The sequence below is a fragment of the Streptomyces sp. NPDC059355 genome (genome assembly GCF_042752335.1).
Lineage (GTDB): Bacteria > Actinomycetota > Actinomycetes > Streptomycetales > Streptomycetaceae > Streptomyces.
This window is the reverse complement of sequence record NZ_JBHYXN010000047.1, coordinates 1-57,671: the sequence shown is the minus strand read 5'-3', so window position 1 is coordinate 57,671 and position 57,671 is coordinate 1. Positions and strand designations below refer to the sequence as shown.

At 72.0% G+C, this 57,671-nt stretch carries 46 protein-coding genes and 1 pseudogene (1 of these 47 running past the window's edge); 33 read left to right on the top strand and 14 right to left on the bottom strand.

Annotated elements, in window-relative coordinates; translation table 11 throughout:
- Positions 1-1,143 (top strand): annotated as a pseudogene (locus tag ACFXGI_RS32135) (chitinase); it begins 659 nt to the left of the window's first position.
- Here ACFXGI_RS32135 and ACFXGI_RS32130 read toward each other — a convergent pair.
- Together ACFXGI_RS32130 and gabT are read right to left on the bottom strand one after the other, a co-directional pair.
- Entirely contained in the window at positions 1,140-1,931 is a 792-nt protein-coding gene (locus ACFXGI_RS32130) for a phosphatase PAP2 family protein (RefSeq protein ID WP_384714385.1), read from the bottom strand. The pseudogene ACFXGI_RS32135 and the gene ACFXGI_RS32130 sit on opposite strands and share 4 nt — an antisense overlap.
- Before the next feature lie 133 nt (positions 1,932-2,064).
- Positions 2,065-3,411 (bottom strand): 4-aminobutyrate--2-oxoglutarate transaminase, encoded by a 1,347-nt coding sequence (gene gabT / locus ACFXGI_RS32125; RefSeq protein ID WP_030859777.1) that lies wholly within the window; start codon positions 3,409-3,411, stop codon positions 2,065-2,067.
- Positions 3,412-3,660: 249 nt separating this feature from the next.
- On the opposite strand from gabT, the gene ACFXGI_RS32120 reads away from it, so the two are divergent.
- The 4 genes from ACFXGI_RS32120 to ACFXGI_RS32105 all read left to right on the top strand — a co-directional run bounded on the left by ACFXGI_RS32120 (position 3,661) and on the right by ACFXGI_RS32105 (position 11,219).
- Positions 3,661-5,823, top strand: a complete 2,163-nt coding sequence (locus ACFXGI_RS32120; protein WP_384714382.1) for an ATP-binding protein — start codon at positions 3,661-3,663, stop codon at positions 5,821-5,823.
- A gap of 112 nt (positions 5,824-5,935) precedes the next feature.
- A complete protein-coding gene (locus ACFXGI_RS32115) occupies positions 5,936-7,516 on the top strand; it encodes a PucR family transcriptional regulator (RefSeq protein ID WP_384714379.1) in 1,581 nt (526 codons plus the stop codon).
- A 169-nt stretch (positions 7,517-7,685) separates the two neighbouring features.
- Positions 7,686-9,131, top strand: coding sequence for an aldehyde dehydrogenase family protein (locus ACFXGI_RS32110; RefSeq protein WP_384714377.1), 1,446 nt, complete (start codon positions 7,686-7,688; stop codon positions 9,129-9,131).
- 153 nt (positions 9,132-9,284) lie between these two features.
- Positions 9,285-11,219, top strand: coding sequence for an acyl-CoA dehydrogenase family protein (locus ACFXGI_RS32105; protein ID WP_384714374.1), 1,935 nt, complete (start codon positions 9,285-9,287; stop codon positions 11,217-11,219).
- Between the two features lie 16 nt (positions 11,220-11,235).
- Here ACFXGI_RS32105 and ACFXGI_RS32100 read toward each other — a convergent pair whose 3' ends face one another.
- On the bottom strand, positions 11,236-11,904 hold the full coding sequence (locus tag ACFXGI_RS32100; protein WP_384714371.1) for a hypothetical protein: 669 nt from the start codon (positions 11,902-11,904) through the stop codon (positions 11,236-11,238).
- Between the two features lie 58 nt (positions 11,905-11,962).
- On the opposite strand from ACFXGI_RS32100, the gene ACFXGI_RS32095 reads away from it, so the two are divergent.
- The 7 genes from ACFXGI_RS32095 to ACFXGI_RS32065 all read left to right on the top strand — a co-directional run bounded on the left by ACFXGI_RS32095 (position 11,963) and on the right by ACFXGI_RS32065 (position 20,008).
- Entirely contained in the window at positions 11,963-12,658 is a 696-nt protein-coding gene (locus tag ACFXGI_RS32095; protein ID WP_384714368.1) for a hypothetical protein, read from the top strand.
- 21 nt (positions 12,659-12,679) lie between these two features.
- Positions 12,680-13,933, top strand: a complete 1,254-nt coding sequence (gene dxr, locus ACFXGI_RS32090; RefSeq protein WP_384714365.1) for a 1-deoxy-D-xylulose-5-phosphate reductoisomerase — start codon at positions 12,680-12,682, stop codon at positions 13,931-13,933.
- Positions 13,930-15,231: a M50 family metallopeptidase gene (locus ACFXGI_RS32085; protein WP_384714362.1), complete on the top strand. Its 1,302-nt coding sequence runs from the start codon at positions 13,930-13,932 to the stop codon at positions 15,229-15,231. The genes dxr and ACFXGI_RS32085 overlap by 4 nt, the downstream gene beginning before the upstream one ends.
- 185 nt (positions 15,232-15,416) lie before the next feature.
- Entirely contained in the window at positions 15,417-16,574 is a 1,158-nt protein-coding gene (gene ispG, locus ACFXGI_RS32080) for a flavodoxin-dependent (E)-4-hydroxy-3-methylbut-2-enyl-diphosphate synthase (RefSeq protein ID WP_384714359.1), read from the top strand.
- Between the two features lie 171 nt (positions 16,575-16,745).
- Complete coding sequence (locus tag ACFXGI_RS32075; RefSeq protein ID WP_384714356.1) at positions 16,746-17,591, top strand: GNAT family N-acetyltransferase; 846 nt, start codon at positions 16,746-16,748, stop codon at positions 17,589-17,591.
- Between the two features lie 101 nt (positions 17,592-17,692).
- The gene (locus ACFXGI_RS32070) at positions 17,693-18,265 is read left to right on the top strand and encodes a GNAT family N-acetyltransferase (RefSeq protein WP_384714353.1); all 573 of its coding nucleotides are present in this window, start codon (positions 17,693-17,695) and stop codon (positions 18,263-18,265) included.
- Positions 18,266-18,307: 42 nt separating this feature from the next.
- On the top strand, positions 18,308-20,008 hold the full coding sequence (locus ACFXGI_RS32065; protein ID WP_384714350.1) for a proline--tRNA ligase: 1,701 nt from the start codon (positions 18,308-18,310) through the stop codon (positions 20,006-20,008).
- A gap of 27 nt (positions 20,009-20,035) precedes the next feature.
- Here ACFXGI_RS32065 and ACFXGI_RS32060 read toward each other — a convergent pair whose 3' ends face one another.
- The 4 genes from ACFXGI_RS32060 to ACFXGI_RS32045 form a co-directional block, all read right to left on the bottom strand.
- The gene (locus tag ACFXGI_RS32060) at positions 20,036-20,893 is read right to left on the bottom strand and encodes a slipin family protein (protein ID WP_384714347.1); all 858 of its coding nucleotides are present in this window, start codon (positions 20,891-20,893) and stop codon (positions 20,036-20,038) included.
- Between the two features lie 121 nt (positions 20,894-21,014).
- Complete coding sequence (locus tag ACFXGI_RS32055; protein WP_384714344.1) at positions 21,015-21,917, bottom strand: aminoglycoside phosphotransferase family protein; 903 nt, start codon at positions 21,915-21,917, stop codon at positions 21,015-21,017.
- A gap of 16 nt (positions 21,918-21,933) precedes the next feature.
- Positions 21,934-22,392 carry a ferritin-like domain-containing protein gene (locus tag ACFXGI_RS32050; protein WP_384714341.1) on the bottom strand — a complete coding sequence of 153 codons (459 nt, stop codon included), beginning with the start codon at positions 22,390-22,392 and terminating at the stop codon, positions 21,934-21,936.
- Positions 22,389-22,991 carry a hypothetical protein gene (locus ACFXGI_RS32045; RefSeq protein WP_384714339.1) on the bottom strand — a complete coding sequence of 201 codons (603 nt, stop codon included), beginning with the start codon at positions 22,989-22,991 and terminating at the stop codon, positions 22,389-22,391. Before ACFXGI_RS32045 ends, ACFXGI_RS32050 begins: the two co-directional genes overlap by 4 nt.
- A gap of 113 nt (positions 22,992-23,104) precedes the next feature.
- Between ACFXGI_RS32045 and rimP the strand changes: the two genes are divergently transcribed.
- From rimP to ACFXGI_RS32005, 8 genes are all read left to right on the top strand, one after another.
- Positions 23,105-23,602 carry a ribosome maturation factor RimP gene (gene rimP / locus ACFXGI_RS32040; RefSeq protein ID WP_384714336.1) on the top strand — a complete coding sequence of 166 codons (498 nt, stop codon included), beginning with the start codon at positions 23,105-23,107 and terminating at the stop codon, positions 23,600-23,602.
- A 2-nt stretch (positions 23,603-23,604) separates the two neighbouring features.
- On the top strand, positions 23,605-24,615 hold the full coding sequence (gene nusA, locus ACFXGI_RS32035) for a transcription termination factor NusA (protein WP_384714333.1): 1,011 nt from the start codon (positions 23,605-23,607) through the stop codon (positions 24,613-24,615).
- 118 nt (positions 24,616-24,733) lie between these two features.
- Complete coding sequence (locus tag ACFXGI_RS32030) at positions 24,734-25,021, top strand: YlxR family protein (RefSeq protein WP_384714330.1); 288 nt, start codon at positions 24,734-24,736, stop codon at positions 25,019-25,021.
- 148 nt (positions 25,022-25,169) lie between these two features.
- Positions 25,170-28,307 carry a translation initiation factor IF-2 gene (gene infB, locus ACFXGI_RS32025; RefSeq protein ID WP_384714327.1) on the top strand — a complete coding sequence of 1,046 codons (3,138 nt, stop codon included), beginning with the start codon at positions 25,170-25,172 and terminating at the stop codon, positions 28,305-28,307.
- Between the two features lie 153 nt (positions 28,308-28,460).
- Entirely contained in the window at positions 28,461-28,754 is a 294-nt protein-coding gene (locus tag ACFXGI_RS32020) for a DUF503 domain-containing protein (protein WP_030651158.1), read from the top strand.
- 28 nt (positions 28,755-28,782) lie between these two features.
- A complete protein-coding gene (gene rbfA, locus ACFXGI_RS32015) occupies positions 28,783-29,235 on the top strand; it encodes a 30S ribosome-binding factor RbfA (RefSeq protein ID WP_384714324.1) in 453 nt (150 codons plus the stop codon).
- Positions 29,232-30,140, top strand: coding sequence for a tRNA pseudouridine(55) synthase TruB (truB, locus tag ACFXGI_RS32010; protein ID WP_384714321.1), 909 nt, complete (start codon positions 29,232-29,234; stop codon positions 30,138-30,140). The genes rbfA and truB overlap by 4 nt, the downstream gene beginning before the upstream one ends.
- A gap of 356 nt (positions 30,141-30,496) precedes the next feature.
- Entirely contained in the window at positions 30,497-31,453 is a 957-nt protein-coding gene (locus tag ACFXGI_RS32005) for a bifunctional riboflavin kinase/FAD synthetase (RefSeq protein WP_384714318.1), read from the top strand.
- Between the two features lie 88 nt (positions 31,454-31,541).
- Here the strand turns inward: ACFXGI_RS32005 and ACFXGI_RS32000 are convergent, their stop codons facing one another.
- The 3 genes from ACFXGI_RS32000 to eccE all read right to left on the bottom strand — a co-directional run bounded on the left by ACFXGI_RS32000 (position 31,542) and on the right by eccE (position 36,254).
- Complete coding sequence (locus ACFXGI_RS32000; protein ID WP_384714315.1) at positions 31,542-34,058, bottom strand: SCO5717 family growth-regulating ATPase; 2,517 nt, start codon at positions 34,056-34,058, stop codon at positions 31,542-31,544.
- A gap of 223 nt (positions 34,059-34,281) precedes the next feature.
- The gene (locus tag ACFXGI_RS31995) at positions 34,282-34,980 is read right to left on the bottom strand and encodes a hypothetical protein (protein WP_384714312.1); all 699 of its coding nucleotides are present in this window, start codon (positions 34,978-34,980) and stop codon (positions 34,282-34,284) included.
- Positions 34,977-36,254, bottom strand: a complete 1,278-nt coding sequence (gene eccE, locus ACFXGI_RS31990) for a type VII secretion protein EccE (protein WP_384714309.1) — start codon at positions 36,252-36,254, stop codon at positions 34,977-34,979. Before eccE ends, ACFXGI_RS31995 begins: the two co-directional genes overlap by 4 nt.
- Before the next feature lie 274 nt (positions 36,255-36,528).
- Here eccE and eccB point away from each other — a divergent pair, with 274 nt between their 5' ends.
- The 4 genes from eccB to ACFXGI_RS31970 all read left to right on the top strand — a co-directional run bounded on the left by eccB (position 36,529) and on the right by ACFXGI_RS31970 (position 40,346).
- Entirely contained in the window at positions 36,529-38,133 is a 1,605-nt protein-coding gene (gene eccB, locus ACFXGI_RS31985) for a type VII secretion protein EccB (RefSeq protein WP_384714306.1), read from the top strand.
- A gap of 11 nt (positions 38,134-38,144) precedes the next feature.
- Entirely contained in the window at positions 38,145-39,425 is a 1,281-nt protein-coding gene (mycP, locus tag ACFXGI_RS31980; protein WP_384714303.1) for a type VII secretion-associated serine protease mycosin, read from the top strand.
- Positions 39,426-39,638: 213 nt separating this feature from the next.
- Positions 39,639-39,974: a WXG100 family type VII secretion target gene (locus ACFXGI_RS31975; RefSeq protein ID WP_030859748.1), complete on the top strand. Its 336-nt coding sequence runs from the start codon at positions 39,639-39,641 to the stop codon at positions 39,972-39,974.
- A gap of 63 nt (positions 39,975-40,037) precedes the next feature.
- Positions 40,038-40,346, top strand: a complete 309-nt coding sequence (locus ACFXGI_RS31970) for a WXG100 family type VII secretion target (protein ID WP_384714300.1) — start codon at positions 40,038-40,040, stop codon at positions 40,344-40,346.
- 79 nt (positions 40,347-40,425) lie between these two features.
- Here the strand turns inward: ACFXGI_RS31970 and ACFXGI_RS31965 are convergent, their stop codons facing one another.
- Positions 40,426-40,671, bottom strand: coding sequence for a DUF397 domain-containing protein (locus tag ACFXGI_RS31965; RefSeq protein ID WP_030161442.1), 246 nt, complete (start codon positions 40,669-40,671; stop codon positions 40,426-40,428).
- Between the two features lie 158 nt (positions 40,672-40,829).
- Entirely contained in the window at positions 40,830-44,795 is a 3,966-nt protein-coding gene (gene eccCa, locus ACFXGI_RS31960; protein ID WP_384714296.1) for a type VII secretion protein EccCa, read from the bottom strand.
- A gap of 228 nt (positions 44,796-45,023) precedes the next feature.
- On the opposite strand from eccCa, the gene eccD reads away from it, so the two are divergent.
- The 6 genes from eccD to ACFXGI_RS31930 all read left to right on the top strand — a co-directional run bounded on the left by eccD (position 45,024) and on the right by ACFXGI_RS31930 (position 52,222).
- The gene (eccD, locus tag ACFXGI_RS31955; protein ID WP_384714293.1) at positions 45,024-46,538 is read left to right on the top strand and encodes a type VII secretion integral membrane protein EccD; all 1,515 of its coding nucleotides are present in this window, start codon (positions 45,024-45,026) and stop codon (positions 46,536-46,538) included.
- Between the two features lie 173 nt (positions 46,539-46,711).
- Entirely contained in the window at positions 46,712-46,999 is a 288-nt protein-coding gene (rpsO, locus tag ACFXGI_RS31950; protein ID WP_030859744.1) for a 30S ribosomal protein S15, read from the top strand.
- Between the two features lie 312 nt (positions 47,000-47,311).
- Positions 47,312-49,534, top strand: a complete 2,223-nt coding sequence (locus ACFXGI_RS31945) for a polyribonucleotide nucleotidyltransferase (RefSeq protein ID WP_384714415.1) — start codon at positions 47,312-47,314, stop codon at positions 49,532-49,534.
- Complete coding sequence (locus ACFXGI_RS31940) at positions 49,531-50,910, top strand: M16 family metallopeptidase (protein ID WP_384714290.1); 1,380 nt, start codon at positions 49,531-49,533, stop codon at positions 50,908-50,910. Before ACFXGI_RS31945 ends, ACFXGI_RS31940 begins: the two co-directional genes overlap by 4 nt.
- Positions 50,911-50,985: 75 nt before the next feature.
- Entirely contained in the window at positions 50,986-51,741 is a 756-nt protein-coding gene (dapB, locus tag ACFXGI_RS31935; RefSeq protein ID WP_384714287.1) for a 4-hydroxy-tetrahydrodipicolinate reductase, read from the top strand.
- Positions 51,742-51,760: 19 nt separating this feature from the next.
- Positions 51,761-52,222 carry a hypothetical protein gene (locus ACFXGI_RS31930; protein ID WP_384714283.1) on the top strand — a complete coding sequence of 154 codons (462 nt, stop codon included), beginning with the start codon at positions 51,761-51,763 and terminating at the stop codon, positions 52,220-52,222.
- A 95-nt stretch (positions 52,223-52,317) separates the two neighbouring features.
- Here the strand turns inward: ACFXGI_RS31930 and ACFXGI_RS31925 are convergent, their stop codons facing one another.
- The gene (locus ACFXGI_RS31925; protein WP_384714280.1) at positions 52,318-52,884 is read right to left on the bottom strand and encodes a PH domain-containing protein; all 567 of its coding nucleotides are present in this window, start codon (positions 52,882-52,884) and stop codon (positions 52,318-52,320) included.
- Between the two features lie 47 nt (positions 52,885-52,931).
- Complete coding sequence (locus ACFXGI_RS31920) at positions 52,932-53,171, bottom strand: hypothetical protein (protein WP_384714277.1); 240 nt, start codon at positions 53,169-53,171, stop codon at positions 52,932-52,934.
- Positions 53,172-53,417: 246 nt separating this feature from the next.
- Between ACFXGI_RS31920 and thyX the strand changes: the two genes are divergently transcribed.
- The 3 genes from thyX (at position 53,418) to ACFXGI_RS31905 (ending at position 57,112) form a co-directional block, all read left to right on the top strand.
- Complete coding sequence (thyX, locus tag ACFXGI_RS31915) at positions 53,418-54,158, top strand: FAD-dependent thymidylate synthase (RefSeq protein ID WP_053693203.1); 741 nt, start codon at positions 53,418-53,420, stop codon at positions 54,156-54,158.
- Positions 54,159-54,406: 248 nt separating this feature from the next.
- A complete protein-coding gene (gene dapA, locus ACFXGI_RS31910; protein WP_384714273.1) occupies positions 54,407-55,306 on the top strand; it encodes a 4-hydroxy-tetrahydrodipicolinate synthase in 900 nt (299 codons plus the stop codon).
- Between the two features lie 120 nt (positions 55,307-55,426).
- Entirely contained in the window at positions 55,427-57,112 is a 1,686-nt protein-coding gene (locus ACFXGI_RS31905) for a ribonuclease J (RefSeq protein ID WP_030859731.1), read from the top strand.
- The last annotated feature ends 559 nt before the right edge of the window (positions 57,113-57,671 follow it).

The window sequence follows — 57,671 nt, the reverse complement described above, 5'->3', positions numbered from 1 at the left end:
GGACTCACCGCGTCCACCTCGTACACCTTCCGGGTCGGCGCGGTGAACGCGGCCGGGGAGTCCGCGAAGAGCGCCCCCGTCTCCGCCTCCACGACGAGCGGCGGCGGCAACCCGGGCAACCCCGGCCTGCCGGCCCACGCCCTGGTCGGCTACCTGCACGCGAGCTTCGCCAACGGCTCCGGCCACGTCCGCATGGCCGACGTACCCGCCTCCTGGGACGTCATCGACCTCGCCTTCGGCGAACCGACGTCGGTGACCTCGGGGGACATCCGCTTCTCGCTCTGCCCGGTGAGCGAATGCCCGAACGCGGAGTCCGCGGCCGAGTTCAAGGCGGCCGTCAAGGCCAAGCAGGCGGCCGGCAAGAAGGTCCTGATCTCGATCGGCGGTCAGAACGGCCAGGTCCAGCTCGCCACCACGGCCGCCCGCGACACCTTCGTCTCCTCCGTCAGCAAGATCATCGACGAGTACGGGCTCGACGGACTCGACATCGACTTCGAGGGCCACTCCCTCTCCCTCGCCACCGGCGACACCGACTTCCGCGCACCCACCACCCCGGTGATCGTCAACCTCATCTCGGCCGTGAAGACGCTGAAGGCCAAGTACGGCCCGGACTTCGTCCTGACCATGGCCCCGGAGACCTTCTTCGTCCAGCTGGGCCACCAGTACTACGGCTCCGGCCCCTGGGGCGGCCAGGACCCGCGCGCCGGCGCCTACCTTCCGGTCATCCACGCCCTGCGCGACGACCTCACCCTGCTCCACGTCCAGGACTACAACTCGGGCTCGATCATGGGCCTCGACGGCCAGTACCACTCCATGGGCGGCGCGGACTTCCACATCGCCATGACCGACATGCTGCTCACCGGGTTCCCGGTCGCGGGCGACGCCGCGCGCGTCTTCCCGCCGCTGCGCCCGGACCAGGTGGCGATCGGCCTCCCGGCCACGACGAACGCGGGCAACGGCCACACCTCGCCCGCCGAGGTGACCAAGGCGCTGGACTGCCTGACGAGGAAGACCGGCTGCGGCACCTACCAGACCCACGGCACCTGGCCCGCCCTGCGCGGGCTGATGACCTGGTCGATCAACTGGGACTGCTTCGGCGCCTGGGAGTTCTCGAAGAACTTCGACGCCTACTTCGGAGGCTAGGAGTGTGCCGGAGCCTTGCCGGGCTCCGGCACGGCCGCACGGCGCACGGCGTGGGCGACGGCCAGGAGCAGGGGTGTGCACAGGAAGCAGCTGGCCAGGACGTCCAGGGGCCAGTGCCAGCCGCGCAGGATCAGGCCGATGGCCGTCGCGGCCGTCAGGAGGAGGGCCGCGGCGAGCGGCCAGGGGCGCCGCGCGTACGGGGAGACCAGCAGGGCCGCGCCGATGTACGCGACGGCCGAGGTGGCCGTGTGGCCCGAGGGGAAGTAGCCGGCGGCCCACGGCTCCAGGGGGCCGGGGCGGGCGGTCCACTGCTTCAGCGGCACGATCGCGGCCGGGACCAGCGCCATCGCCAGACCCGCCGTCAGGGCCGGTGCCCAGGCGCGCGAACGCCGGACGGAGTACGCCATCGCCAGGACCAGGACCGGTACGGCGACCGGCACGTTGCCCAGGTCGGAGAGGCGCTCGGTGACGGAGTCGGGGAGCGTGCGGACCAGGGCGCCGCTGATGCGCTCGTCCGGCGCGAGCAGCGGGCCCGAGACCAGGACCTGCCAGGTCGTCAGGGCGAGCCCCAGCAGGGAGAGAAGGAGGAGGAAGGCCGGCCGTCCCGGAACAGGGGGGGTGGTTCCGGGACGGCCGGCCGGATCGGGTTGCCGAGCGCCCCGGGGGGTTTGGGGCGAACGGCCGTCCGATCGGTGAGGAGTGTGCGCGAACGCAGGCCCAGTGCGGCGCTGGGGAAGCCCGGTACTGGTGTCGCCGCCGGTTTCCCGGAAGCGGGGTGTCTCACTCATCTGCAGAAACCGTACGGCAGCGGAAAGGGGACCGACAGCAGGAACGCGCTCCTGCCATCGGCCCCCCACATCTTCTTCACAGTGCCTGCTCGTTACCGGGGGTAGCGGCGGGCTCTCGTGTTCGGAAGGTCGCTCAGACGTCCGTGCCGATGGCCGCGAACGCCGCCTCGATGAGGTCCAGGCCCTCGTTCAGCAGGTCCTCGCCGATGACGATCGGCGGGAGGAAGCGGAGCACGTTGCCGTAGGTGCCGCAGGTGAGGACGAGCAGGCCCTCGGCGTGGCAGGCCTTGGCGAGCGCGCCGGCCGCCTCCGGGAACGGGGTCTTGGAGACCGGGTCCTTGACGAGCTCGATCGCGATCATGGCGCCGCGGCCGCGGATGTCGCCGATGATGTCGTACTTCTCCTGCATGGCCGTCAGGCGCGTCTTCATGACGGACTCGATCTTCTTCGCCTTGGCGTTGAGGTCGAGCTCCTTCATGGTCTCGATGGAGCCCAGCGCACCGGCGCAGGCCACCGGGTTGCCACCGTAGGTGCCGCCCAGGCCGCCCGCGTGCGCGGCGTCCATGATCTCGGCGCGGCCCGTCACGGCGGCGAGCGGCAGACCGCCCGCGATGCCCTTGGCGGTGGTGATCAGGTCCGGGACGATGCCCTCGTCCTCGCACGCGAACCACTGGCCGGTGCGGCAGAAGCCGGACTGGATCTCGTCGGCGACGAAGACGATGCCGTTCTCGTTGGCGAACTTCACGATCTCCGGCAGGAAGCCCTTGGCCGGCTCGATGAAGCCGCCCTCGCCGAGCACCGGCTCGATGATGATCGCGGCGACGTTGTCGGCGCCGATCTGCTTGGTGATCTGGTCGATCGCCTGCGCGGCGGCCTCGGGGCCGCAGTTCTCGGCGCCGGTGGGCCAGCGGTAGCCGTAGGCGACCGGGACGCGGTAGACCTCGGGGGCGAACGGGCCGAAGCCGTTCTTGTACGGCATGTTCTTCGCGGTCAGCGCCATCGTGAGGTTCGTACGGCCGTGGTAGCCGTGGTCGAAGACGACGACGGCCTGGCGCTTGGTGTACGCACGGGCGATCTTGACGGCGTTCTCGACGGCCTCGGCACCGGAGTTGAACAGCGCCGACTTCTTCGCGTGGTCGCCCGGGGTCAGCTCGGCGAGCGCCTCGCAGACCTCGACGTAGCCCTCGTACGGCGTGACCATGAAGCAGGTGTGCGTGAAGTCCGCGAGCTGCGCGGAGGCGCGGCGCACGACGGCCTCGGCGGAGGCGCCGACCGAGGTCACGGCGATGCCGGAGCCGAAGTCGATCAGGCGGTTGCCGTCGACGTCCTCGATGATGCCGCCGCCCGCGCGGGCCGTGAAGACGGGGAGCACGGAGCCCACGCCGCCGGCCACCGTCTGCAGACGGCGTGCCTGCAGCTCCTGCGACTTCGGGCCGGGGATCGCGGTGACGATCTTGCGCTCCTGCGGAACAGCGGTCATAGAGGGCTCCTGGGGGGTGTTTTCGGACGCACTTGTGTCTTTGTCCGCAGGCTAGGCCCGGGGGAGGGGGTACTGCATGCTCCGTTCGGGAGTGGTGCCCGCGTGTCCTTGTCCGTGACGGCCATAGGAAGGACCCGCCGCCTGTCTTGTGGACGCTGCGGACACAGGGGCCCGTACGGGGCCCACGGGCGCCTGCGGGCAACTACATTGAGCGACGCAGCGCAGGCACGGGCAGGGGGCAGGGGTTTCATGGACACCGACGGCACGTACGGCACGGACGAGAAGCGGCCGCCGCGTGCCGGGCACGTCCCGCGCCCCGCGGGCCCGCCGCCGGCCGGGCCGCCGCCCGCGGGCCCGCCGTCCGGCCTCCCGCCGAAGCCCGCCCACGCCCCCGCCGGCCCCGGGCCCTCCCTCGCCGACTGGCTGCGCGCCCCGCGCAGCTCCGACGGGCCCGGCGTGTGGACGTACGGCCACGTGCCGCGCGCCGCCGAGGAGCCCGAGCGGACCCCGACCCGGCAGCTGATCAGCGGTGCGCTGATCGCCCTGCTGGCCGGGCTGCTGCTGTGGTCCCTGCTGTGGAACGGCTACCTGGGCGGCTTCTGGCTCTGGCCGCTCTACATGTTCACGCCCGACTCCTGGGCCGGGAAGCTGCCTTCGGTGGTGGCCTCGTACATCTGGTACGCCCTAGTCGGCGCCGCCCTGGTCGTCGGCTTCGGGCGGCTCGGCCGCTGGCCCGAGCTGGCCCGCCGGATGCTCCGCAGCCGCCCCGTACGGGCCGTGCAGGCCGCCGTACCGGCCCGCCCCGAAGAGGGCGGGCCCGACGACCCCGCCGCCTGGCCGCAGCTGCGCGGGGCCGGGCTCGGCGAGATCGCCGACCGCCTCGGCGCCGAGGCCGGGTCCGGCCGTATGAACGACGTGGACTACGCGCGGATCCGGCGTGCCTGGGAGTCCGTACGGGCCGAACCCTCGCGGGCCGTGGCCTTCGCCGACTCCGTGCGCGACAAGGGCGCGGGCGCCTGCGTCCACCCCTCCGGGGCCCGGGACCTGCCCGTCCGGGCCGCGCGGCACGATCTGCTGGCCCGGCAGGTGCTGCTCGGCACGGTCGACGACGGCGCGCGCAACCCGTACGGCCGCCGCGGCACCCGACTCGCCCTCGACCCCGCCGTGCTCGGCACCTCGCTGCTCGCCGTCGGCCCCTCCGGCGCGGGCAAGACCCGGCAGCTGGTCCGGCCCGTCGTCGAGTCGCTCGCCCTCCAGGCGCTGGCCGGACAGGCCGCCGTCATCGTCGTCGCCCCGGCCGGCGCCCAGCTCGGGCCCGACACCGCGTACGACGTCGTGGTCCGCGTCGGCGACCCCGGGTCCGTCTACGACCTGGACCTCTACGGCGGCACCACCGACGCCGACGAGGCGGCCACCCTGCTCGCCGAGGCCTTCGTCGGCGACGTCCCCGGCATGGAGGTACGCCGCGCCGCGACGGCCCTCGCCCAGCTGCTCGGCCCGTTCCGCGCCGCGTACGGCCGCTTCCCGGCCGTGCCCGAACTGCGCGAGCTGCTCGACCAGGTCCCGGGCTCCCTCGGCGGGCTGCGCACCGCCCTCGAAGACGCCGGACAGCACGTGATGCTCCGCGAACTCGACGCGCGCGAACGCCAGTACGGGGCCCACGACGACCCGGGACCGGCCCTCGCCGACCGGGTGGCGCTCCTCGACCGGCCCGCCTTCGCCGGTTTCTTCAGTGTCGAAGCCTCCGACACCACCGGGCAGGGCAGGCCGTTCTCCCTCTCGCCCGGCGCCCTGGAGCACCCGCTGCGCGTCCGCGTCGACCTGCCCGAGCGCGGCCACGCGGACGCCTCCCGGATCCTGGCCCGGCTGCTGCTCGCGCAGTTCAACGCCTGCGCCGCGGCCCGCGCCGACCGGTCCCTGTTCGCCTTCCTCGCCTTCGACGACGCCTCGCACACCCTGACCCCGCAGACCGTGCGCGGCCTGCAGCGGCTCCGCTCGGCGAACGCGGGCGTCCTGCTCACGCTGCGCACGCTGGACGACGTACCGGAGGCGCTGCGCACCCCGCTGCTCGGGGCGGTGGGCTGCCGGATGGCCTTCTCCGGGGTCACCACCTGGGACGGCAAGCGCTTCGCCGAGGCCTGGGGCACCGAATGGGTGGAGACGCGCGACGTCACCCACCGGACCGTCTTCGCCGACCAGCCGCTGACCCGGGCCATCCACGCCTTCCGCAAGCTGGTCACCGGAAAGGCCGTGACCACGGACGCGGTGACCGTACGGCAGGTGGAGCGGGAGCGGTGGTCCGCCTCCGAGCTGGCGCACGCCGTACCGCCCGGGTACGCCGTGCTCTCACTGACCTCGGTCAAGGGGGAGCGGGCGGCTCCGCTGCTGGTGCGGCTGATCGCGACGGACTGAGCCGACCCGTACGAGGTGGCAGAATCGAGGGGAGTCGTTCATACGGCAAGGCGAAATTCCGGCGCCTCCCCTCCGCTCGCACCCCTCCCTCCTCTAAGGCCCCTGGTACCCGATGCCGCTCACCCTCGCCTCACTCGTCCAGCACTCGGCGCTCAAGCTCAGCGTCCGGGCGGGGGAGGGCCGCCTCGACACCCCCGTGCGCTGGGCCCACGTCAGCGAGCTCGCCGACCCCGTCCCCTACATGGAGGGCGGCGAGCTGCTCCTGATCACCGCGATGAAGCTGGACGCGGAGGATCCGCAGGAGATGCGCCGGTACGTACGCCGCCTCGCCGCGGCCGGGGTCGTCGGCATCGGCTTCGCCGTCGGCGTGAACTACGAGGCGATCCCCGAGGCCCTGGTCGAAGCCGCGCGGACCGAGGACCTGCCGTTGCTGGAGGTACCGCGCAGGACCCCCTTCCTCGCGATCAGCAAGGCCGTCTCGGCGGCGCTGGCCGCGGACCAGTACCGCGCGGTGACCGCCGGCTTCGAGGCGCAGCGGGAACTGACCCGGGCCGCGCTCTCCGCCGACGGGCCGGCCGAGCTGCTGGCCAGACTGGCGGCGCACGTGCACGGCTGGGCGGCCCTGTACGACACCTCGGGCGCGGTGGTCGCGGCCGCCCCGGAATGGGCCGCGCGGCGGGCCGCCCGGCTGACCCCCGACGTGGAGCGGCTGCGGGAGCGGCCGGCGCCCGCGAGCGCCGTGGTGGGCGGGTCGGAGGACCGCGTCGAGCTCCAGTCGCTCGGTACGGGCCGGCGGGCCCGCGGCGCGCTCGCCGTCGGCACGGGGGCCCCGCTGGGCACGGCCGAGCGGTACGCAGTGCACTCGGCGGTGGCCCTCCTGACCCTGACCACCGAGCGGTCGAGGTCGCTGCACGACGCCGAGTCCCGGCTGGGGGCGGCGGTGCTGCGGATGCTGCTGGACGGCGAGGCCGAGCACGCCCGGGCGGTGGCCGGGGATCTGTACGGGGCGCTGCTGGAGGTGCCGTTCCGGCTGATCGTGGCGGAGCCGGCGCTGCCGGGGACCGCGCAGCCGGAGGGGCTGGCGCTGCTGGCCGACGCGGTGGAGTCCGCGGCGGCCCGGGCGGGGGAGGCCCTGCTGGTGGTGCCGGAGCCGGGGCGGCTGGTGGTGCTGGCGGCCGACGGGGGCGCGGCGGTGCAGGCGAGTACGGAACACGCGGACGCTCTGGAGTCGCGGCGCGGGCGGGAGGCGACCGGTCCGGAGCCGGACGAGCTGGTGGTCGGGCTGTCCGCCGCCGCGGTGCCCTCGGGGGTGGCGGCGGCGTTCAAGCAGGCCGACCAGGCGCTGGCCGTGGCCCGGCGGCGGGGGCGGCCGATGGTGGAGCACGAGGACCTGGCGGCGGGGTCGGTCCTGCCGCTGCTGGCGGACGAGGCCGTACGGGCCTTCGCGGACGGCACGCTGCGGGCGCTGCGCGAGCACGACGAGAAGGGGCGCGGGGACCTGGTGGCCTCGCTGCAGGCGTGGCTGTCGCGGCACGGGCAGTGGGACGCGGCGGCGGCCGATCTCGGGGTGCACCGGCACACGCTGCGCTACCGGATGCGCAGGGTCGAGGAGATCCTCGGCCGCTCCCTCGACGACCCGGACGTCCGCATGGAGCTGTGGCTCGCCCTGAAGGCGACCTCGCCCGTCGCGTAGCCGCCGGTCCGAAACCGGCTCCGCGCGCAGGGAGCCCGCGGCGCGACACTGACAAAGCGGCGCGGCCGGTGCCCGGCATGCTCCACCCCGGCTAAACGCCGAAACCCGGACGGAGTCCTACGGTGGAGGGGACAAGGACCCCGCACACACTCGAAGGGCCGGGATTCGCATGACTTCCACCCACGCCTTCTGGCTCGCCGGCCGCCAGGCCACCGGTGAGGACAGCTTCGACGTCCACTCCCCGTGGGACAACCGGCTCGTCGGCACCGTCAGCGTGCCCACCGACGCCCAGGTCGAAGAGGCCGTGGCCGCGGCGTACGCCGTGACGGCCGAGTTCTCCGCGACTCCCGCCCACGTCCGTGCCGCCGCCCTGGACCACGTGTCCAAGCGGCTCACCGAGCGCACCGAGGAGATCGCCCAGCTGATCTCCGCCGAGAACGGCAAGCCCATCAAGTGGGCCCGCGGTGAGGTCGGCCGCGCGGTGTCCGTGTTCCGTTTCGCCGCCGAAGAGGCCCGCCGCTTCAACGGCGGAGAGGCCCAGCGCCTCGACACCGACGCCGGTGGCGTCGGCCGTCTCGCCCTGACCCGCCGCTTCGTCAAGGGCCCGGTCCTCGGCATCGCGCCGTTCAACTTCCCGCTGAACCTGTGCGCCCACAAGGTGGCCCCCGCCATCGCCGTCGGCGCGCCGATCATCCTGAAGCCGGCCCCGGCCACCCCGCTCTCCGGCCTGATCCTGGGCGAGCTGCTCGCCGAGACCGACCTCCCGGCCGGCTCCTGGTCGGTGCTGCCGGTCGCCAACGACAAGATGCCGGCCCTGGTGAAGGACGAGCGCCTGCCCGTCATCTCCTTCACCGGCTCCGACAAGGTCGGCTACGCCATCCAGCAGTCGGTGCCCCACAAGCACTGCACCCTGGAGCTCGGCGGCAACGCCGCCGCCGTGGTCCTGGACGACTGGTCCTCCGAGGCCGACCTCGACTGGGCCGCGACCCGTATCGCGACCTTCTCGAACTACCAGGCCGGCCAGTCCTGCATCTCCGTGCAGCGCGTGATCGCCGACGCCTCCGTCTACGACCGCCTCGTCGAGAAGGTCGTCGCGAAGGTCCAGGCCCAGGTCACCGGCGACCCGTCCGACTCCGCCACCGACGTCGGCCCCCTCGTCTCCGAGGACGCCGCCAAGCGCGTGGAGTCCTGGGTCGACGAGGCCGTCTCGGCCGGAGCCAAGCTGCTGACCGGCGGCAAGCGCGAGGGTGCCTCGTACGAGCCCACTGTCATCGCGGACCTGCCCGCCGACACCACCCTCGCCGTCGAGGAGGTCTTCGGGCCGGTGCTGACCCTGACGAAGGTCGAGAACACCGACGAGGCCTTCGCCGCCGTCAACGACTCGAAGTTCGGCCTGCAGACCGGCGTCTTCACCCGGAACATCCAGACCGCGTTCCGCGCCCACCGCGAGCTCGAGGTCGGCGGCGTGATCGTCGGCGACGCGCCGTCCTACCGCGCCGACCAGATGCCGTACGGCGGCGTCAAGCAGTCGGGTGTCGGCCGTGAGGGTGTCCGCTACGCGATGGACGACTACACGTACGAGCGAGTCCTGGTCCTGACCGGCCTCGACATCTGATTCACGTACGGCCAAAAAGCCGACGGCCGGAGCCCACTGTGCGGGGGCTCCGGCCGTCCCCCTTTTCCCGCGCGCCCGGACTGGGTACGACTCACAGGTAGCACCGGCCAGTAGGCCGGTCCCACCGACTCCGGCGGCGAGGTGAGTCCCCTCATGTCCGCAACACAGCCCAAGGTGACCGAGCGCGAGGCGCGGCAGGTCGCGGAAGCAGCCCGGGAACAGGACTGGCGCAAGCCCAGCTTCGCCAAGGAACTCTTCCTGGGGCACTTCCGGCTCGACCTGATCCACCCGCACCCGATGCCCGCGGACGAAGACGTCCGGCGCGGCGAGGCCTTCCTGGCCCGGCTGCGGGCGTTCTGCGAGACCGAGATTGACGGCGCGCGCATCGAGCGCGAGGCGCGGATCCCCGACGAGACCGTGCGCGGGCTCAAGGAGCTCGGCGCCCTCGGCATGAAGATCGACCCCAAGTACGGGGGCCTGGGCCTCACCCAGGTGTACTACAACAAGGCGCTGGCCCTGGTCGGCTCCGTCAGCCCCGCCATCGGGGCCCTGCTCTCCGCGCACCAGTCGATCGGCGTCCCGCAGCCGCTGAAGATGTTCGGCACGCAGGAGCAGAAGGAAACCTACCTGCCGCGCTGCGCGACCACCGCCATCAGCGCCTTCCTGCTCACCGAGCCGGACGTCGGCTCCGACCCGGCGCGCCTGGCCACCACCGCCGTGCCCGACGGCGAGGACGCGTACGTCCTCGACGGGGTGAAGCTCTGGACCACCAACGGGGTCGTCGCGGACCTGCTGGTGGTGATGGCCCGCGTGCCGAAGTCGGAGAACCACCGCGGCGGGATCACCGCCTTCGTCGTCGAGGCCGATTCCCCCGGGATCACCGTCGAACACCGCAACGCCTTCATGGGCCTGCGCGGCCTGGAGAACGGCGTCACCCGCTTCCACCGGGTCCGGGTGCCCGCGGCGCAGCGCATCGGCGCCGAGGGCGCCGGGCTGAAGATCGCGCTGACCACGCTGAACACCGGCCGGCTGTCGCTGCCCGCCATGTGCGTCGGCGCCGGGAAGTGGTGCCTGAAGATCGCCCGCGAATGGTCCGCCGTGCGCGAGCAGTGGGGCCGCCCGGTCGCCCGGCACGAGGCCGTCGGCGCCAAGATCTCCTTCATCGCCGCCACCACCTTCGCCCTCGAGGCCGTCGTCGACCTGGCCTCCCAGATGGCCGACGAGGACCGCAACGACATCCGCATCGAGGCCGCCCTCGCCAAGCTCTACGGCAGCGAGATGGCCTGCCTGATGGCCGACGAGCTCGTCCAGATCCGCGGCGGGCGCGGCTTCGAGACCGCCGAATCGCTGGCCGCCCGCGGAGAGCGCGCCGTCCCGGCCGAGCAGATGCTGCGCGACCTGCGGATCAACCGGATCTTCGAGGGCTCCACGGAGATCATGCACCTGCTGATCGCCCGCGAGGCCGTCGACGCCCACCTGTCGGTCGCCGGCGACCTCATCGACCCCGAGAAGGCCCTCGGCGACAAGGCCAGGGCCGGAGCCCGCGCCGCCGGGTTCTACGCCCGCTGGCTGCCCAAGCTGGCCACCGGCCCCGGCCACGTTCCCGGCACGTACCGGGCCTTCCACCCGGGCGGCCACCCCGACCTCTCCGTCCACCTGCGCTACGTCGAGCGCAGCGCCCGCAAACTCGCCCGCTCCACCTTCTACGCCATGTCCCGCTGGCAGGGCCGGATGGAGACCAAGCAGGGCTTCCTCGGCCGGATCGTCGACATCGGCGCCGAGCTCTTCGCCATGAGCGCGGCCTGCGTGCGCGCCGAGCACCTGCGGGCCTCCGGGGAGCACGGCCGCGAGGCCTACCAGCTGGCCGACGCCTTCTGCCGGCAGTCCCGGATCCGCGTCGAGGAGCTCTTCGGGCGGCTCTGGTCCAACACCGACGACCTGGACCGCAAGGTCGTCGCGGGCGTCCTGTCCGGCACCTACACCTGGCTCGAGGAAGGCGTGCTCGACCCCTCCGGCGACGGCCCCTGGATCGCGGACGCCGCTCCCGGCCCGTCGACCCACAAAAACGTGCACCGTCCCCTCCGCTGACCTGAGAGGATCGACCTCAGGCGCACTGATGTACGGGTGCACGGGTACGGGTGGGCGTATGCGTACGCCCATCGGCACGAGGGCAAGGCGGACAGCGATGTCGACGGCCGTGGAAGACCGGGGCAGCCGGCGGCTGGCCTGGTGCGTGGCGCACGTCCTGCGCCACGCACCGGACCACATCGCCCTCGACCTGCTGGGCCGGCTCGACGGGCCGACCCGCAAGTACCTGTGCCGCGACGAGTGGCTCCCCGCCTCCGCCGTCACGCTGCTCCTGCGCCACGGCAGCGAGGCGGACCGCCACTTCATAGCCCGCAACCCCCGCGTGGTCGGGCGGCCCCTGCCCGGGCTGCCCGGCCCCGCCCGGTACGCCCGCCGCCGGACCCCGCCCGAACTGCCGCCCGTCCTGCGGGCCGAGCTCGGCCGGGACCCCGCCGAGGGCCCCCTCACCACCGCGGAGCTGATCGGCCTGCTGCGCCGGCACGGCAGGCGCAGGCCCCGCGTCGCCCTCGACGTCCTGCGGCTCCCGTACGTACTCGACCCGGGCGAGCCGGCCGCCGAGCACGCCCGGCAGCCGCTGCCGGCCGGCGCCGTCGAGGCGCTCCTGCTCGCCGCGGAGCTCCCCGAGGAGACCGTACGGGCGCTGCTCGCCACCCCCGCCGCCGCGCGGGACGGGCGTTCCTGGCACCGGCCCGCCGTCCGCGCCGTCCGGATGCCGGCTCACCCACGAGGAGCTCGTCGCCCACGTGGCCCCGGCCCGCCACACGCTGCTCCTCGCCCATCTCCCGCCCGGCCCGGGCCTGCGCTGGAACCTGCCCGAACAGGCGGGGATGCGGACGGCCGTCGCCCGCGCGCTGGCCCCGCTCGGGGACGACCCCCGGCTCTGGTCCGAACTGCTGCGGCACGCCCCCGGCTTCGAGGGGTCGTTGCCGGAGCTGGTGGCCGCCGTGGTCGCGGGAAGCCCGCCCGGACGGCAGGGCCCGGCCGCGCCCGCCGCCGCGACCGACGGGGCCCTCGCGCGGGCCGTACGCCACCTGGCCCCGACCGCCGCCGAGCCGGTGACCGGGGGAGTGGAGCGGGAACTGGCCCTGGCCAGCCTCGCCGTCCCGATGGAGACCGTCCAGGAGGACATCCGCTGGGTGCGGGACTGCCTGGACCGGGGCCTGCTCACGGGCGCCGACGTGGTCCGGCACAAACTGCCCGCCTGCTGGGCCCTGGACGAGGACCACTGCCTCGGTGACGTGGACCACCCCGACCGGCACGACCGCCCGGGGGCCGTGCTCGCCGCCCGCGCCGAGGCGGACCGGCTGTTCGCACTGGCCCTCGGCGAGGACCCGGACGCCTGGTGGCGGGTGGCCCGCACCCTCCCCGACTTCGCCGGAACGCTCCCGCACCTGCTGCTGCGGGTCACCGACGGGGACTCCGTGTCCACGCGCCCCTGAGTTGCGGCAACAATGGGGGGCATGAGCGACCGCCCAGCCCCCCTTGCCGATCCGCACCTCCTCTTCGACCCCGCGGCCGGCCGGCGGGACATCGTCATCCTCGGATCCACCGGGTCCATCGGGACCCAGGCCATCGACCTCGCCCTGCGCAACCCGGACCGGTTCCGGGTGACCGCCCTGTCCGCCGCCGGCGGGCGCGTCGGGCTGCTGGCCGAGCAGGCCCGGCAGCTGCGGGTGAACACCGTGGCCGTCGCCCGCGAAGACGTCGTACCGGCCCTGAAGGAGGCCCTGAACGCCCAGTACGGCGCTTCGGAGCCGCTGCCCGAGATCCTGGCCGGGCCCGACGCGGCGACCGAGCTCGCCGCGTCCGAGTGCCACACCGTCCTCAACGGCATCACCGGTTCCATCGGCCTCGCGCCCACCCTCGCCGCGCTGCGGGCCGGCCGGACCCTGGCCCTGGCCAACAAGGAGTCGCTGATCGTCGGCGGCCCGCTGGTCAAGGCCCTCGCGAAGCCCGGCCAGATCATCCCGGTCGACTCCGAGCACGCGGCCCTCTTCCAGGCCCTCGCCGCCGGTACCCGGGCCGACGTCCGCAAGCTCGTGGTCACCGCCTCCGGCGGCCCCTTCCGCGGCCGTACCCGCGCCGAGCTGGCCGGAGTCACCGTCGAGGACGCCCTCGCGCACCCCACCTGGGCCATGGGCCCGGTGATCACCATCAACTCGGCGACGCTGGTCAACAAGGGGCTGGAGGTCATCGAGGCGCACCTGCTCTACGACATCCCCTTCGACCGCATCGAGGTTGTGGTCCATCCGCAGTCCTACGTCCACTCGATGGTGGAGTTCTCCGACGGCTCCACGCTCGCCCAGGCCACCCCGCCGGACATGCGCGGACCCATCGCGATCGGCCTCGGCTGGCCCGAGCGCGTCCCGGACGCGGCCCCCGCGTTCGACTGGACCAAGGCTTCGACCTGGGAGTTCTTCCCGCTGGACACCGAGGCCTTCCCCTCGGTCGGCCTGGCCCGGCACGTGGGCACCCTGGGCTCCACCGCCCCCGCCGTGTTCAATGCGGCGAACGAGGAGTGCGTCGAGGCGTTCCTGGCCGGTCGGCTGCCGTTCACAGCAATCATGGATACGGTCTCTGCCGTGGTCGATGAGCACGGGATGCCGGACGCGGGAACTTCCCTGACCGTCGCGGACGTCCTCGAAGCGGAGACCTGGGCCAGGGCCCGGGCACAGGAGATGGCGGCCCGGGCCGCCGTGGAGGCGCGCGCATGACAGCACTCATGACGGTGGTCGGAATACTCATCTTCGTATTCGGCCTGCTCGTCTCCATCGCGTGGCACGAGCTCGGCCATCTCTCCACGGCCAAGCTCTTCGGCATCCGCGTGCCCCAGTACATGGTCGGTTTCGGCCCGACCATCTGGTCGCGGAACAAGGGCGAGACCGAGTACGGGATCAAGGCCATCCCGATGGGCGGCTACATCCGCATGATCGGGATGTTCCCGCCCGGCGAGGACGGCAAGGTGACCGCCCGGTCGACCTCGCCGTTCCGCTCGATGATCGAGGACGCGCGCTCGGCGGCGTACGAGGAGCTCCAGCCCGGCGACGAGACGCGGCTGTTCTACACGCGCAGGCCGTGGAAGCGCGTGATCGTGATGTTCGCGGGCCCGTTCATGAACCTGGTGCTGGCGCTGGCGATCTTCTTCGGCGTCTGGATGAGCTTCGGCATCAGCCAGACGACCACGCAGGTCGCGAACGTCTCGCCGTGCGTCATCCAGCAGAGCGAGAAGCGCGAGGTCTGCAAGGCGGGGGATCCGGTCGCCCCGGCCAAGGCCGCCGGGCTGCAGGCGGGTGACCGGATCGTGGCGTTCAACGGCCGCAAGCTGACCGACTGGGCCGCCCTGCAGAAGCAGATCCGCAACACCGTCGGTCCCGCCACCGTGACGGTCGTGCGCGGCGGGCAGCAGCAGACCCTCCCCGTCAACCTGATCGAGAACAAGGTCGCCAAGACCGACGGCCACGGTGGGTACGTCAAGGGCGAGTACGTGACGGCCGGCTGGCTCGGCTTCACCCCGAAGAGCGAGATCGCCCCGCTGTCCTTCGGCCAGTCCGTGGACCACATGGGCGAGGTCGTCGACAACAGCGTCCAGGGGCTGGTCAAGCTGCCCGCCAAGATCCCGGCGCTGTGGAACGCGGCCTTCGGCGGAGCCGAGCGCGAGCCCGACTCCCCGATGGGCATCGTCGGCGCGGCCCGGATCAGCGGCGAGATCGCCACCCTGGACATCCCGGCCGAGCAGCGGCTGGTGTTCTTCCTCCAGCTCGTCGGGTTCTTCAACCTCTCGCTGTTCCTGTTCAACATGCTCCCGCTGCTGCCGCTGGACGGCGGGCACATCGCGGGGGCTCTGTGGGAGTCCGTCCGGCGCACCGTGGCGCGCGTGTTCCGGCGCCCCGACCCGGGCCCGTTCGACGTGGCGAAGCTGATGCCGGCCGCGTACGTGGTGGCCGGAGTGTTCGTCTGCTTCACGCTGCTCGTGCTCGTGGCCGACGTGGTGAACCCGATCAAGATCACCTAGTACGTCCGCACCCGTGCGCGACGTACAGGAGCCGTAGAGGAGCCGGGCACGCTTCGTGCCCGGCTCCCTACGTTCGGGTGTTCCGGCCCCTCGGATGCGTGAGCGTCCCCGTGATTGGCGTAATCTCGAAGCCTGGAGCCCGCCGATCTCGGGACCTTGATCCACACCTTGGGGTTGCACAGCAGATGACTGCCATCTCACTCGGAATGCCGGCCGTGCCGACGAAGCTTGCCGACCGCAGGGTCAGCCGCAAGATCCAGGTCGGCTCGGTGGCCGTCGGCGGCGACTCACAGATCTCGGTGCAGTCGATGACGACCACCCGGACCTCCGACATCGGCGCCACGCTCCAGCAGATCGCAGAGCTGACCGCCTCCGGCTGCGACATCGTGCGCGTGGCCTGCCCGACGCAGGACGACGCCGACGCGCTCGCCGTGATCGCGAAGAAGTCGCAGATCCCGGTCATCGCCGACATCCACTTCCAGCCCAAGTACGTGTTCGCCGCGATCGACGCCGGCTGCGCCGCCGTCCGCGTGAACCCCGGCAACATCAAGCAGTTCGACGACAAGGTCAAGGAGATCGCGCGGGCCGCCAAGGACGCGGGCACCCCGATCCGGATCGGCGTCAACGCCGGCTCCCTCGACGCGCGACTGCTCAAGAAGTACGGCAAGGCCACCCCCGAGGCGCTCGTCGAGTCCGCGCTGTGGGAGGCCTCCCTCTTCGAGGAGCACGGCTTCAGCGACATCAAGATCTCGGTCAAGCACAACGACCCGGTCGTCATGGTCAACGCCTACCGCCAGCTCGCCGCCCAGTGCGAGTACCCGCTGCACCTCGGCGTCACCGAGGCCGGCCCGGCCTTCCAGGGCACCATCAAGTCCGCCGTGGCCTTCGGCGCGCTGCTCTCCGAGGGCATCGGCGACACGATCCGCGTCTCCCTCTCGGCCCCGCCGGTGGAGGAGATCAAGGTCGGCATCCAGATCCTGGAGTCGCTGAACCTCAAGCCGCGCCGCCTGGAGATCGTCTCGTGCCCGTCCTGCGGCCGCGCTCAGGTGGACGTCTACAAGCTGGCCGAGGAGGTCACGGCGGGCCTCACGGGCATGGAGGTCCCGCTGCGCGTCGCGGTCATGGGCTGCGTCGTGAACGGCCCGGGTGAGGCCCGCGAGGCCGACCTCGGCGTCGCCTCCGGCAACGGCAAGGGCCAGATTTTCGTGAAGGGCGAGGTCATCAAGACCGTCCCCGAGTCGAAGATCGTGGAGACCCTCATCGAAGAGGCGATGAAGATCGCCGAGCAGATGGAGAAGGACGGCGTCGCCTCCGGCGAGCCCAGCGTCGCCATCGGCGTCTGAGCACGGCGGTCGCCCGGGCCCCGCGCCCGGCACCCCGCACGCATCGGCCCCGGCCCCGTTCCCGCAGCTCGCGGGCGGGGCCGGGGCTTTTTCGTGACCCGTGGGACCAGGCATCCTCCGGTGACGCCGGGTACAGTGCGGAGATCAGCAGACTTGTATGGTGAGGCCCCAGTGTTGACGCAGACCACCACCCGGGTCCTTGAGCCCAGTGATCTCGACGCCGCCCTCGAAGTCCTCGGACGCGAGCCGGTCGAGAACGCCTTCGTCACCTCCCGGGTCCAGGTCGCCGGACTCGACCCGTGGCGCCTGGGCGGCGAGATGTGGGGCTACTACGCCGACGGCCGGCTGCGCTCCCTCTGCTACGCCGGCGCCAACCTGGTCCCCGTCTGCGCCGACGCCGACGCCGTCCGGGCCTTCGCCGACCGGGCCCGCCGCACCGGCCGCCGCTGCTCCTCCATCGTCGGCCCGGCCGAGGCCACCCGGCTGCTGTGGCGGCTTCTGGAACCCAGCTGGGGACCCGCCCGTGACGTCCGCTCCCACCAGCCGCTCATGGTCACCGAGCAGTCGTCCGCCGAGGTGCGTCCCGATCCGCTCGTGCGCCGGATCCTCAAGGACGAGATGGACGTGATCATGCCGGCGTGCGTGGCCATGTTCACCGAGGAGGTCGGCGTCTCGCCGATGGCGGGCGACGGCGGGCTGCTCTACCAGGCCCGGGTCGCCGAGCTGGTCGGCACCGGCCGCTCCTTCGCCCGCATCGAGGACGGCAAGGTCGTCTTCAAGGCGGAGATCGGCGCCGCGACCGCCCGCGCCTGCCAGATCCAGGGCGTGTGGGTCGACCCCGAGTTCCGCGGCCGCGGGCACTCCGAGACCGGGATGGCCGCGGTCGTCGACTTCGCACTGCGCGACATCGCTCCCGTGGTCAGCCTCTACGTGAACGACTTCAACACCGCGGCCCGCGCCGCCTACCGCCGCGTCGGCTTCCGCGAGGTGGGCACGTTCATGAGCGTGCTGTTCTGAACGCGCCGCCCGCACGGCCCGGCCGCGGAAGGCCTCACCGGGTGCGCGCGGGTACGGGGGCCGTACGGACGCCGGCGCGGGACGCCCAGTAAGGTCGCGGCATGCTGCCTACCCCCGAGGGCGACGGCCCCGACCGGCCCGCCGGACTCCGCATCGCTCCCCTCGACCTCGCCGGCCGCGTGGACGAGGCCCTGCGCGTGCAGGCCGTGGCCTTCGGGCTCAGCCCGGAGGAGGTCGGCATCCGGCGCTACATCGTGCAGCGCCACATGACCTGCCGCGGAGCCCGCGCCCTCGGCGCGTTCACCGACGACGGCGCCCTCGCCGGGTTCGTGTACGGGATGCCGAACGACCGGGCGTACTGGTGGTCCTCCGTCGTCGAGCCGTACCTGCGGTCCGAAGGCGTCGACGGATGGCTCGACCGCTCCTTCGTGATCACCGAGCTGCACGTCCACCCCGGCTTCCAGGGCCGCGGAGTCGGCCGCACCCTCATCACCCGGCTCACCGACGCCGCCGAGGAGCCCCGCTCCATCCTCTCCGCCATCGACACCGAGAGTCCGGCCCGCGGGCTCTACCGGGCCCTCGGCTACACGGACCTGGCCCGCCAGGTGCACTTCCCGAGTGCCAGCCTCCCGTACGCCGTGATGGGCGCCCCGCTGCCGCTGCGCCGCCCCTGAAACGGTTTCCGGGGGGCCGGGCACCCCCGGTAGCCTCCCGACATGTCATCGCAACACGTGCAGCGCATGTCCCGCCTCATGGCCAAGACCCTCCGCGAGGACCCGGCCGACGCCGAGACCCTCAGCCACCGGCTCCTCGTCCGCGCCGGATACGTCCGCCGCAGTTCCGCCGGTGTGTGGGCCTGGCTGCCGCTCGGCAAGAAGGTCCTCGACAACGTCTCCCGCATCGTCCGCGAGGAGATGGACGCGATCGGCGCCCAGGAGGTGCTGCTCCCGGCGCTGCTGCCGAAGGAGCCGTACGAGGTCAGCGGACGCTGGTCGGAGTACGGGGACCTGCTCTTCCGCCTCAAGGACCGCAAGGGCGCGGACTACCTGCTCGGCCCCACCCACGAGGAGATCTTCACCCTCGTGGTGAAGGACCAGTGCACGTCCTACAAGGACCTGCCGGTCATGCTCTACCAGATCCAGACCAAGTACCGTGACGAGGCCCGGCCGCGGTCCGGCGTGCTGCGGGGCCGCGAGTTCCAGATGAAGGACTCGTACTCCTTCGACGTGAGCGACGAGGGGCTCGCCGAGTCGTACGCCCTCCACCGGGCCGCGTACCAGCGCATCTTCGAACGCCTCGGCTTGGACCACCGCATCGTGTCCGCGGTGTCGGGCGCGATGGGCGGCTCGGCGTCGGAGGAGTTCCTGGCGCCCGCGCCGGCCGGCGAGGACACCTTCGTCGACTGCCCGTCCTGCGACTACGCGGCGAACACGGAGGCCGTGACCTTCGCGCCGACCCCGGTGGACGCCGAGCACCCCCCGATCGAGGAGGTGGACACCCCCGACACCCCGACGATCGAGACCCTCGCCGCGCACTTGGGCGTGCCCGCCTCGGCGACGCTGAAGAACCTCCTGGTGAAGGTCGACGGCGAGATCACGGCCGTCGGCGTACCCGGCGACCGGGAGGTGGACCTCGGCAAGCTCGGTGAGCATCTGGCCCCCGCGGTGGTGGAGTTGGTGACCGCCGAGGACTTCACCGACCGCCCCGACCTGGTACGCGGCTACGTCGGCCCGCAGGGCCTGGGCAAGGTCCGCTACCTGGCCGACCCCCGTGTCGCGCCCGGCACTTCGTGGGTGACCGGCGCCAACAAGGCGGACACGCACGCCCGGAACGTCGTCTGCGGGCGGGACTTCGAGGTGGACCGGTACCTCGACGTGGTCGTCGTCGAGCCGGGCGACCCCTGCCCGCGCTGCGGCGCCGGGCTCCGGCTGGACCGCGCGATCGAGATCGGCCACATCTTCCAGCTGGGCCGCAAGTACGCGGACGCCTTCGGGCTCGACGTGCTCGGCCGGGAGGGCAAGCCGGTGCGGGTCACGATGGGCTCGTACGGCATCGGCGTCTCGCGGGCGGTGGCCGCGCTGGCCGAACAGACCGCGGACGAACGGGGGCTGGCCTGGCCGGCGGAGGTGGCCCCGGCCGACGTCCACGTCGTGGCGGCGGGCAAGGCCGTACCGCTCGCGCTGGCGGAGCAGGCGGCCGAGGCCCTGGCGGGGTCCGGGCTGCGGGTCCTGCTGGACGACCGCCCGGGCCTGTCCCCGGGCGTGAAGCTCACGGACGCGGAGCTGATCGGCGTCCCGTGGATCCTGGTGGCGGGCCGCCGCTCCGCCGACGAGGTGGTCGAACTCCAGCACCGCGCCACGGGCACGCGCGAGGAACTCCCCCTGGCCGAAGCCCTCGCCCGCCTGACGACGGCCTGATCCGCCTCCCGCCGCCCGGCCCCGCGGTCAGTCCGTTTCCGGCTCGGCGGGGTCGGGGTCGGGGTCGGGGCCCGGGTCCGGCCCGGTGACCAGGGGCAGGGGCGGCGGCTCCGTCCCGCCCGGCGCCGGGGCCGCGCGCTCGAGGAAGCGCAGAAGTTCCACCGGGAACGGCAGGACCAGCGTGGAGTTCTTCTCCGCGGCCACCGCCACCACCGTCTGGAGCAGCCGCAACTGCAGCGCCGCCGGCTGCTCCGACATCACCGCCGCCGCCTCGGCCAGCTTCCTCGAAGCCTGCAGCTCGGCATCCGCGTTGATGACGCGCGCCCGCCGTTCGCGGTCCGCCTCCGCCTGCCGCGCCATCGACCGCTTCATCGTCTCCGGCAGCGAGACGTCCTTGATCTCGACCCGGTCGATCTGCACGCCCCAGCCCACCGCCGGACTGTCGATCATCAGCTCCAGCCCCTGGTTCAGCTGCTCCCGGTTGGACAGCAGATCGTCCAGGTCGGACTTGCCGATGATCGAGCGCAGCGAGGTCTGCGCCATTTGCGAGACCGCGAAGCGGTAGTCCTCGACCTCGATGATCGCGTTCGCCGGGTCCACGACCTTGAAGTACACGACCGCGTCCACCCGCACCGTGACGTTGTCCCGCGTGATGCCCTCCTGCGCGGGCACCGGCAGCGTCACGATCTGCATGTTCACCTTCCGCATGCGGTCGACGAACGGGAGGATCATGGTGAAACCGGGCCCCCGGACCCCTTGCCGCAGGCGGCCGAGGCGGAAGACCAGGCCCCGCTCGTACTGCCGCACCACGCGTGCGGCCACACCCGAGTACACCGCGACTCCCGCGGCCGCCGCGAGTCCCGCTGTCAGCAGTTCCTGGAGCATGCCGGCCTCCCGCGGGGCGCCGACCGGAATCCACGAGGCACCCCGTATCCACGGTATGCCCAGGGAGTGTCTTTCGGATCAGGGCAGACGCCCAAGAGCCCGGCCCGGTCCGAAAGACCCCCTACAGCCAGGTCGCGAATTCCAGCAGCAGCTCCGCCTCCCGGCGCCGTCCCGCGGCCAGTGCCCGGTTGCCGGACTCCACCGCGCGGAACAGCGTCCAGCCCCGCAGTCGGTCCCGGTCCACCTCCAGGGAGTCGGCCAGCTTGTTCACCCGGCGCCGGGCCCCCGCCGCCCCCGCCGAGGAGGCGACCTGATCCTCCAGCCGGTCCCGGACCAGCCGCGCCAGGTCGTACGCACGGTCCCCGACCAGCGGATCGGGCCCCACCGCCAGCCACGGCGCGCGCTCGCCCGCCAGCACCTTGCCCTGCCGGAAGTTCCCGTGCAGCAGCAGCTCCTCACCGGGCAGCGCGGTCAGCTCCTCGCGGACCGCGAGCGCCGAGGAGGCCAGCGCCCCGGCTTCCGGCGGAGCCTTGCGCAGGAGCTCCGCCTGCTGCGCCGTGCGCTCGGCCACCGTCTCGAACGGGTGCCCGGCCGGCGGGGTCACCCAGAGCCTGCGCAGCGTCCCGCACGCCTCCAGCAGGGCCTTCGTGTCCGGGAGGGAGCGCAGCGAGACCTCCGGGTGGAGCCGCTCCAGCAGCAGCGCCCCGTCCTCCTCGTGGTGGCGGGTGTCGAGCACCCGTACCGCGCCGAAGCCGCCCCAGTGCGCCAGCGCGGCCAGCTCCCGGTCGGGCCGGGCCGGCGGGGGAGCCAGCTTCAGCGCGGCCGGCGTCCCGTCGGCGTAGTGGACGAGGAGGACCAGACTGCTCCGGCCGCCGGGGGCCTGCACCCGCTGGACCCGCACCCCACGCCGGGCCGGCGCCTCCTCGGCGAGCCGGGGCAACTGCCCCAGCCAGTCCGCGTTCTGCGCCGAATCCGGCGTCTCGCCGAGCGCCCGTACAAGCCGCTGCGGCGGTTCGAAAGCCATGCGTGCGTGATCCCTTTCAGCTGGTCCGGGCTCGTTCTCCACGTTCCGTGAGCCCAGGGAAGGCTACGCCGACCCCGCGCCAGCGTGCCGCGCGGACGGCTGCGGCGCTCAGCGCGTCGGCCGCCTCGCGGCGCAGCCGGCCGTCGGCCGCCCGCACCAGATCGGAGTACGCGCCCGCCACCCGGTCCTCGATCTCGGCGGCCAGCCGCTCGGCGTCGGCCGGGCCGCGCACTTCGAAGGGCAGTGCGTACGCCGCCTCCGCGGGCCGCGGCGCATCGCCCATCTCGCGCACCGTCCGGGCGAGCGCGTCCCGGCGCGAGAGGTGGCCGCCGTACGCCTCGCGGGCCTCGGCCGACCGGCCGGCGGCCGCCCGGGCGCCGATGACCCCGTAGCCGTAGGCGGCCGCGTGCTCGGCGGCGAGCGCGGCCTGCACCGCTTCCAGGGCGCGGCTCGCGGAGGAGGGTTCGGGGGTCACGGCTTGTCTCCCTGGGGCGAGGTCAGCAGGTAGGCGTGCACGGCGCCGCAGGCGGCCACCGAGGCCAGCAGCCGGGCCAGCTCCCCGGGCGCCCCGGCGAGGGTGACGGTCCGCGCCTCGGCGAGGCTCCGCTCGGCGTCCGCCAGGGCGGTCAGGGCCTCCTCGGGCTTCGGCGGCACGGGATCGGCACTCACCACGGGGGCGCCGGCCGCGGCGGACGACGGCGTCGCGGACGGCGGGGCGGAGCCCGGGGTCCTGCCGGGCGCGGCGTCCGCGGAGGCCAGTGCCCCCGCGTGCGCGGCGACCGCGGAGCGCAGCGGCGAGAGGCGCGCGGCCAGGGCCGGATGGGCGGCGGCCGTGGCGTCGTAACGTTCCAGCAGCCGTTCGCTCTCCCGAACGGCCGTCTCGCGCATCCGCCGTTCGAGTGGAAGCCCGCCACCGGTGTCCGGTGAGCCGCCCCCGTCGGAGCACCCGGTGAGCAGCGCGGCGCCGGCCACGCCGGCGGCGCCGGCGAGCAGGCTCCTGCGAGAGGGCCGCGAAGGCGGAGTCCAGGGCACGGAAACGTCCTCGAAGGTGGTGGCGGGGCAGGGTGTGATCACCGTACCCGGGGCTCCGTCTCCACGACGGACGGCAACACCCTCCGCGACCGGATACCCTTTGACCTGACACGCGACGTAAACACAACAGCACACGCGGCCGAGGAGTCACCCGGATGAGCACCACCCAGAGCGACAGGCTGCGCGGATTGCTGGAGCCGCTCGTCGCCGCCAAGGGCCTGGATCTCGAGGACGTCGAGATGTCCAAGGCCGGCAAGCGCCGGATGCTGCGCATCATCGTGGACTCCGACGAGGGCGTGGAACTGGACGCGTGTGCCGAGCTGAGCCGTGAGGTCTCCGAGAAGCTCGACGAATCCGACGTGATGGGCGAGGAAGAGTACGTCCTCGAGGTGAGCTCGCCGGGCGCCGACCGCCCGCTGACCGAGCACCGTCACTACGTACGGGCGATCGACCGCCTCGTGAAGTTCCAGCTCGCCGAGGGCGGGGAACTGATCGCCCGCATCCTCGACGTGGACGACGAGGGAATGGACCTGGAGGTCCCGGGCGTGAAGGGCCGCAAGGCCACCGCCCGACGCATCGCTTTTTCCGACATCGCCAAGGCGCGGGTCGAGATCGAGTTCAACCGCAAGGACAAGAAGGAAGAGGAGGCGTAGCCGTGGACATCGACATGAGTGCCCTGCGGGGTCTGGTCCGCGAGAAGGAGATCTCCTTCGACCTGCTCGTCGAGGCGATCGAGTCGGCCCTCCTCATCGCGTACCACCGCACCGAGGGAAGCTTCCGGCGGGCGCGCGTGGTGCTCGACCGCACCAACGGCCACGTCGTGGTGTGGGCGACGGAGGACCCGCGGGACCTGGAGGAGGGGCAGGAGGCCAAGGAGTTCGACGACACCCCGTCGGACTTCGGCCGGATCGCCGCGACGACCGCCAAGCAGGTGATCCTGCAGCGTCTGCGCGACGCCGAGGACGACCTGACCTTCGGCGAGTTCGCCGGCCGCGAGGGCGATGTCATCACCGGCGTCGTCCAGCAGGGCAAGGACCCCAAGAACGTCCTCGTCGACATCGGCAAGCTGGAGGCCATCCTGCCGGTGCAGGAGCAGGTCCCCGGCGAGGACTACACGCACGGCCTCCGCATCAAGGCGTACGTCGTGCGGGTGGCGAAGGGTGTCCGCGGTCCGTCCGTGACCCTGTCGCGCACCCACCCCAACCTGGTGAAGAAGCTCTTCGCGCTGGAGGTCCCGGAGATCGCGGACGGCAGCGTCGAGATCTCGGCGATCGCCCGCGAGGCCGGCCACCGCACCAAGATCGCCGTCCGGTCCACCCGCTCGGGGCTCAACCCCAAGGGCGCCTGCATCGGCCCGATGGGTGCCCGTGTGCGCAACGTCATGGCCGAGCTGCACGGTGAGAAGATCGACATCGTGGACTGGTCGGACGACCCGGCGGAGATGGTCGCGAACGCGCTGTCACCCGCCCGGGTGAGCAAGGTCGAGGTCGTGGACTGGGACTCGCGCTCCGCCAGGGTGACCGTGCCCGACTACCAGCTGTCGCTGGCCATCGGCAAGGAGGGCCAGAACGCCCGCCTCGCCGCGCGGCTCACCGGCTGGCGCATCGACATCCGCCCCGACACCGAGGTGTCCCCGGACGCCGACCGGGCCCGGGGCGGGGAATAAATCCGTACCGGTCGGAGCTGTCCGGCCGGTAGACAGGATCAAGACAGCAGATCTCGACAACATCCGTTCGATTTTTCGCCCGAAGGGGTGAGGTCGGTGCGGGGAGGTAGACTTAGGCGTGTCTGGCCGGACGCAAGCCCGCGCATGCCCCGAACGCACCTGTGTGGGGTGTCGGGAGCGAGCGGCCAAGAGCGATCTGCTGCGCATCGTGGCGGTCGAGGACGAATGCGTCCCCGATCCAAGCGGTACGCTGCCCGGCCGGGGCGCCTATGTGCACCCTGCCGTGGTCTGTCTGGACAAGGCGGTCCGTCGCAGAGCGTTCCCCCGGGCCCTTCGGTCCCCGGGAGCACTCGACACGACCGGACTGAGCAAAGCCGTGGCCGTCGTGGCCGAGGCGACACCGTAAGAAGTAGTACGGCACGGATACCCCGTGCGGTCAGGTACCTCGCGAGTTGGAAGTAGGTCGAGATTGCGATGAGCACTCGATGAGTACGCGATGAGTACGCCCATGAAGTAGCGACGGTCCGGCGTAACCCGGACCTAAAAGGAGCGAAGTGGCTAAGGTCCGGGTATACGAACTCGCCAAGGAGTTCGGAGTTGAGAGCAAGGTCGTCATGGCCAAGCTCCAGGAACTCGGTGAGTTCGTCCGTTCGGCGTCCTCGACGATCGAGGCGCCGGTTGTACGCAAGTTGACTGACGCACTGCAGGGGCCCGGCGGCAACGCCGGCAAGTCCGCTGCGAAGCCGGGCGCGCCCCGCAAGGCCGCGCCCGCCAAGCCCGGGGTTCCCACCCCGGGTGCCGTTGCACGTCCCGGTGCGCCGAAGCCCGGCGCACCGGCCCCCAAGCCGGCCGCTGCCGAGGCTCCGGCCGCGGCTGCCCCGGTGACCCCGGCCGCCTCCGGCCCGCGTCCCGGCCCGAAGGCCCCGGCCGCCCCGAAGCCCGCTCCGGCGGCTCCCGTGGCGACCGAGTTCTCCGCGCCTCCGGCGGCCCCGGCGGCCCCGGCCGCCCCGGCGCGCACCGAGCGTCCCGCCGGTCCCGGTGCGACCCCCGGCCCGCGTCCGGCGCAGCAGCGTCCCGCGGCCCAGGGCGGCCAGGCCGGCGCCCGTCCCGGCGCCCCGCGCCCGGCCGGCACCGCCCCCGGTCAGGGACAGCGTCCCGCCGGTCCCGGTTCCCAGACCCCGCGTCCGCAGGGCTCCCGTCCGGCCGGTCCCCGTCCGGGCAACAACCCGTTCACCTCTGGTGGCTCCACCGGTATGGCGCGCCCGCAGGCGCCCCGTCCGGCCGGCGCTCCCCGCCCCGGTGCCCCCGGCGGCGGCGGTGGCCAGGGTGCTCCCCGCCCGCAGGGTGGTCCCGGTGGCGCTCCGCGTCCCCAGGGTCCCGGTGCGGGTCGTCCGACCCCGGGCGGCATGCCCCGTCCGCAGGGCGGCGCCCCGCGTCCCGGTGGTGCTCCCGGCGGTAACCGTCCGAACCCGGGCATGATGCCGCAGCGTCCCGCTGCCGGTGGTCCCGGTCCCCGTCCCGGCGGCGGCCCCGGTGGCCGTGGTCCCGGTGCCGGTGGCGCACGTCCCGGTGGCGGCGCAGGTCGTCCCGGTGGCGGCGGCTTCGCCGGCCGTCCGGCCGGTCCCGGCTCGCGTCCCGCGGGCGGCGGCGGCTTCGGCGGCCCCCGTCCGGGTGGCGGCGGCTTCGGCGGCGGCCCGGCCGGCGCCGGTGGCGGCGGTCGTCCCGGCTTCGGTGGCCGTCCCGGCGGTCCCGGTGCCCGTGGTGGCACGCAGGGTGCCTTCGGCCGTCCCGGCGGGCCCGCCCGTCGCGGTCGCAAGTCGAAGCGTCAGAGGCGCCAGGAGTACGAGGCCATGCAGGCCCCGTCGGTCGGCGGCGTGATGCTGCCGCGCGGTGGCGGCGAGACCGTGCGCCTGTCGCGCGGTGCCTCCCTCACCGACTTCGCGGAGAAGATCAACGCCAACCCGGCGTCGCTCGTCGCCGTGATGATGAACCTCGGCGAGATGGTCACTGCCACGCAGTCCGTCTCCGACGAGACGCTCGAGATGCTGGCCGGCGAGATGAACTACGTCGTCCAGATCGTCAGCCCGGAGGAAGAGGACCGCGAGCTCCTCGAGGGCTTCGACATCGAGTTCGGCGAGGACGAGGGCGGCGAGGAATTCCTCATGCCGCGTCCGCCGGTCGTGACCGTCATGGGTCACGTCGACCACGGTAAGACCCGACTGCTCGACGCCATCCGCAAGACGAACGTCGTCGCGGGCGAGGCCGGTGGCATCACGCAGCACATCGGTGCGTACCAGGTCTCCACCGAGGTCAACGACGAAGAGCGTCGCATCACCTTCATCGACACCCCGGGTCACGAGGCGTTCACCGCCATGCGTGCCCGTGGTGCGAAGTCGACCGACATCGCGATCCTCGTGGTCGCGGCCAACGACGGCGTCATGCCGCAGACGATCGAGGCGCTGAACCACGCCAAGGCCGCCGGCGTCCCGATCGTCGTCGCGGTCAACAAGATCGACGTCGAGGGTGCCGACCCGGTCAAGGTGCGCGGTCAGCTCACCGAGTTCGGTCTGGTCGCCGAGGAGTACGGCGGCGACACGATGTTCGTCGACATCTCCGCCAAGCAGGGTCTGCACATCGACTCCCTGCTCGAGGCCGTCGTCCTCACCGCCGACGCCTCGCTCGACCTCCGCGCCAACCCGGAGCAGGACGCTCAGGGTATTGCGATCGAGTCCCACCTCGACCGCGGCCGCGGTGCCGTCGCCACCGTCCTCGTCCAGCGCGGTACCCTCCGCGTCGGCGACACGATGGTCGTGGGCGACGCCTACGGCCGAGTGCGCGCCATGCTCGACGACAAGGGCAACAACGTCGAGGAAGCGGGTCCGTCGACCCCCGTCCTGGTCCTGGGTCTCACCAACGTCCCCGGCGCCGGCGACAACTTCCTCGTCGTCGACGAGGACCGCACCGCCCGTCAGATCGCCGAGAAGCGTGCTGCGCGTGAGCGCAACGCCAACTTCGCCAAGCGCGTCCGCCGGGTGTCCCTGGAAGACCTCGACTCGGTTCTCAAGGCCGGTCTGGTGCAGGAACTCAACCTCATCATCAAGGGCGACGCGTCCGGTGCGGTCGAGGCCCTCGAGTCCTCGCTGCTCCAGCTCGACGTCGGTGAAGAGGTCGACATCCGCGTCCTGCACCGCGGTGTGGGTGCGGTCACCGAGTCCGACATCTCGCTGGCGATGGGCTCCGACGCCATCGTCATCGGTTACAACGTCCGTGCGGCCGGCCGTGCCGCGCAGATGGCGGACCGCGAGGGTGTCGACGTCCGCTACTACTCGGTGATCTACCAGGCCATCGAGGAGATCGAGGCGGCCCTCAAGGGTCTGCTCAAGCCGGAGTACGAAGAGGTCGAGCTCGGTACGGCGGAGGTCCGCGAGATCTTCCGCTCGTCCAAGCTGGGCAACATCGCGGGTGTCCTCATCCGCTCCGGCGAGGTCAAGCGCAACACCAAGGCGCGGCTCCTGCGCGATGGCAAGGTCATCGCCGAGAACCTCACCATCTCCGGTCTGCGCCGCTTCAAGGACGACGTCACCGAGATCCGCGAGGGCTTCGAGGGTGGTATCAACCTCGGTTCCTTCAACGACATCAAGATCGACGACGTCATCGCGACGTACGAGATGCGCGAGAAGCCCCGCGCGTAAGCGCGAGGCGGTTCGTACCGTGTCGTAAGCCCGGGGCCGGTCGGCGGAATATCCGTCGATCGGCCCCGGCCGTTGCGTGTACGGTTCTGGTGACCCTGCCGCGCGACGGCTGGCAGGCCACCGAACCCGAACCGGCGGGACATCCGGAACTGAATGTACGTGGGGACTCTGTCCTTCGACCTGCTCCTCGGCGACGTCCACTCGCTGAAGGAGAAACGCTCTGTCGTCCGGCCCATCGTCGCCGAGCTCCAACGCAAGTTCTCCGTGAGCGCGGCCGAGGTGGGCGACCAGGATCTGCACCGCAGGGCCCGTATAGGGGTCGCTCTGGTCAGCGGGGACGCGGGGTTCCTCTCGGATGTACTGGACCGCTGCGAGCGGCTGGTCGCGGCACGTCCGGAAGTGGAGCTGCTGTCGGTGAGACGGCGGCTGCACGGTGATGAAGACTGACTGCAAGACATAAGAAGGAGACGGACCAGTGGCCGACAATGCGCGGGCGAAGAAGCTGGCGGACCTCATCCGGGAGGTGGTGGCCGAGAAGCTGCAGCGCGGTGTCAAGGACCCCCGCCTCGGTACGCACGTGACCATCACGGACACCCGGGTCACCGGAGACCTGCGGGAGGCCACGGTCTTCTACACGGTCTACGGTGACGACGAGGACCGCGCCAGCGCGGCGGCGGGCCTCGAGAGCGCCAAGGGCGTACTGCGCTCCGCGGTCGGCCGGGCGGCGGGCACCAAGTTCACGCCCACCCTGACCTTCGTCGCGGACGCCCTCCCGGAGAACGCCAAGGCCATCGAGGACCTCCTCGACAAGGCGCGCGCCTCCGACGCCCAGGTGCGCGAGGTGTCCTCCGGCGCCCAGTACGCCGGCGACGCCGACCCGTACAAGAAGCCGGGCGAGGATGACGACGAGGACGCAGCCGCGGAATGAGCACCAACGCAGGGAAGACACCGGACGGCCTTGTCATCGTCGACAAGCCGTCCGGCTTCACTTCGCACGACGTGGTCGCCAAGATGCGCGGGATCGCCAAGACCCGCCGCGTGGGCCACGCCGGCACGCTCGACCCGATGGCGACGGGTGTCCTCGTCCTGGGCGTCGAGAAGGCCACCAAGCTCCTCGGCCACCTCGCGCTCACGGAGAAGGAGTACCTCGGCACGATCCGCCTCGGCCAGGACACCCTGACGGACGACGCGGAGGGTGAGATCATCTCCTCGACGGACGCCTCCGCGGTGACCCGCGAGGCCGTGGACAAGGGCATCGCCAAGCTGTCCGGCGAGATCATGCAGGTCCCCTCGAAGGTCAGCGCCATCAAGATCAAGGGCGTGCGCTCCTACAAGCGCGCCCGTGACGGCGAGGACTTCGAGATCCCGGCCCGGCCGGTGACCATCTCGTCGTTCCAGGTGTACGACATGCGGGAGGCGGAAGCCGAGGACGGCACCAAGGTCGTCGACCTCGTCGTCTCCGTCGTCTGCTCCAGCGGTACGTACATCCGCGCGCTCGCCCGTGACCTGGGCGCAGACCTCGGCGTCGGCGGGCACCTCACCGCGCTGCGGCGCACCCGGGTGGGCCCGTACAAGATCGACCGGGCGCGGACCCTGGACCAGCTCCAGGAGGAGCTGACCGTCATGCCGATCGGCGAGGCGGCGGCCGCGGCCTTCCCGCGCTGGGACCTCGACGCCCGCCGGGCTTCGCTGCTCGCCAACGGCGTGCGGATCGACATGCCGGACGCGTACCCCGCGGGTCGGACGGTGGCGGTCTACGGACCGGACGGCGTGCTGCTCGGGCTCGTGGAGAGCAAGGGCGGCAAGGCGAAGTCGCTGGCGGTCTTCGCCTGATCCGCGGATCCGCCGGCCGCCCGACCCCGCTGATCTTCCGATCCGCTCCGACGTGGAGCGGTGAGCGCACATCGTCTGCCGCTCACCGCTCCACGACCCCCCTCGGGTAGGTCTCTATCCAGCAGGGCCCTCGTATTCACCCGTCCGGGCAGGCGTGCGGAGTGACTGGAGGGAGCGTAAGGGGGCGCTTTCGCCACCCCTGCCCCCTCCCCGCCGGGGCGCCGACCGTCCGATATGACGGAGACAGAACCCAGCCAGATGCCGATGCCGACCCCCGGGCACGGGCATGGCAGTCTTAGACCAGCAATCGGCAACCAGTACAAGGGCCTACACGGTTCGGGCGAGGAGCGGTCACAGTGCAGCGCTGGCGTGGCTTGGAGGGCATCCCCCAGGACTGGGGACGCAGCGTCGTCACCATCGGCTCGTACGACGGTGTGCACCGGGGCCATCAGCTGATCATCGGGCGGGCCGTGGCCAAGGCCCGCGAGCTCGGCGTCCCGTCCGTCGTCGTCACCTTCAGCCCGCACCCGAGCGAGGTCGTGCGCCCCGGCAGCCACCCGCCGATCCTGGCCCCGCACGACCGCCGTGCCGAACTGATGGCCGGGCTGGGTGTGGACGCACTGCTGATCCTGCCGTTCACGGCGGAGTTCTCGCAGCTCTCACCGGCCGACTTCATCGTGAAGGTGCTCGTCGACAAGCTGCACGCGCGCGCCGTCATCGAGGGTCCGAACTTCCGCTTCGGCCACCGGGCCGCCGGGAACGTCGACTTCCTCCGCGAGCTGGGTGCCACGTACGGCTACGAGGTCGAGGTCGTGGACCTGGTCGAGCGCGGCGAGGCGGGCGGCGGCGTGCCGTTCTCCTCCACCCTGGCGCGCAGGCTGGTCGCCGAGGGCGACATGGACGGCGCGGCCGAGATCCTGGGCCGTCCGCACCGGGTCGAGGGTGTCGTCGTACGCGGTGCCCAGCGGGGGCGCGAGCTCGGCTACCCGACGGCCAACGTCGAGACGCCCCCGCACACCGCGATCCCGGCGGACGGCGTGTACGCGGGCTGGCTCACGGCGGGCGGCGAGCGGATGCCCGCCGCGATCTCGGTCGGCACGAACCTGCAGTTCGACGCCACCGAGCGGACCGTGGAGGCGTACGCGATCGACCGGGTCGGCCTGGACCTGTACGGCCTGCACGTGACCGTGGACTTCCTCGCCTACGTGCGCGGCATGGCAAAGTTCGAATCGCTGGACGGCCTCCTCGAAGCCATCGCGGACGACGTGAAGCGGGCGCGGACGCTGACCGAGTCGTACGACGCGGAGCGCTGAGCCGGCCCGCGGGCGGCTGACCGCCCCCGAACGCGCAAGGGCCCGTACCTCCCAGGGGAGGTACGGGCCCTTCCTGCTGTCGTGGCCGTCAGCCGAGGCGCGGGTCGCGCGGGGGCTGCTGGGGTTGCTGCGGGTGCTGGGGCGGCTGTTGCTGGGGCTGCCAGGGCTGGCCGGGCTGCGGGTAGGGCTGGGCGTAGGGCTGCGGAGGCTGCTGGTACGGGGACGGGCCCTGGGGCTGGACGTACGGCGGCTGGCCCTGCGGCTGCTGCGGAGGCAGCTGGTACGCCTGGGGCTGCTGGGGCTGGGGCTGCTGAGGTGCTCCCCAGTGGCCCTGGGGGGCCTGCTGGGCGGCGCGGACGAAGTCCTCGGCGACGAGCGCGGAGAGGTTGAAGTACGCCTCCCGGGTCTTCGGCCGCATCAGGTCGAGGTCGACCTCGGCACCGGCCGCGAGGTGTTCGTCGAACGGCACCACGACGACGCCCCGGCAACGGGTCTCGAAGTGCTGCACGATGTCTTCGATCTTGATCATCTTGCTGGTCTCGCGGACCCCCGAGATGACGGTGAGGGAGCGGGAGACCAGGTCGGCGTACCCGTGTGCGGAGAGCCAGTCGAGCGTGGTGCTCGCGCTGCTGGCGCCGTCCACCGACGGGGTCGAGATGATGATCAGCTGATCGGCCAGGTCCAGGACGCCGCGCATCGCGGAGTAGAGGAGACCGGTGCCCGAGTCGGTGAGGATGATCGGGTACTGGCGGCCGAGCGTGTCGATGACGCGGCGGTAGTCCTCGTCGTTGAACGTCGTGGACACGGCCGGGTCGACGTCGTTGGCGATGATCTCCAGACCGGAGGGGGCCTGGGAGGTGAACCGCCGGATGTCCATGTACGAGTTCAGGTACGGGATCGCCTGGACCAGGTCCCGGATCGTGGCACCGGTCTCGCGGCGGACGCGGCGCCCGAGGGTGCCGGCGTCGGGGTTCGCGTCGATGGCCAGGATCTTGTCCTGGCGCTCGGTGGCGAGGGTGGCGCCGAGGGCGGTGGTGGTCGTGGTCTTGCCGACGCCGCCCTTGAGGCTGATGACGGCGATGCGGTAGCAGGACATGACCGGGGTGCGGATCAGCTCCAGCTTGCGCAGGCGCTCGGCCTCGGCGGCCTTGCCGCCGAACCGGAAACCGGAGCGCTGGGGCCGGGGCTTCTGCTTGCCGCGCAGCAGGCGGTCCGAGGACAGCTCGACCGCGGCGGTGTAGCCGAGGGGCGCGCCACCGCCGGTGCCGGGGCCGGGCTGGTAGCGCGGATCGTGCGGCTGCGGGCCCGGCTGGGGCCCGGCGGGCCACTGGACGTTGGCACGGGGGTCGTACTGGGGCTGCTGGTGGGGCTGGGGCTGGGGCTGCGGCTGCTGCGGCTGCTGCGGTACGGGCGCGGACTGCGCGGGCGGGAAGGCGTAGTCGCTCGCGTCCACGGGCGGCTGGGGCTGCGGCATCGGCTGCGCCGGTGCGGGGGCAGGGGGGAAGCCGTACCCGTCCTGCGGCGCGGGCACGGGCGTCGGCGCGGCAGGGCCGGGGTTCGGGGGGAACCCGTAGCCGTCCTGGGGGGCCGGCGCGGCCGGGCCGGGGGAGGGCGGGAACCCGTACCCGTCCTGCGGTGCCGCGGTGGAGGGGAACGCGGGCGGCAGCGCCGGGAGTTCGCCTCCGGGTCCCCCGAAGGGGGCTCCCACGGGCGGGTGAAACGCGTCCGCGGGGCTGACGGGCGTCAGGGCCTCCGGTACGGCCACGGCGTCGCGGGACTCGCCCTCCGCAGCCGCGGGCTCGGGGCCCGCGAACGGGACGGGGGTCCCGTCGGGCGGCGTGTCCTGCCGCTGGACGGGGTCGGGCGCAGGGAAGGAGGCCTCGACGAGCTGCCCGGGCGCGTCCGTGTGCTCCGGAGCCGGAGCCGGCAGCACGGGCGCGTCGACCGGCGCCAGGAGGGCCGGGGGCGCGAAGGGGGCCGGGGCCGCCGGAACGGGCACCTCGGCGACGGGAGCGCCGGCGCCGTCGGCCGGGACCGGCGCGGCCGCGAAGGCCGGCGGCGCAGGTGCGTCGGCCGGGGTGGCGAAGGGAGCCGGGGCCGGTGCCGGGACCGGCGCGGCCGGGGCGGCGCTGTCGGCCGGGGCAGGGGCCGGGAACGGCGCGGGCGCAGGCGTGTCGGCCGGTGCCGGGAACGACGGGGGAGGCGTGTCAGCGGGGATGCCGAACGGGGCCGGCGCCGGGAACTGCGCGGCCGGGGCGGCGCTGTCGGCCGGGGCCGGGGCCGGGGCCGGGGCAGGGGCCGGGAGCGGCGTGGCCGGGGCCGGGAAGGGGGACGGTACGCCCGCGCCGTCCGACGGGGTGGGCGGGGCCGGAGGGGCGATCCGCATGGTCGCGGGCGAGGCCACCTCCGACGGGTGGTGGGGCTCGAAACCGCTGCCCTCGGGGAGCCCCGGTACGGGCGTGGCCGGGGCCGCACCCTGCGTGTACCAGGCCGGCGGGGTGTAGTCGATGGTGAACTCGCCCGTCACCTCGGGCTCCGCGTCGGACTGATCGTCCGTCGGGACGTCCCAAGTCCCGCCGCGCCTCTCGTTCCGATCGCCGCTCACTGGTCCTCCTGGTATGTCGAACACTGGTCCGGCGCCCACCTCGACGCCGCGCCCACGCTCAGCCTAATCGTGCGCGCCGACGCCGGTGTCCGCCCCCGTGGACGCGCCGCGGCCGGGCCCCGGGGGCCGGCTCGGTGGCCTCGTCCTTCCCGTCCTGCCTACAGGGTGGCCGCCTCCTGAGCAACCGTCACCGGCCCTCGCCGGGGTTCGCCCCGGATACGGCTCAGTCGATGCGGCGGGAGGGGCCCAGGAGTCCGGTTTCGGCCTCCGTGCCCTGGGTCATCACGAACTGGCGGTCCCGCGGCGTGCACCACAGGGTGACCCCGTCGCCCAGCGTCGGCAGTGAATCCACCGCCGCCTGCGGCAGGTTCATCAGACGGCCGAGCTGCTCCGCCTCGTCCGGGGACACCCGCTGGACGCCCACCAGCGAGGAGTTCTGCAGCAGCCGCGGCGCCGTCGGGCTCAGGTACGGCAGCAGGGTCAGCACCGACTGCCACGGCCCCGCCACCACGCGCCCGCGCGGCGGCCGCATCCCGCAGTCCCGGATCACCAGCACCGGGCTGCCCGCCGACGCGCCCTGCGGCGGCACCCGGCCCACCTCGTGCAGGGTCACGCACTGCTGGCCGCCGCCCGCCGCCTGGGCCAGCCCGGACCACACCTGCCCGCGCCCGGTCTCCACCGCGACCCGCGCACCGGTCGCCGCCGCGCGCAGCGCCAGCACCTGCGCCGTCCACAGGCCGCCGATCAGCGTCACCTCGTACGGCGTCGGCCGGTTGATGCCGAGCACCGCCGGACGCCCCTCGGCGTCCACGCCGATGACGACCCCGTCGTCCCCGATGGGCAGCGCCAGCCCGTCCAGATCCGCCGCCTGGACCACGTGCCGTTCCCGGCGCGGGCCGATCAGCCCGAAGCCGCCCCTCATCGCGCCCCTCCCAGCGGCAGCGAAGCCAGCAGCCCCGGTACCTGTTCGCGGTCGAGCCGGACCAGCCCGGTGCGCACGCCGCGGGCCGTCCGTTCCAGTTCCCGGCGGGCCGCGACGAGCTCCTCGTCGCTGCGCCCGGTGACCCGTACGTGCCCGGTCAGCGTCACGCCCTGGCGCTCCGCCGGGGCCATCGTCAGGCTGAAGTTCGTCGCGAGCGCCGGCAGCGAGGTCAGCAGCGCCACGAACTGCGGCAGGGACGCCGCCCCGCCGCCGCCGAGCTGCGGCCAGCGGGCTATCCAGTACGTGGTGTGCCGCCGGTCGTCGCAGCGCCAGATCCGCGCCGTCTCCTCCGTCCGCCGGCCGGTGCTCGCGGTGCGCCCGGCCTGCGTGATCGCCATCGGGTTCGCGCACGAGGAGGTGGCCAGCGCGCCCGTCAGCTCCTGCTCGGTGAGCACGGTGGCCCGGAACCCGGCGCCGGTCAGCCGGCTCGCCAACTGGTCGGCCGCCCGCACCACACAGCGCTGCGCGCCCGCGAGGCCGCCGCCGCGCGCGGTGACCGCCTCGGGGCACAGCTCCGGGTCGAGCTTGAGCGCGATCCACGTCAGCCGCACCGCCGGGGTGCCCGTGGCGGCCTGGAGCGGCGCGTAGTTGCGGGTGGCCATCGACTGGGCCGGCAGGTGCGGGGCCGGCGCGGGCTGCGTGTGCTGCACGAGCTGCGCCGACTCCAGCCGGATGCCGTCGACTTCGAGGATGTCCCGTACGAGCCCGAGCGGCAGCGGCCGCGCGCCGCGGTCGGGCCGCAGCGCGGTGGCGTCCATGTCCACCTGGACGACTGCGGTCAGGAACGTGCCGTCACCGACCATCCCGACGGGCCGCCGGTCGCGGTCGCTGAACGTGAGGGTCCGCAGCGCCGGATCGGCCTCGACGAGCGGGGCCAGCCCGGGCTCGGTGCCCGCGGGCACCGTGAACGACGCGGCCCGGCGGCGGCGCGAGCGCAGTTCGAGGGCGCCGCCGAGCCACTCGGGCAGGGAGCGCTGGTGGCGGCGTACGACGGCGAGCACCACCAAGGCGAGCGCCAGCACACCGGCGGGCACCAGCAGCATCGGCTCCACGACCCAGGCCACCAGCAGGGCGGCCACGGCGATCTGGAGCAGTACGAGTTGTTGCAATCGGAACGGGCCGAAGCGACCCGGGCTCGACTTCGGATACGGCGTCACCCCGCCGCGTGCGGGTGCGGGCGCACCCGTCTGCGGCTGCGTCGCGGTGGCCATCATGCGCCCACCTCCCCTTCCCGGGGCCGTACCCCGTGAGTGCCGGAGCCGGACGCTGCCCGCCGCATGACCCCGGAATCTCCCCAATCCACCCCAACAAGCCCTGATGTCCCGAGGACCCGCGAATTCGCGCGGTCCGGAAGGCAGGAAGCGGCGGCCTCACCCTACCCGGCCGGTACCCACCCTCCGTCAAGAGGCATAGTAGGTGCCCGGTCCGACAATCGAGGCCCGGGGACCGTACTCACCGACCGGGCCGTGCGGGGAGAAGCAGGCGGTCATGGCATCACGACGTGATGAACTCAACGCGTACACCTTTGCGAAGCGGCGCACGGTGGCCGCGTTCCTCCAGCCTTCCGCCACGGGCTCCGAGGAAGGCGCGCCGCGGCCGCTGCGCGCGGTGCTGCCCGGGCTGGTGGCGGGGGCGCTCGTGCTCGCCGCGTTCGGTGCGTGGGGGATGTTCAAGCCGCAGGCCCCCAAGGGCTGGGACGAGGCCGGTACGAAGGTCATCGTGGGCAAGCAGTCGACGACCCGGTACGTGGTCCTGACGACGAAGGTGAACGGCAAGGACCAGACCCGGCTGCACCCGGTGCTCAACCTCGCCTCCGCCCGACTCCTCCTGGATCCGCAGAAGTTCAAGGTCATCCAGATCGACGACAAGGTCCTGGACGCGGGCAGGCCGCCGCGCGGGCCCATCATCGGCATTCCCTACGCACCCGACCGGCTTCCGGCCCCGCAGGACGCGGGCAAGGCGAAGCGGTGGGCGGTCTGCCAGGCGCCGGGCGGCAACGGCAACACCGTGCAGACCGCGACGTTCGTCCTCGCCGACCGCGAGGCGGGGCTGATGGACGACGCCCGCAAGGTCACCGACACGCAGATGCTGTACGTGCAGAGCACGGGCGGGGCCAAGGAGCGCTACCTGATCGACGCCTCGGGGACGAAGTACAGGTTCCCCGAAGCCGGCCCGGACGCGGGGAAGATGACCAACGCGCTGGTCGGCAGCACCGGAGCGACCCCGCAGCAGGTCACCGAGTCGTGGCTGGCCACCCTCAACTCCGGCGACGACCTGGCCTTCCCGCAACTGCCGGTCCCGGCCGGCACGAAGGCGGACGTCCAGGGCCTGACCACCGCCGACAACAAGGTCGGCATGGTGCTGATGGCGCAGACCGGCTCCGGTGCGCAGCACTACGTCGTGCTGCCCGGAAAGGTCGCACCGGTCTCCGACTTCGTGGCGTGGCTGCTGATCTCGGCTCCCGCGACCGACGGCCTCAACATGCACGGAAAGCCCCACGAGGTCGACCTCCAGTCCCTCAACCCGGACACCGCGGCGTTCAAGGCCGAGGCCAAGTGGCCGCAGAAGAAGTCCGACCGGATCAACATGACGGCCGCCCCGGCGGACGCCGCCGGTGCGCAGGGCGCGGCTTCGCAGGGCGCCGGCGCGCGCGACACCGTCTGCAACGTGCTGCGCTCGGTCGACGGCAAGGGCAACCAGACGCTGAGCACGTGGGTCGGCACCGGATTCCCCATCGACATCACCGCCAGCGGGACCAGCGCGTACGTCACGCCGGGCTCGGGGCTGCTCTACACGCAGGTCCAGGGCAAGCAGACGACCGCCGGCGGCGCCCTCTTCCTGGTCACCGACACCGGCCTGCGGTACGCGGTGCAGGCCAACGGGGACAGCGACGCGGAGAAGTCGAAGATCGGCGCCCCCGACCAGCCGAACGGCCAGGCCACCGCGGACGGCCGGCCCGAGGCCAGCCAGGCGCAGATCCGGCTCGGCTACGGGACCGTCACCCCGGCCCTGGTGCCCATCGCGTGGTCCGAGTTCCTCTCGAAGGGGCCGCGCCTGGACACCAACTCCGCCCGCCAGCCCCAGGGTTCGTGAGGAAGCCGCCGATGCCGATCCCCAAGTCCCCGTACGCGCGCGGTGCGCTCGCCACCGCCGCGCTCGCCGTCGCCGCCCTGTCGGGTACGACGGCCACGTCCGGCGCCGCCGCGGCGGCCCCGTACCCGGACCCCGTCCGCACCCCGGCCGCCACCCCGCTGGAGCTGGCGGGCGCGGGCGAGTGCACCTTCCCGATGAAGAAGCAGATCGCCGACCGCCCCTGGGCACTGCAGCGGCTGCTGCTCGACGCGCTCTGGGCACAGACCAAGGGCAAGGACAAGAGCGGCAAACCCGTCCGCGTCGCGGTCATCGACACCGGAGTCGACCGGGCGAACCCGCAGCTCAGCAGCGCCATCGACGTGGGCGCCGGCAAGGACTTCATCGACCCCAAGGGCGGTGACGGCACCACCGACACCGTCGGCCACGGCACCAAGGTCGCCGGGCTGATCGCGGCCCGCCCGCAGGACGGCACCGGCTTCGTCGGCCTGGCCCCCGACTCCGTGATCATCCCGATCCGGCAGAACGACGGTCAGGGCAAGGGCAACGCCCTCTCGCTCGGCCAGGCGATCGACCACGCGGTGGCCAAGGGCGCCCAGGTCATCAACATCTCCCAGGACACCGACGTCCCCCTGAGCGCCGACTCCGATCTCGGCAAGGCCGTCCAGCGGGCCGTCGACGCCAAGGTCGTGGTCGTGGCCTCGGCGGGCAACGACGGCATGACCGGCGAGAGGCGCAAGACCTACCCGGCGGCCTTCCCCGGCGTCCTCGCGGTGGCCGCCTCGGACCGCAACAACGAGCGGGCCGCGTTCTCCCAGCCCGGAGACTTCATCGGGGTCGCGGCGCCCGGCGTGGACATGGTCTCCACCGTCCCCGGCTTCGGCCAGTGCATCGACAACGGCACCAGCTTCTCGGCCCCGTACGTCGCCGGGGTCGCCGCCCTGCTGCGCGCCAAGCACGAGGACTGGACCCCGCAGCAGATCATCTGGCAGATCCAGGGGACCGCCGAGCGCTCGGTCAACGGCCGTGACGACTACGTCGGATGGGGAGTCGTCGACCCGGTCCGCGCGGTCACCCAGGACCACGAGGCACCCAAGGCCCCGGTCCCGGACCCCGGGCCGCCCCCGGCGGCCGCGCCCGAGGCGGCGGCGCTGCGGATGACCGAGACGGCGCAAGAGCGCGAGGAGCGGTTCGGCACGTACGCTCTCGGCATCGCGGGCGTGCTGATCGCGGTCATCGCGGGCACGGCGACGGTGGTCCGCGACGCCCGCAAGCGCCGGGGCCGTTTGCAGTGAACCGTCACAGTTCATCAACGGTAGCGGCCCACCGGTGTTGGGGCTGTCAGATGAACTGGCTAGAGTGACACCAGGCTTCACGACTGTGATCGGGGGATCGCGTGAGGCGGAGGGGATTTCCGGCGGCGCGTGACTCGCATCCGCGCCCGGAACCTCCCTTCCGCTGCGCAATCCGCCGGTTATGCCGGCGAATTGAGAAGTGAGGAGCTTCGGATGAGCAATTTCGGACTCGCAGACGATCCGATCGTCCAGGCGAAGAACAAGATCGAGACGACGGCCCGCGCCGTCACCACCCAGTCCCGTGAGCTGGCCGACATCCTCGCCACGGTGAGCGCCGGCTGGACCGGTGTGGGTGCCTCGGGCTTCGTCTCCGCCCAGACGGTCGTCAACGAGGACCACGACGAGATCCGTCGTCTGCTCGGGGTGCTGCACAACGCGGTCGCGCAGACCAAGAACCTCAGCAACGCGCAGGACGACGACGTGCGCGCGGCGTTCAAGACGGTCCAGGCCGGCGCCGGCCAGGGCGGCTCGGGCCTCAACGGCATCTGACCTGCCGCCCGGGTCTCACACCGTCACGTCGTTCCCACTCAACTCAGCGCGAAGGAGCACAACATGTCCGGTGACAGCGGGCACACCAAGGTCCGGTATGAGAGCGTCCAGGAGATGGCGAACCGCATCCGCGTCGTCTCGAAGAAGATCATGACGGACCTGGAGGACATGGACCAGGCCCTCAAGGTCGTCACGGACACCTGGGACGGTGAGGCGCACCAGGCCTACGTCACCCTCCAGGGGAAGTACAAGGGCAAGGCCGACCACATGCACAAGCAGCTGGAGCAGGTCGCCACGCTGATCGAGCGCGGCAAGGGCGACTACCGCGCCACCGACGTGAAGGCCTCGCGCCTGTTCACCGAGGCCTACTGAGCCCGGTCGGCCACAGCCGCATGACGAAGGGGCGCGCCCGACCGGGCGCGCCCCTTCGTGCGATTCCGCCGTACGGTCCTCAGCGCGGTCCGCGGTCGAGGTCGAACTCCCCGTCCCTGGCCCCGAGCACGAAGGCCTCCCACTCGGCCGCCGTGTAGCGCAGGACGGTGTCCCGGTCGAGCGAGGAGCGCATGGCCACCGCACCCTCGGGCAGCCGCGCGATCTCGACCCGCTCCTCGTCGGGGCTGGACCCCGGGGGGCCCTCCCACTCGACGCCGCTGATGTCGAGCGCGTACAGCTCGTCCTTCTCCTGCTGAGTGCCCATGTGCGGCCTTTCCCTCGGCGGTGCGGTGCTCCCGCGGTCTTCCCTCCCGATTATCGGCGCTCCGGCCCGCCGCGGGGGAGTCTTTCCCGTCGATCACGAGAAAGCGGGGCCCGGCCGCCGGCCGGGCCCCGCTCCGTGTCGGTGCCGCTGCTCCGTCCCTACGCGCCCGGCAGGCGGCCCAGCTGGACCAGGGACGTGCCGCGCTTGCGCGAGGAGAAGTACGCGCGGCCCGGGGGCATCGGGCGGGGGCGGACGTTGCCGATCAGGTCTCCCTCGGACGGATCGCCCGACAGGACCACGCCCTGCGCGCCGAGCTCCTTGAAGCGCTGCATGAACGGCTCGTACATCGAACGCGAGGCGCCCGCCGAGTTGCGCGCGATGATGAAGCGGACCCCCGTGTCGCGTGCGAACGGCAGGTACTCCACCAGCGGGGCCAGCGGATTGCCCTGGCTGGTGGCCACCAGGTCGTAGTCGTCGATGACGATGAACACGTCCGGGCCCGTCCACCAGCTGCGATCGCGCAGCTGCTGCGGAGTGACGTCCGTCGGCGGCTGCCGACGGGAGAACACCCCGCCCAGCGCCTCCATGTGCGTCTGCAGCGAGCTCGCCATCGGCGCGTACTCCAGCAGGTGCTCCTCCGGCAGCGCCCCGAGCAGGCTGCGCCGGTAGTCGCCGACGACGAGGCGGGCCTGGTCCGGGGTGTACCGCTCCGCGATCTGCTGGCAGATCAGCCGCAGCAGGTTCGTCTTGCCGGACTCGCTCTCACCGAACACCAGGAAGAACGGGTCGCTCTCGAAGTCGACGAACACCGGCTCCAGGTCCGTCTCGTCGATGCCGATGGCCAGCCCGCGGCCGGGCTGGTCCCCGCCCCGGGGCAGCTGGTCGGCGTGCAGCAGCCTGGGCAGCAGCCGTACGCCGGGAGCCGCGGCCCCCGCCCAGTTCTGCTTCACCGCCGACACGAACGAGGCGGTGGCCTCCGACAGCTCCTCCGGGTCGTGCGCGCCGTCGATCCGCGGCAGCGCCCCCAGGAAGTGCAGCTTCTCCGCGACCTGGCCGCGACCGGGCATGCCCGTCGGCACGTTCGCCGCGACCTTGCGGTCGAACTCGGAGTCCATGACGTCGCCGAGCCGCAGCTCCAGCCGGTTCAGCATCTGGTCCTTGAGCGCGGCCCGCACCTCCATGTACCGCGCCGCCGTGATCACCACGTGGATGCCGTAGCCCAGACCCCGCGAGGCGATGTCCGTGACCACCGGCTCCAGGCCCTCGTACTCGGTCCGGAAGCCGCCCCAGCCGTCGATGACGAGGAACACGTCGCCCCACGCCTCGCCGGGCAGGTCGCCCGCCGCGCGCCGCCGCCGGTACGTGCCGATCGAGTCGACGTTGTTCGCGCGGAAGAACTCCTCGCGGCGGTTGAGGATGCCCCCCACCTCCGCGACCGTGCGCCGCACCCGCTCCGGGTCCAGGCGCGAGGCGATCCCGCCCACGTGCGGCAGCTCGGCGATCGACGACATGCTGCCGCCGCCGAAGTCGAGCCCGTAGAACTGCACCTCGCGCGGGGTGTGCGTCAGTGCGAACGAGGAGATCAGCGTCCGCATCAGCGTCGACTTGCCCGACTGCGGGCCGCCGACCACCATCATGTGGCCCGCCGCACCCGAGAAGTCCCGGTACAGCACCTCGCGCCGCTGCTCGAACGGCTTGTCGATGAGGCCGAGCGGTACGACGAGCCCGCCGGGCCGCGTGTACCCCTCCGCGTGCAGCCCCCGCTCCGCCGAAGGCGCCAGCGCCGGCAGCAGCTGGTCCAGCGGCGGGGCCTGGTCGAGCGGCGGCAGCCACACCTGGTGCGCCGGCACCCCCTGCCCCTCCAGCCGGCCCACGATCACGTCCAGCACCGTGTCCGCGAGCGCGTCGTCCTCCCGCTGCGACTGCGCCGCCAGGTACGCCGGGTCCGGAGCCGCGTACACGACCGGCACCGGCGTCGCCGTGAACAGCGCGGGGCGCCGCTCCACCGGGAACAGCCCGACCGACAGGTCCGGCCCGCCCGAGCGGTAGGTGCCCGAGACGTACGCCGCCTTGAAGCGCGTCATCTCGTCCGTACCGAACTTCAGGTAGCCCGAACCCGGCACCGACGGGAGGTGGTACGCGTCCGGCACGCCGATCGCGGTCCGCGACTCCGCCGCCGAGAAGGTCCGCAGACCGATCCGGTACGACAGGTACGTGTCCAGCCCGCGCAGCTTGCCCTCCTCCAGGCGCTGCGAGGCCAGCAGCAGGTGCACGCCCAGCGAACGGCCGATGCGGCCGATCTGGATGAACATGTCGATGAAGTCGGGCTTCGCGGTCAGCAGCTCGCTGAACTCGTCGATGACGAGCACCAGCGAGGCCAGCGGCTCCAGCGGGGCGCCCGCGGCGCGCGCCTTCTCGTAGTCGTGGATGTTCGCGTAGTTGCCCGCCGAGCGCAGCAGCTCCTGCCGGCGCTGCAGCTCACCGCGGATCGAGTCGCCCATGCGGTCCACGAGGGTGAGGTCGTCCGCCAGGTTGGTGATGACCGCGGCCACGTGCGGCATCTGCCCCATGCCCGTGAAGGTCGCACCGCCCTTGAAGTCGGCGAGCACGAAGTTCAGCGTCTCCGAGGTGTGCGTGACCGCCAGGCCCAGCACCAGGGTGCGCAGCAGCTCCGACTTGCCGGAACCGGTCGCGCCCACGCACAGGCCGTGCGGGCCCATGCCCTCCTGCGCTGCCTCCTTCAGGTCCAGCATGACCGGCGCGCCGCCCTCGCCGACGCCGATCGGCACGCGCAGCCGCTCACCGGCCGAACGCGGCCGCCAGGTCCGGGCCACGTCGATCGAGGCCGCGTCACCCAGGTTCAGCAGGTCCGTGAAGTCCAGGTTGGCCAGCAGCGGTTCGTCGTCGTCCCCGCCGCCCGTGCGCAGCGGCGCCAGCTGCCGCGCGAGCGCTTCCGCCGCCGGCAGCGACAGCGTGTCCGGCACGCCCTCGTACGCGATCCCCGCGCCCGACTCCAGCCGCAGCCGGCCCGGCCGCACCACGACCGACAGTCCGCCGCGCGGCTCGTCCAGCTCGCCCGCGACCACCTCGACGATGGTCACGCCCTGCAGCCCCTCGGCCGCCGCGAACGCCGAGTCCGGCGGCACCAGACCACCGCGCGAGTTGGCGTCCAGTACGACGACCAGGTGCGGCTGGTCCAGCACCGGGGACACGTCCCGGCTGAACCGCGGCCGGCCCTCCAGCCGGGGCGCCAGCAGCCCCTCCAGCTCGGTCAGGTCATCGCTGAACAGCCGCTTCGTACCGGCCCCGTCGACCTGCCCGGGCACCTGCGTGTGCGGCAGCCACTTCGTCCAGTCCCAGGACGGCACCGCACCGGGCGCGGCCACCACGGCCACCACCAGGTCCTCGGGGGAGTGCAGCGTCGCCAGCTGCGCCACCAGCGCCCGCGCCGCCCCGCGCGCCGACTCCGGCTCACCGGACACCGTCACGTGGTAGAACGCCCGCAGTGACACCGCCACCGGCAGCCCGTCCAGCGAGGAGTGCACCTTGAGGAAGCGCTGCATCGCGCCCGCCGTCAGGGGCTCCAGTTCGTCCACCGGAGCCGTGTCCGGCGCCACCAGCGGAGTCGCGAGACGCTGCGCGCCCAGCCCGAGCCGGGCCTGCCCGAAGTCCTCGTCGCCGACGCGCCGCTCCCACAGCCGCGAGCCCTCGGCCACCACCGACCACAACTGCTCGGGGGCCGGGTGCAGATACAGCTGCGCGTCGCGCTGCGCCCGAGCGGTCCTGCGGACCTGACGGCGGGTCTGAGCGAGGTATTTCAGGTAGTCCCGTCGGACATCGGCCATTTGCCCCTGCGTACCGCGCCGGTGGCGCACCAGCTGGGCCAGGACCATGCCCACCGTGGACACCAGCATCAGCACACCCATGATGCGCATGAAGGGCGCCGCACCCGGCATGAAGAAGAAGACGACCGACGAGCCCATGCCGAGCATCGGCAGGAGCTGCATCAGCATGCCCTCCTGCTGCCCGCGGGGAAGCTCCGGCGGAGCCTCCAGTCTCAGCTCGTCCGAAGGGACTTCGGGCGGCAAGGACCGCGGCGGGCGTTTGACGACGATCTGACTCACCGGAGCATCAATCCCTCGAAAACGGACGGGACGTCGCTACCGGCGCCCCCAAGTCCCGGGCGCGAAGGGGGTCTCCCCTGCGCGACGGTGATCCTACTTGCCGACAGTCACTCATACGCCCGGTAGGGTGACCCGCGCAGCATGCGCATCCGCGAATCCACGGCGAATCCACGGCGAATCCACGGCAGAGGTGCATGCACCCGCTTCGCCAACCAGGGGGTCACACAGGTGAGTACGGCCGCAACGACGGGCTTCTGCAGGGTCACCGTCGTGGCTCCCGACAGCCGCATCGACGTCGCCCTCCCCGAGGACATCGCCGTCGCCGACGTCTATCCCGAACTGCTGCGCCTCACCGGCCAGACCCAGCCCGTCGGCGCCCCCACCGGCTTCCACCTGGTCCGCCGCGACGGCACCGTCCTCGACGGCGCCCGCACGCTCGCCGCCCAGCAGGTCCTCGACGGCGAGGTGCTGAGCCTGCGCCCGTTCGCCGACTCGCTGCCGCCCGCCGTCTTCGACGACGTCTCCGACGCCGTCGCCTCCGCCGTCGTCCGCGACCGCCACCGCTGGAGCGACGACATGCTGCGCGGCGCGGGCCTGATCGGCGCCGCCCTGCTGCTCGTCCTGCTCGGCTTCGTCCTCTGGTACGCCGACCCGGTCCGCCACGACATGCACGGCCTGCCCGGCATCATCGCCGGCGCCGCGGGCGTGCTCCTGACCGCCGCCGCCGGCGTGCGCGCCGGGGTCTACCGCGACCGCGGCTCCGCCGTCGCCCTCGGCCTCGGCGCCCTCCCGCTCCTGCTGATCGCCGGCTCCGGCATCGTCGCCGCCGGCGCGGGCGAGGGACCCGGCCGGCTCCAGTTCCTGCTCGGCTGCGTCTGCGTGCTCGTCGCCTCCGTCGCCCTGGTCGCGCTCACCCCGAACGGGGACGCCCCCTTCGTCGCGGCCACCTTCCTCGGCGCCACCGGCACCCTGGCCACCTTCGTCGCCATCGTCACCGAGGCCTCCGCCACCGCGACCGCCGCCGTCTGCGCCCCCGTCGCCATCGGCCTCGTCGCCTTCCTGCCCGGCCTCTCCGCCCGCTTCGCCCGGCTGCCCATCGGCTACGCCGCCCCGCAGAGCGCCGCCGACGAGTACGTCGACCACGCAGGGACCCCCGACCGGTACGAGAGCGAGCCGTACGCCGACTCCTCCGCCGAGCAGCACGACCCGGGCGCCCCGCTCGACGCCGAGGCCATCGCCGCCCAGGCCCGCCGCGGCCACGAGATGCTGCTCGGCCTGGTCGGCGGCTGCGCCGCGATCGCCGTCGGCTCCGCCGCCGTACTCGGCTTCTCCGACAACACCTGGGGCCGGCTCCTGGCGCTGACCACCGGGCTGGCCATGCTGCTGCGCGCCCGGCTCTTCCGGTACACCTCCCAGGTCGTGTGCACCCTGGTCGCCGGCCTGGCCGCCATCGCCCTGCTGATCCTGGGCCTGGCCCTGCACCCGCCGGCCGACCTGGTCCGCGAGCTCGTCCAGTACCACGACCGCGGCGGCCTGGACCTCCGTACGATCTGGCTCTCCGCGGCCGTCGCCGCCGGCGCGGCCCTCCTCGCGGGAATTGCGCTTGTCATCCCGCGCAAGGGCCTGTCACCCTTCTGGGGACGGCTGCTCGACCTCACCGAGGCGGCAGTACTGCTCAGTCTTGTCCCGCTGGCCCTCGCCGTGCTGGACGTGTACGCCCGGGCCCGCGCTCTCACCAGCTGAGACAGGGGCCGTGCGGCAGCCTGGTACGCTGTGTGACGGCCGTTTGTGTACGCGCCCCCGGAAATCCTCTGGAGGCTGCGCTCAGCGGACCCCGCCTCCCGAGTTACGGAAGATCCCCAGAGAATTCGACCTGGGGCACTCGGTGGCTACGAAGACCTATACGAGGAGTACGCGTGTCGCTCGACGCCGCTACGAAGAAGCAGATCATCGCCGAGTTTGGTGCCAAGGAGGGCGACACCGGCTCCCCCGAGGTCCAGGTCGCCATGCTGTCCAAGCGCATCTCGGACCTGACCGAGCACCTCAAGACCCACAAGCACGACCACCACTCCCGTCGTGGTCTGCTGATCCTGGTCGGCCAGCGTCGCCGCCTGCTGCAGTACCTGGCCAAGAAGGACATCCAGCGCTTCCGCGCGCTGGTCGAGCGCCTCGGCATCCGCCGCGGTGCGGCCGGCGTCAAGTAAAGACGCTGTGAAGGGAGCGGTTCCCACACTGAGGGGGCCGCTCCCTTTGCTGTACGTGCTGACGCTCTACGTGCGGGACGTACCGGACGCTTTGTAGTCTGGACGCACGTGCATGGCGAACCACGTGCACAACTGAAGAGGAGGAGCGCCCTCCCAGGCCGCCGGTCCTCGGTAGTGGTACCCGGAATGCCCCACGGGCACCGAACCGGGTACTTCGATCGAAGACCGGCCCGCACGCAAGGAGCGCTTCTCCGCAACCGTCCGCAGCCACACGGGCAGCGGACGGAGACGACGAAAATGGAGAAAACGCTAGTGGAGAACGAGACCCACTACGCCGAGGCCGTCATTGACAACGGTTCCTTCGGCACCCGCACCATCCGCTTCGAGACGGGCCGTCTGGCCCGCCAGGCCGCCGGCTCCGCCGTTGCCTACCTGGACGACGACACGATGGTGCTTTCCGCCACCACCGCGTCGAAGAAGCCCAAGGACCAGCTCGACTTCTTCCCCCTGACGGTGGACGTCGAGGAGCGCCAGTACGCGGCCGGCAAGATCCCCGGATCCTTCTTCCGCCGCGAGGGCCGCCCCTCCGAGGACGCGATCCTCACCTGCCGCCTGATCGACCGCCCGCTGCGCCCGTCCTTCAAGAAGGGCCTGCGCAACGAGATCCAGGTCGTCGCCACCATCATGGCGCTCAACCCGGACCACCTGTACGACGTCATCGCGATCAACGCCGCGTCCGCGTCCACGCAGCTGGCCGGCCTGCCCTTCTCCGGCCCGATCGGCGGCGTCCGCGTCGCGCTGATCCGCGGCCAGTGGGTGGCCTTCCCGACGCACACCGAGCTCGAGGACGCCGTCTTCGACATGGTCGTCGCGGGCCGCGTCCTGGAGGACGGCGACGTCGCGATCATGATGGTCGAGGCCGAGGCCACCGACAAGACCATCGCCCTCGTCAAGGGCGGCGCCGAGGCGCCGACCGAGGAGATCGTGGCCGCCGGCCTCGACGCCTCGAAGCCCTTCATCAAGGCCCTCTGCAAGGCCCAGGCGGACCTGGCGGCCAAGGCCGCCAAGCCCGAGGGCGAGTTCCCGGTCTTCCTGGACTACCAGGACGACGTGTACGAGGCCCTCGCGGCCGCCGTCAAGGGCGACCTCGCCAAGGCGCTGACCATTGCGGGCAAGCAGGACCGCGAGGCCGAGCTCGACCGCGTCAAGGACATCGCCGCCGAGAAGCTCCTCCCGGCCTTCGAGGGCCGCGAGAAGGAGATCTCCGCCGCCTACCGCAGCCTGACCAAGGCCCTGGTGCGCGAGCGCGTCATCAAGGACAAGGTCCGCATCGACGGCCGCGGGATCACGGACATCCGTACCCTCGCCGCCGAGGTCGAGGCCATCCCGCGCGTGCACGGCTCGGCGCTCTTCGAGCGTGGCGAGACCCAGATCCTGGGCGTCACCACCCTCAACATGCTCCGTATGGAGCAGCAGCTGGACACCCTCTCCCCGGTGACCCGCAAGCGCTACATGCACAACTACAACTTCCCGCCGTACTCCGTCGGTGAGACCGGCCGCGTGGGCTCGCCCAAGCGCCGCGAGATCGGCCACGGCGCGCTCGCCGAGCGCGCGATCGTGCCGGTCCTGCCGACCCGCGAGGAGTTCCCGTACGCGATCCGCCAGGTGTCCGAGGCCCTCGGCTCCAACGGTTCGACGTCCATGGGCTCGGTCTGCGCCTCCACCATGTCGCTGCTGAACGCCGGTGTGCCCCTCAAGGCCCCCGTCGCCGGCATCGCCATGGGCCTGATCTCCCAGGAGATCGACGGCAAGACGCACTACGTCGCCCTCACCGACATCCTCGGTGCGGAGGACGCCTTCGGCGACATGGACTTCAAGGTCGCCGGCACCAAGGAGTTCGTCACCGCGCTCCAGCTGGACACCAAGCTCGACGGCATCCCGGCCTCGGTCCTGGCCGCCGCCCTCAAGCAGGCCCGCGACGCCCGCCTCCACATCCTCGACGTGATGATGGAAGCGATCGACACGCCGGACGCCATGTCCCCGTTCGCCCCGCGGATCATCACGGTCAAGATCCCCGTGGACAAGATCGGTGAGGTCATCGGCCCCAAGGGCAAGATGATCAACCAGATCCAGGAGGACACCGGCGCCGAGATCACGATCGAGGACGACGGCACCATCTACATCGGTGCCTCCGACGGCCCGGCGGCCGAGGCCGCCCGCGCCACGATCAACTCGATCGCCAACCCGACCATGCCGGAGGTCGGCGAGCGCTACCTGGGTACGGTCGTCAAGACCACCACCTTCGGTGCCTTCGTCTCCCTCATGCCGGGCAAGGACGGCCTGCTGCACATCTCGCAGATCCGCAAGCTCGCCGGTGGCAAGCGCGTGGAGAACGTCGAGGACGTGCTCGCGGTCGGCACCAAGGTCCAGGTCGAGATCGCCGAGATCGACCAGCGCGGCAAGCTCTCGCTGGTCCCCGTGATCGACGGCGAGGCCGCCGGCGACGATGCTGACAAGGACGACTCCGACAAGTGACGTCGCGTAGTTCCCGTGTGACGGCCCGCCCCTCTTCGGAGGGGCGGGCCGTCGCCCGTACCCAAACCCTCCTCAAGGGCGAGAACGGCATCGGCACCGTCCGGCGCACGCTCCTCCCCGGCGGACTGCGCATCGTCACGGAGACACTGCCCTCGGTCCGCTCCGCCACCTTCGGCATCTGGGCGCACGTGGGCTCCCGGGACGAGACGCCCACGCTCAACGGCGCCACGCACTACCTGGAGCACCTCCTCTTCAAGGGCACGCACAAGCGCAGCGCCCTCGACATCTCCTCCGCGATCGACGCGGTCGGCGGCGAGATGAACGCCTTCACGGCGAAGGAGTACACCTGCTACTACGCGCGGGTGCTCGACACCGACCTGCCGCTGGCGATCGACGTCGTCTGCGACATGCTCACCGGCTCGCTGATCCGTGAGGAGGACGTCGACGCCGAGCGCGGCGTCATCCTCGAAGAGATCGCGATGACCGAGGACGACCCGGGCGACATGGTCCACGACCTGTTCGCGCAGACCATGTACGGGGACACCCCGCTGGGCCGCCCCGTCCTCGGCACCGTCGACACGATCAACGCCCTGGGCGCCGACCGGATCCGCCGCTTCTACAAGAAGCACTACGACCCCCGCCACCTGGTGGTGGCCGCGGCCGGCAACGTCGACCACAACAAGGTCGTACGCCAGGTCCGCGCGGCCTTCGAGAAGGCGGGCGCCCTCGGGCACACCGACGCCGAGCCCATCGGCCCGCGCGGCGGCACCAAGCGCATCCGCACCTCCGGCCGGGTCGAGCTGGTCAACCGCAAGACCGAGCAGGCCCACGTGGTCCTCGGCATGCCGGGCCTGGCCCGCACCGACGAGCGCCGCTGGGCGCTCGGCGTACTGAACACGGCCCTCGGCGGAGGCATGTCCTCCCGCCTCTTCCAGGAGGTCCGGGAGAAGCGCGGCCTGGCCTACAGCGTGTACTCGTACACCTCGGGCTTCGCCGACACCGGCCTCTTCGGCGTGTACGCGGGCTGCCGCCCCAACCAGGTCCACGACGTGCTGCGGATCTGCCGCGACGAGCTCGACAAGGTCGTCTCCGAGGGACTCGCCGACGAGGAGATCAAGCGGGCCATCGGCCAGCTGTCCGGCTCCACCGTCCTCGGCCTGGAGGACACCGGCGCGATCATGAACCGCATCGGCAAGAGCGAGCTCTGCTGGGGCGACCAGATGTCCGTCGACGACATGCTCGCCCGGATCGCGTCCGTCACCCCGGACGACGTCCGCGCGGTCGCCGCCGACGTACTGGCCCAGCGGCCGTCGCTCGCGGTGGTCGGCCCGCTGAAGGAGAAGCAGGCCGCCCGCCTCGACGAAGCGGTCGCCTGAGACGCTGACACCCCGAGGCCGGGCACCGGCCGCCGCCGGCCGGTGCCCGGCCCGTACGACAGGAAGCGAAGAAGCATGAGCAGCAAGCTGCGGGTAGCGGTTCTCGGCGCTCAGGGCCGCATCGGCTCCGAAGCGGTCAAGGCCGTCGAGGCCGCCGAGGACATGGAGCTGGTGGCCGCCCTCGGCCGCGGCGACAAACTGGAGACGGTGGCCGAGGCCGGCGCGCAGGTCGCGGTCGAGCTGACCACCCCCGATTCGGTCATGGGGAACCTCGACTTCCTCATCGGCCACGGCATCCACGCGGTCGTCGGCACCACCGGCTGGAACGAGGAGCGCCTCGGCCGGCTGGACACCTGGCTGGCCGGCTCCCCGCGGACCGGTGTGCTCATCGCCCCGAACTTCTCCATCGGCGCCGTCCTCACCATGAAGTTCGCCGCCCAGGCCGCCCGCTACTTCGAGTCCGTCGAGGTCGTCGAGCTCCACCACCCCAACAAGGTCGACGCCCCCTCCGGCACCGCGACCCGTACGGCGCAGCTCATCGCGGCCGCCCGCGCCGAGGCCGGCTGCGCCCCGCAGCCCGACGCCACCGCCACCGCCCTCGACGGCGCGCGCGGCGCGAACGTCGACGGGGTCCCGGTGCACGCGATCCGCCTGCGCGGCCTGCTGGCCCACCAGGAAGTGCTCCTCGGCGGCGAGGGCGAGACCCTGACCATCCGTCACGACTCCCTGCACCACAGCAGCTTCATGCCGGGCATCCTGCTCGGCGCGCGGCGCGTCGTGCAGCACCCGGGCCTCACGTTCGGCCTGGAAAACTTCCTCGACCTCGGCTGATGAGCAGGCAGTAGTACCCATGCGCGCGAAGATCACTTACTTCCTCACGGCCGCCGTCCTGGTCGTCTACTTCGTCCTGGCCGGCAGCCGCGGCGTCCTGCTGATCCGGCAGGGCACCCCACTGACCGTGGTCTTCGGTGCCGCGGTGCTGATCCTGCCGGTCATCGGCGTCTGGTTCCTCTGGAAGAACACCCAGTTCGTGACCAGGGCGAACCAGCTCGCGACCGAGCTGGAGGCCGAGGGCGGGCTGCCCGTCGACGAGCTGGAGCGGGACCAGTACGGTCGGATCCTGCGCGACTCCGCCGACGAGGTCTTCGCACGCCGCAAGGCCGAGACGGAGGACGCACCGGGGGACTGGCGCAGCTGGTTCCGCCTCGCCGTGGCCTACCACGACGCCCGCGACACCCCGCGGGCCCGCAAGGCCATGCAGCGGGCCATCGCGCTGCACGGCGGACCGCGCCGCCAGGCCGCCCGGCAGTAGGCCCGCAGGCCGCGTAGAACCCGTAGAACCCGGAAGCCCGTACGGGCCCGCCTCGGCGGATCCCGTACGGGCTTCCAGGGCTCTGGAGGTCCGCGTCAGGCGGGCACGGTCCGGTACTCCTCGGCCCAGGCCTCGACCATGTCGGCGGCCCGGTCGAACGCCTCGGTCCGCGACAGGAAATCGGCGTTGTGGTCGGTCAGCAGCACCGGCAGCTCCGCACCGCCGGGCCCGGCCGCCGTCAGGGCCTGGCCCTGGACGGTCCGCGGCAGCCCCAGCCAGCGCACCGGCTGCTGGACCGTACGGACCTCGGTGATCTCGTTCCAGGTGATCGAGCGGGTCCGGAAGAAGGACACCTGGCGCAGCCCCGCGGGGCTCACCCAGACGCCCGACATGAGCATCCGCAGCGCCGACCCGATCACGCAGAGCGCGGCGGCCAGGCAGACGAGGGCTCCGGACCAGGTGCCCGCGAACGCGATGATCATCGTGGCGAGCAGCATGAACGCTGCCAGCAGGAGCAGCAACGCGGCGCCGGCCACCCGCCAGGGCCCCGGCCGGTACGGCCGGCGCCAGCGGTCGGGGTCCTCGTGGGCCAGTACGTCCTCGCCGGCACTGTCTTCGTGCGCGTCGAACGCGCGGTCGGCCGTCAAGAAGGGCAGGGGCACGGCTGTACCTCACTCACATGCACGTTCGGTTGGGCTTGACCGTGAGGCTACCGCCCCTCGGAGGCCTCCGACTGCTGCGACTTGGCGGGCGCCCGGTGGGGCTGCAGTGCCGGCATGCCGAAGAGCAGGGAGCCGACCAGCCCGGCCACCACGGTCAGCCCGACCAGACTACGGGCGGCCATCTGGGCCACGCCCAGACGCTCGCGCGGCGGCGGAGTGACGTTGCTGCGGAAGCGGTCGGCCTCGGCGACGAAGGCGAACGGAACGGGCTCGCTCCGGCGAAACATAGAGCGACTCTCCTCACGGTCGGGCCCGGGGGCGGTGATGACGGATGCGTGTGGCGTGTACTGGGAAAGACGTACGAACCGCCCAATCGGTGCCGGAATTCGGGACATTAACCAAATTTTATGGCCGGGCATCAGCCGAAAGGGTGACCGGGTCGCCCCCGGAGCCGGCCGTAGAGCTGCGCGTCGAGCCGCGAGCCGCGCCGTAGAGTGGGCGCGCCCCAAGAGAGTCGTTCGGAAGGACCCCCGGTGAGCGAGACCGCCGCTTCAGACCTGAAACCCAGCTTCCGCAGTGATGTGACGGTGGAGCTGGTGAAGCACTCCGCCGCCGACTCCGACGTGCTGTGGGCCGCCCGTGTCTCCACGGCCGGCGAGCAGTCGCTCGAGGAGCTCCAGAAGGACCCGGAGCGCTCCAAGGGCCTCATCAACTACCTGATGCGCGACCGGCACGGCAGCCCGTTCGAGCACAACTCGATGACCTTCTTCATCAGCGCCCCGATCTTCGTGTTCCGGGAGTTCATGCGGCACCGCGTCGGCTGGTCCTACAACGAGGAATCGGGCCGCTACAGGGAGCTCGAGCCGGTCTTCTACGTCCCCGACGCCGAGCGCAAGCTCGTCCAGCAGGGCCGTCCGGGCAAGTACGTCTTCGTCGAGGGCACAGCGGCCCAGCAGGAACTGACGGGCCGGGTCATGGAGGACTCGTACCGTCAGGCCTACGAGGCCTACCAGGAGATGCTGGCGGCGGGCGTGGCACGGGAGGTTGCCCGTTCGGTCCTGCCGGTCGGACTTTTCTCCTCGATGTACGCCACCTGCAACGCGCGCTCCCTCATGCACTTCCTCGGCCTGCGCACGCAGCACGAGCTCGCGACCACCCCGTCCTTCCCGCAGCGGGAGATCGAGATGGTCGGCGAGAAGATGGAGCGGCACTGGGCCTCGCTCATGCCGCTCACGTACGCCGCGTACAACGCCAACGGACGGGTCGCCCCGTAAGGGCCGGTACGGCCCGATGGGGACGGATGAGCCCATCGCGTACGGATGTGCGGAGTCAAGTCCGAAGTGTCCGTATTGCCACGTTTCGTAAAGTTCATCTAGGCTGATCAAACGGACCCGGCACTGCTTGAACCCCCGAGCAGGCAGTGCCGGGATCCAACAACCCTCCCGGCCAGTGCCGGGAGCCACACCCTCTTGACGTCCCCCGAGGGGACAACGTGAGCATGGCAGCGAGTAGCGTGTTACCCATGGCTCCGATCTCGACTCCGCAGACCCCCTTCGGGCGGGTCCTCACCGCCATGATCACGCCGTTCACGGCGGATGGCGCACTCGACCTCGACGGCGCGCAGCGGCTCGCCGTCCACCTGGTGGACGCAGGCAACGACGGCCTGATCGTCAACGGGACCACCGGTGAGTCCCCGACCACCACCGACGCGGAGAAAAACGACCTCGTACGAGCCGTCCTCGAAGCGGTCGGCGACCGGGCCCACGTCGTCGCCGGCATCGGCACCAACGACACCCGCCACACCCTGGAGCTCGCCCGCCAGGCCGAGCGCACCGGCGCCCACGGCCTGCTCGCGGTGACCCCGTACTACAGCAAGCCGCCGCAGGAGGGCCTCTTCCGGCACTTCACGGCGATCGCCGACGCCACCGAGCTTCCGGTGATGCTCTACGACATCCCCGGCCGCAGCGGTGTCCCGATCAACACCGAAACCCTGGTGAGGCTCGCCGAGCACCCCCGTATCGTGGCCAACAAGGACGCCAAGGGCGACCTCGGCCGTGCCAGCTGGGCCATCGCCCAGAGCGGACTCGCCTGGTACTCCGGCGACGACATGCTGAACCTGCCGCTGCTGTCCGTCGGCGCCGTCGGCTTCGTCTCCGTGGTCGGCCACGTGGTCAGCCCCGAGCTCCGCGCGATGCTCGAAGCCCACCTGGGCGGCGACGTCCAGAAGGCCACCGAGATCCACCAGAAGCTGCTGCCCGTCTTCACCGGTATGTTCCGCACGCAGGGTGTGATCACCACCAAGGGCGCGCTGAACCTGCAGGGCCTGCCCGCGGGCCCGCTGCGCCTCCCGCTGGTCGACCTGACGGCCGAAGAGACGGCCCAGCTCAAGATCGATCTTGCCGCCGGCGGGGTAGAGCTCTGACACCAGACTTCACAACTGAATAAGCAAGACGAACACAACAGACGAATGCAAGTGCACGAATGACATGCGCGCCACGTGCCTTACGACGAGGTACGTGGCGTGTGTGGTGAGGAGATACTTTTGAGCCATCCGCACCCTGAACTCGGCCCGCCGCCGAAGCTCCCCAAGGGCGGCCTCCGGGTCACCCCCCTGGGCGGTCTCGGCGAGATCGGCCGCAACATGACCGTCTTCGAGTTCGACGGCCGCCTGCTGATCGTCGACTGCGGCGTTCTCTTCCCCGAGGAGGAGCAGCCGGGCATCGACCTGATCCTGCCGGACTTCTCGTCCATCCGGGACCGGCTCGACGACATCGAGGGCATCGTCCTCACGCACGGCCACGAGGACCACATCGGCGCCGTCCCGTACCTCCTCCGGGAGAAGCCGGACATCCCGCTGATCGGATCCAAGCTGACGCTGGCCCTCATCGAGGCGAAGCTCCAGGAGCACCGCATCCGCCCCTACACCCTCGAGGTGAAGGAAGGCGAGCGCGAGAACCTCGGCCCCTTCGACTGCGAGTTCATCGCGGTCAACCACTCCATCCCGGACGCCCTGGCCGTCGCCATCCGCACCGGCGCGGGCATGGTCGTCTGCACCGGCGACTTCAAGATGGACCAGCTCCCGCTGGACAACCGCCTGACCGACCTCCACGCCTTCGCGCGTCTGAGCGAGGAGGGCATCGACCTCCTCCTCTCCGACTCGACGAACGCCGAGGTCCCGGGCTTCGTCCCGCCGGAGCGCGACATCTCGAACGCCATCCGCGGCGTCTTCGCGAGCGCGCAGAAGCGGATCATCGTGGCCTCCTTCGCGAGCCACGTCCACCGCATCCAGCAGATCCTGGACGCCGCCCACGAGTACGGCCGCAGGGTCGCCTTCGTCGGCCGCTCCATGGTCCGCAACATGGGCATCGCCCGTGACCTGGGCTACCTGCGCGTCCCGGCCGGCCTCGTCGTCGACGTCAAGACCCTCGACGACCTGCCGGACGACGAGGTCGTGCTGGTCTGTACGGGCTCCCAGGGCGAGCCGATGGCTGCCCTGTCCCGCATGGCCAACCGCGACCACCAGATCCGGATCGTCCCCGGCGACACGGTGATCCTCGCGTCGTCGCTGATCCCGGGCAACGAGAACGCGGTCTACCGCGTGATCAACGGCCTGACCCGCTGGGGCGCCAACGTCGTGCACAAGGGCAACGCCAAGGTGCACGTCTCCGGCCACGCCTCCGCTGGCGAGCTGCTGTACTTCTACAACATCTGCAAGCCGCGGAACCTCATGCCGGTCCACGGCGAATGGCGCCACCTGCGGGCCAACGCCGAGCTCGGTGCCATGACGGGCGTCCCGAAGGACCGCATCGTCATCGCCGAGGACGGCGTGGTCGTCGACCTGATCGACGGCAAGGCCCGGATCTCCGGCAAGGTCCAGGCGGGGTACGTGTACGTGGACGGCCTGTCGGTCGGCGACGTCACGGAGGCCTCGCTGAAGGACCGCCGGATCCTCGGTGACGAGGGCATCATCTCGGTCTACGTGGTGGTGGACAGCACCACCGGCAAGGTCGTCAGCGGCCCGAACATCCAGGCCCGCGGCTCCGGCATCGAGGACTCCGCCTTCGGGTCCGTCATGGTGAAGATCGAGGAAGCCATCGCCCGCGCCGCCGCCGACGGCGTCGCGGAACCGCACCAGATCCAGCAGCTCATCCGCCGGACCATGGGCAAGTGGGTCTCGGACGGCTACCGCCGCCGCCCGATGATCCTCCCGGTCGTCGTCGAGGTCTGAGCCTCGCCGTAGCGCCGTCACCGGAGCGGGGCAACCGGATTTGCATCCGGGGCCCCGCTCCAGTACGTTTACGTCTCCACCTCGCACAACACCCGGGCACACACGTGTGCCCGCACGTGTCATGTGCGGGCGGGTGGGATTCGAGACCAGGGAAACCTGATAAAGTCTGGTCCACCCGAAAGGGAAAGGCCCTCCAACGGCCACCGAATTCAATTCCACTCCGGAAACGGAGCGGAAAGAATCTGGTAAGGTTGGAATCGCCGGAAAGGGAAAGCGCGAAAGCGAAGACCCCGGAAAGCAAGCGGAACTGACTCTGATAGAGTCGGAAACGCAAGAACGAAGAGCGAAAGCCCGGAGGAAAGCCCGAGAGGGTGAGTACAAAGGAAGCGTCCGTTCCTTGAGAACTCAACAGCGTGCCAAAAATCAACGCCAAAAGTTGATACCCCGTCCACTTCGGTGGATGAGGTTCCTTTGAAAAAGACCTGTGAGGTCGCCTTCGGGTGATGCTTGCAGGCAATTACACAGCGAGGACGCAGTGGTCAGTCGGTCATATTCCGAC

Bases quoted from the DNA above. Each gene is read 5' to 3' on its own strand.
- ACFXGI_RS32130 (WP_384714385.1), bottom strand. From the start codon at position 1,931: ATGAGTGAGACACCCCGCTTCCGGGAAACCGGCGGCGACACCAGTACC.
- gabT (WP_030859777.1), bottom strand. From the start codon at position 3,411: ATGACCGCTGTTCCGCAGGAGCGCAAGATCGTCACCGCGATCCCCGGC.
- ACFXGI_RS32120 (WP_384714382.1), top strand. From the start codon at position 3,661: ATGGACACCGACGGCACGTACGGCACGGACGAGAAGCGGCCGCCGCGT.
- ACFXGI_RS32115 (WP_384714379.1), top strand. From the start codon at position 5,936: ATGCCGCTCACCCTCGCCTCACTCGTCCAGCACTCGGCGCTCAAGCTC.
- ACFXGI_RS32110 (WP_384714377.1), top strand. From the start codon at position 7,686: ATGACTTCCACCCACGCCTTCTGGCTCGCCGGCCGCCAGGCCACCGGT.
- ACFXGI_RS32105 (WP_384714374.1), top strand. From the start codon at position 9,285: ATGTCCGCAACACAGCCCAAGGTGACCGAGCGCGAGGCGCGGCAGGTC.
- dxr (WP_384714365.1), top strand. From the start codon at position 12,680: ATGAGCGACCGCCCAGCCCCCCTTGCCGATCCGCACCTCCTCTTCGAC.
- ACFXGI_RS32085 (WP_384714362.1), top strand. From the start codon at position 13,930: ATGACAGCACTCATGACGGTGGTCGGAATACTCATCTTCGTATTCGGC.
- ispG (WP_384714359.1), top strand. From the start codon at position 15,417: ATGACTGCCATCTCACTCGGAATGCCGGCCGTGCCGACGAAGCTTGCC.
- ACFXGI_RS32070 (WP_384714353.1), top strand. From the start codon at position 17,693: ATGCTGCCTACCCCCGAGGGCGACGGCCCCGACCGGCCCGCCGGACTC.
- ACFXGI_RS32065 (WP_384714350.1), top strand. From the start codon at position 18,308: ATGTCATCGCAACACGTGCAGCGCATGTCCCGCCTCATGGCCAAGACC.
- ACFXGI_RS32060 (WP_384714347.1), bottom strand. From the start codon at position 20,893: ATGCTCCAGGAACTGCTGACAGCGGGACTCGCGGCGGCCGCGGGAGTC.
- ACFXGI_RS32055 (WP_384714344.1), bottom strand. From the start codon at position 21,917: ATGGCTTTCGAACCGCCGCAGCGGCTTGTACGGGCGCTCGGCGAGACG.
- rimP (WP_384714336.1), top strand. From the start codon at position 23,105: ATGAGCACCACCCAGAGCGACAGGCTGCGCGGATTGCTGGAGCCGCTC.
- ACFXGI_RS32020 (WP_030651158.1), top strand. From the start codon at position 28,461: ATGTACGTGGGGACTCTGTCCTTCGACCTGCTCCTCGGCGACGTCCAC.
- truB (WP_384714321.1), top strand. From the start codon at position 29,232: ATGAGCACCAACGCAGGGAAGACACCGGACGGCCTTGTCATCGTCGAC.
- ACFXGI_RS31995 (WP_384714312.1), bottom strand. From the start codon at position 34,980: ATGAGGGGCGGCTTCGGGCTGATCGGCCCGCGCCGGGAACGGCACGTG.
- eccE (WP_384714309.1), bottom strand. From the start codon at position 36,254: ATGATGGCCACCGCGACGCAGCCGCAGACGGGTGCGCCCGCACCCGCA.
- eccB (WP_384714306.1), top strand. From the start codon at position 36,529: ATGGCATCACGACGTGATGAACTCAACGCGTACACCTTTGCGAAGCGG.
- mycP (WP_384714303.1), top strand. From the start codon at position 38,145: ATGCCGATCCCCAAGTCCCCGTACGCGCGCGGTGCGCTCGCCACCGCC.
- ACFXGI_RS31975 (WP_030859748.1), top strand. From the start codon at position 39,639: ATGAGCAATTTCGGACTCGCAGACGATCCGATCGTCCAGGCGAAGAAC.
- ACFXGI_RS31970 (WP_384714300.1), top strand. From the start codon at position 40,038: ATGTCCGGTGACAGCGGGCACACCAAGGTCCGGTATGAGAGCGTCCAG.
- ACFXGI_RS31965 (WP_030161442.1), bottom strand. From the start codon at position 40,671: ATGGGCACTCAGCAGGAGAAGGACGAGCTGTACGCGCTCGACATCAGC.
- dapB (WP_384714287.1), top strand. From the start codon at position 50,986: ATGAGCAGCAAGCTGCGGGTAGCGGTTCTCGGCGCTCAGGGCCGCATC.
- ACFXGI_RS31930 (WP_384714283.1), top strand. From the start codon at position 51,761: ATGCGCGCGAAGATCACTTACTTCCTCACGGCCGCCGTCCTGGTCGTC.
- ACFXGI_RS31920 (WP_384714277.1), bottom strand. From the start codon at position 53,171: ATGTTTCGCCGGAGCGAGCCCGTTCCGTTCGCCTTCGTCGCCGAGGCC.
- dapA (WP_384714273.1), top strand. From the start codon at position 54,407: ATGGCTCCGATCTCGACTCCGCAGACCCCCTTCGGGCGGGTCCTCACC.